This window comes from Actinokineospora terrae (assembly GCF_900111175.1).
GTDB lineage: Bacteria > Actinomycetota > Actinomycetes > Mycobacteriales > Pseudonocardiaceae > Actinokineospora > Actinokineospora terrae.
Genome location: NZ_FOGI01000007.1, coordinates 400,499 through 457,766 on the forward strand (window position 1 = coordinate 400,499; position 57,268 = coordinate 457,766).

A 57,268-nucleotide genomic window follows, 5' to 3' on the forward strand; every position below is an offset into this window, starting at 1 on the left:
TCGCCGAGGATCGTTCAGGGCGGGTACTTGTCCACAGCCCCTTCAACCATCCACAGCCGGGCGTCGAGGGCTATTGACAAACCTTCGGGGTCGATAGGTTCAGAGATGGGGCCCCGGGCCCCGGGAGGGTGGGTCCCGGGAGCGGAGTTGATCTTGAGGGGGCGGGGGTGGTGGCGGGGGATTGGTTGCCGGGGGGCGGGGGAAGTGGCTTTGTGGTGGGGAAGTGGCTGACATGGGGTGGGGCGCTACGGCAGTCGGTGGATGGGGTGGGGTTAGGCGGTGAAAGTGGCACCGCGGTGGGGCGAGTGTGGCTAACTTGGCAGGGTGACCGACGCCTACCTGAGATTTCCCCACCTGCACGCGGACCTGATCACCTTCGTCGCCGAGGACGATGTGTGGTTGGCGCCGGTCGACGGCGGCCGGGCGTGGCGCTTGTCGGCTGACCAGGTTCCGGTGAGCAACCCGCGGTTCTCGCCGGACGGGTCGACGATCGCCTGGACGAGTGCTCGTGATGTCGAGCCGGAGGTGCACGTCGCGCCGGTGGTGGGTGGGGCGAGTGACCGGTTGAGCTACTGGGGTGACGTCAACACCGCCGTCATCGGGTGGACCGGGGACGGCAGGGTGGCGGCGAAGTCGTCGACCGGGCGGGCGTCGATCCGGGCGACCTGGGCGTACGGGCTGCCGCTGGACGGGGCGCCCGCCGAGCGGTTGCCGTACGGGCCGGTGGCCTCGCTCGACCTGGCCGCCGACGGCGGGGTGGTGCTGGGCACGCCGATCTCCCGCGAGCCCGCCTGGTGGAAGCGCTACCGGGGTGGCACCGCGGGCAAGGTGTGGGTGGACCGGCGCGGCGGCGGCGACTTCGAGCGCATCCTGTCCGATGTGGACGGACACATCGTCTGCCCGCTGTGGGTCGGCGGCCGGATCGCGTTCCTGTCCGACCACGAGGGCGTCGGGAACCTCTACTCGTGCGAACCGGACGGTTCGGACGTGCGCAAGCACAGCGACCACAGCGGGTTCTACGCCCGCAACGCCAGCACCGACGGCGAGCGGGTCGTCTACCACCGCGCAGGCGAGATCTGGCTGCTCGACGGCCTCGACGCCGAGCCGAGGCCGGTCGAGGTGAAGCTCGGCGGCCCGCGCGGGTCGCGGCAGGTGTACCCGGTGAACGTGGGCCGCAACATCGGCTGGCTCGGGCCGGACCGCTCGGGGCGGGCCAGCGCGGTCGAGGTGCGCGGGACCGTGCACTGGGTGACCCACCGCGACGGCCCGGTGCGGGCGCTGTCGGTCGAACCCGGTGTCCGCGCCCGGTTGCCGCAGGTGCTGGGCACGACCGGGCAGGCGGTGTGGGTGACCGACGCCGACGGCGAGGACGCGCTGGAGTTCGGCCCGGTCGACGGCCGCGAGCCGGGGGTCAGCCCGCGCCGGGTCGCCACCGGGGAGCTGGGCCGGGTGCTGGAACTGGCCGCGTCGCCGGACGGCAGGCGGGTCGCGGTGGTCACCCACGACGGGCGGCTGCTGCTGGTCGACGCCGACGACGGCGAGGTCCGCGAGATCGCCAGGGCCACCGAGTCCGACCCGACCGGGGTCACCTTCTCCCCGGACTCGGCGTGGCTGGCCTGGTCGCACCCGGGGCCGGACCCGTTGCGGCACATCAAGATGGTGAACACGACCAGCCTCACCGTGGTCGAGGTGACCCCGCTGCGGTTCGTCGACTCCGACCCGGCGTTCACCCTCGACGGCAAGCACCTGGCGTTCCTGTCCTCGCGCAGCTTCGACCCGATCTACGACGTGCACGTGTTCGACGTGTCCTTCGCCAACGGCTCCCGGCCCTACCTGGCGCCGCTCGCCGCGCTCACGCCGTCGCCGTTCGCCCCGGTCCGCGAGGGGCGGGCCTTCGGCGGTGACGACGACAAGGACCGCGACAAGGACTCCGACGACAAGACCCCGCGCACCTCTGTCGACCTGGAGGGCATCACCGACCGCGTGGTGGCCTTCCCGGTGCCCGCCGCCCGCTACTCGCGGCTGCTGGCGGTCAAGGGCGGCGTCGCCTGGCTGCGCGACCCGCTCACCGGCTCGCTCGGCGACGACCTCGACGAGTCCGGCACCGCGGCCCCCCGGTCCCTGCTCGAGCGCTACGACCTGGCCAAGCTCAAGGTCGACGTCCTGGTCGACGGCCTGGACGCGGTGTGGCCCAGCGGCGACGGCAGCCGCATCGTGGTCCGCGACGGCCGGACGCTGCGGGTGCTGCCCGCCGACCGCAAGGCCGACAACGACGACCACTCCGAGGACAACATCACCGTCGACCTGAGCCGGGTCCGGGTGCGGGTCGACCCGGCCGCGGAGTGGCGGCAGTCCTTCGACGAGTCCGGCAGGCTCATGCGCGACCACTTCTGGCGCGCCGACATGAACGGCGTCGACTGGGCGGGCGCGCTCGACACCTACCGCCCGCTGGTCGACGCCATCGGCTCGCACGACGAGCTGGTCGACCTGCTGTGGGAGGTCAACGGCGAGCTGGGCACCTCGCACGCCTACGTCCTGCCGACCAGCGGCGGCGGCGATTTCCGGCGCAGGCTCGGCCTGCTCGGCGCCGACTTCGAGCGCGACGCGGACGGCGCGTGGCGGATCAGCGCGATCGTGCCGGGGGAGACCTCCGACCCCAAGGCCCGCTCCCCGCTGCGCGCGCCGGGCGTCGGCGTCCGCGACGGTGACGCGATCGTGGCCGTCGACGGCATCCCGGTCGACCCGGTGCGCGGCCCGGCGACGCTGCTGGTCGGCACCGCGGGGAGCCCGGTCGAGCTGACCGTCGAACCCAAGGGCGGTGGCGCGACCAGGCGCGTCGTGGTCGTGCCGCTGCTCGACGACATGCCGCTGCGCTACCAGGCGTGGGTCAACGACCGGCGCGCCCACGTGCACGCCGCGACAGACGGCCGGATCGGCTACCTGCACGTGCCGGACATGGTCGCCAACGGCTGGGCGCAGTTCCACCGGGACCTGCGGCTGGAGATGCGCCGCGGCGGGGTGGTGGTCGACCTGCGGGAGAACCGCGGCGGGCACCTGTCGCAGCTGATCGTGGAGAAGCTGAGCCGCCGCATCGTCGGCTGGGGCCGGGCCCGCGACGGCTACTACGAGGAGACCTACCCGGTGGACGCGCCGCGCGGGCCGGTGGTGGCCGTGGCAAACGAGTTCTCCGGCTCCGATGGCGACATCGTCAACGCCGCGATCAAGGCGCTGGGCATCGGCCCGGTGGTCGGCACCCGCACCTGGGGCGGCGTCGTCGGCGTGGACATGCGGTACCGGCTGGTCGACGGCACCCTGGTCACCCAGCCGCGCTACGCCACCTGGATGGAGGGCACCGGCTGGGGCATGGAGAACCACGGCGTCGACCCGGACGTCGAGGTGGTCGTGCGCCCGCAGGACCACGTGGCCGGGCGCGACCCGCAGCTCGACGCCGCCATCGAGATCGCCCTGGAGCGGTTGGCCGCCAAGCCCGCCGCGACGCCGCCGCCCATCCCGCCGCTGCCGTAGCGGCAGGATGAGGATCATGGACTTCGACACCGAGACCGCGGCCATGATCCACGCGAACGAGGCGAACTGGGACGCCCGCACCCCGATCCACCTCGCGTCCGGCTTCTACGACGTGGCCGGGCGCGACCCCAGGGCCTGGTTCGGCGACTTCGAGTGGGCCGACCTGGGCCCGCTCGACGGCAAGGACCTCGTGCACCTGCAGTGCCACATCGGCGCCGAGACCCTCGCGTTCCCGCCGCTGGGCGCCAGGGTCGTCGGGCTGGACATCTCGGCGGCGTCGGTGCGCGCGGCCGAGCAGCTCGCGGAGGCCAAGGGGGTGGCGGTCTCCTACGTGAAGGGTGACGTGCACGCGGCCGTCGCCACCCTCGGCGAGTCCCGCTTCGACGTCGTCTACACCGGCAAGGGCGCGCTCTGCTACGTGCCCGACCTGGACGTCTGGGCCGCTCAGGTGGCCGGGCTGCTGCGGCCGGGCGGTCAGCTGTACCTGGTGGAGTTCCACCCGCTGCTCAACGCGCTGAGCCCGGTCCCGCCCGCGGACGGCAGCGAGGAGCTGCTGCTGCGCCACGACTACCTGAGCGGCCGCGGCGCCATCGAGCGCGACGCCACCCGCACGTACACCGACGGCCCGGAGCTGGCGTCGGCGCGGGTGTCCTACGAGTGGCAGCACGGCATCGGCGACGTGGTCACCGCCCTGGTCGGCGCGGGGCTGCGGATCACCCGGCTGCGCGAGACCGAGCAGCTGCCGTGGCCGCGGTGGTCGACCATGACGACCACCGGCGGCTGGTTCTCGTTGCCGGGGACCGCGCCCCGGATCCCGTTGATCTACGCGGTGCAGGCTGTGAAGGCGTAGCGATTTCGGTTGGCGTCCGCGCTGGTCACCACGGGTGCGGCGGTCGCAGAGGACAGAGGCCGCGGACGAGCACCGCCGGTGAGCACGTAGCCTGGATTTCGTGGCCGCCTCTCCGACACCCCAGCCGACCACGCTGTCCATCCCGCTGGAACCGGCCCCGGAGCCGCGACGGCGCCGGGGTGTCCGGGTGGTGGCGCGGCTCGCGCTGGTCGCCTTCCTGGTGGCCCTCGCCGCCGGGACCGTCCTGCTGCTCGACGACGGCGACCCGCCACCGCCGCCCCAGCGCTTCGCCGTCGTCGAGGTGCCGGTCCGCCGCGGCGAGGTGCCACCGCACGCGGCGCCGGTGCCGGTGGATGACCTGCAGGGGTGGATCAGCAGGCTGTCGGCGGCCACCGACATCCCGGAGCGCACCCTCCAGGCGTACGCGACCGCCGAGACCGCCACCAGGCAGCGGCTGCCCGCCTGCAACCTGACCTGGGTGACCCTCGCGGGCGTCGGCCGCGTCGAGTCCCACCACGGCCGCTACGGCGGCACACGCGTCGGCGCTGACGGCCAGTTGTCCAAACCCATCATCGGCGTCCCCCTGGACGGCTCCCCCGGCGTCCAGGCCATCCCCGACACCGACGGCGGCCGCCTCGACGGCGACCCCCAGTGGGACCGCGCCGTGGGCTCCATGCAGTTCCTCCCCACCACCTGGTCCCGCTTCGGCCTCCGCGCCGCCGCCGACGGCGCCCAACCAGACCCCCAGAACGTCGACGACTCAGCCATGACCGCCGCCAACTACCTCTGCACCTCCGGCGGCGACCTGGCCACGGGCCCAGGCTGGTGGAAAGCCATCCTCACCTACAACGAATCCACCCGCTACGCCCAATCCGTCTACAGCGGCGCCGCCGCCTACGCCCAAAAAGCCACCACCCTCGGCTGACCCCTCCCCCCACCCCAGGCGCCCCGCCGCCCCCCAGCTCAAGATCAACTCCGCTCCGGGGACCCACCCTCCCGGGGCCCGGGGCCCCATCTCTGAACCTATCGACCAGGACGATCTGTCAATAGGGCTTGGCCGGGGTCTGTGGATGGTTGACGGGGTTGTGGACAGGTCCCTGCGCTGGAGGATCGTCGGCTCGAAGCGGCCGATTCGAGCTGGTGGACTTGGCGACGATGATCTCCACCCGGCCTTCACAGACGTTGGCCAACCCTGCGCCCTGAACAACGTTGGCCAACCACGCGCCCCTCTACGACGTTGGCCCTGGACCGCTCCTCGGAGTCGCTGGTGCCAAGCCGGCTCGATGGGGTGGAGTTGTTTTGTGTGGGGGAGCGCCAGTCGTAGCGTCGTTCGCGGACAGGGCCATGCTTTTCGGCCCCTGCTTTGCGGTCCTGCCACGGCTGGTGTCGGGGCCCCGCGCAAAACAAGTCCACCGCATCGAGCACAGCTCGAAACTCGCGCCCGGGCCAATGCCGCAGGCGAGGCGTTGATCGTCGATGGCGAAGCCGAGTTCGAGAGCCGGAACACCCCTCAGCTCAAGATCAAACCGCCCACAGCACCCCCCGATATACAGCCTACCGAGAGCCACCGACAGAGCGCCCCAACCGACGCAACCCCCTGTGGACAACCCACCCCACAAGATCGCCCACCCAAGATCACCCGCTAAAGCTCAACCCGCACAAACCCCCACAGGCCAATGCGGCGAAAGCAACTCCAACGCTTCATCCCCAAACGGGTTCACACCCGCCCCCTTGGCCAACGAATGCGCCACCAACGCGTGCAAGCACTTGACCCGCCCAGGCATCCCCCCAGCGGTAACCTGAGTCCCCAACGGATCCAACGCGTCCCGCTCATCCAAATAGGACTCATGCGCCCGCAAGTAATGCGCAGCCAACTCCGGATCCAAAGCCAATCGATCCGTCATCTCCCGCATAACGCCACTGGTCTCAACCGTGCTGATAGCCGCAGCAAGCCGGGAGCAGGTCAAGTAATACAGCGTAGGAAACGGCGTCCCATCCTCCAACCGAGGATTCGTCTGGATCACCGCCGGATGCCCACTAGGACAACGCGCAGCCACCGCTCGGATGGCGCGCGGCTGGCGCCCAAGCTGTTCAGCGATCGTGGCCAGGTCAAGGTCGCTAGGCGGCTCAAGGGTCACCGGCCCGCTCCGGTGACCGAGTCCCACAGGCCCTCGTACCAGGCCTGTTGCGGGATCGGGTGGCCCGGTTGGCCTGCGCCGGGTGCGGTGGCCGGGTCGCTGGGGAGTTCGACCATGTAGGGGGTTTCTCCTGGCATCACGTAGCGGAGTCTCTCGCGGGCCTGGGCGCGGATCTGCTCCGGGTCCGAGAGGCGTTCCTTGCGCGCGTTGAGCTCGGCGACCTGGCTGACCAGTTCGGCGTGGCGCTGTTCGTAGACCTCGATCTCGGAGCGCTGTGACAGGTAGTTGCGCAGCGGGACCGCGATGCTCAGGGCCAGGGCGCACACCACGGTGGCGACGACGGCGGCGCGGCGGGTGGTGGCCAGGCCGAGGATGCCCTTGCGGGTGTGCCTTGGCTTGGGCTGCGACTGCGGCTCGCGCGCCGGGGTGGTGGTGGTCGGGCGCGTGCGCCGCACGCGTGCCGGACCGCGGGCGACGGGGTCGCGTCGCCCCCGGCCTCGTTCGGTTCCGCGCCCGACCATCGGCGTCAGGACTCCGCGGTGAAGCGGGGGAAGGCGAGTTCGCCCGCGTAGCGCGCGGCGTCGCCCAGGGTCTCCTCGATGCGCAGGAGCTGGTTGTACTTGGCGGTGCGCTCGCCGCGGGCCGGGGCGCCGGTCTTGATCTGGCCGACGCCGGTGGCCACGGCCAGGTCGGCGATGGTGGTGTCCTCGGTCTCGCCGGAGCGGTGGCTCATCATGCTGCGGTAGCCGTAAGAGGTGGCCAGGGTGACCGCGTCCAGGGTCTCGGACAGGGTGCCGATCTGGTTGACCTTCACCAGCAGCGCGTTCGCGGCGCGGCGGGCGATGCCCTCCTCCAGCCGGTCCGGGTTGGTGACGAACAGGTCGTCGCCGACGATCTGCACGCGCTCGCCCAGCTCGGCGGTCAGCCGCACCCAGCCGTCCCAGTCGTCCTCCGAGAGCGGGTCCTCGATCGACACCAGCGGGTAGGAGTTGACCAGCTCGGTGTAGTACGCGATCAGCTGCTCGGAGCTCTTCTTGCTGCCCTCGAAGGTGTAGGCGCCGTCGGAGTGGAACTCGGTGGCGGCGACGTCGAGGGCCAGCGCGATGTCGCGCCCGGCGGTGTAGCCCGCCTTGTCGATGGCCACCAGGATCAGGTCGAGCGCCTCGCGGTTGTTCGACAGGCTCGGCGCGAAGCCCCCCTCGTCGCCGAGGCCGGTGCCCAGGCCCTTGGCCTTGAGCACGGACTTGAGCGAGTGGTAGACCTCGGTGCCCCAGCGCAGCGCCTCGCGGAAGCTCTCCGCGCCGATCGGCGCGATCATGAACTCCTGGATGTCGACCGCGGTGTCGGCGTGCGCGCCGCCGTTGAGGATGTTGAGCATCGGCACCGGCAGCACGTGCGCGTTCGGGCCGCCCAGGTAGCGGAACAGCTCCAGGCCGCTGGAGTCGGCGGCGGCCTTGGCCACCGCGAGCGACACGCCGAGGATGGCGTTGGCGCCGAGCCGGGACTTGTCCGGGGTGCCGTCGAGGTCGACCAGCTTCTGGTCCACGATCCGCTGGTCGACGGCGTCGACGCCCTGCAGCTCGGGGCCGATCTCGTCGAGCACCGCGGTGACGGCCTTCTCCACGCCCTTGCCGAAGTACCGGTTGGGGTCGCCGTCGCGCAGCTCGACCGCCTCGTGCTCACCGGTGGAGGCACCCGAGGGCACCGCCGCGCGGGCCAGCGTGCCGTCGTCGAGGGCGACCTCGACCTCGACGGTGGGGTTACCGCGTGAGTCCAGGATCTCGCGCGCGCCGACCTGCTCGATGACCGCCACGTGGTGCTCCTAACAACGTCTGCCGACTACTCCGGGTCGAGCCTAGCGGTGCCCGGACCCGGTCGGAGACGAACACGACCGGGGGATGGCTCACATCGTGGAGCGAGTTGTTCTGGGGTCGAACTACCACCCCGTCCCGCGTAGAGTTGATCTGACCATGAGCCACGAGCCCGCAGAGGTGTTCGCCGCGTTCCGCCACGCAGAGTCACTGGTGGCCCAACGCAGGCCCCTCGACGCCCTCGCGGCGCTCGCCCCGGTGCTGGAGGCCGAGCCGGACGCGCCGAGCGTGCACCTGCTCGCGGGCCGCGCCTACCTGGGCTCGGCCCAGTTGCGCCGCGCCGAGCAGGCCTTCCTGCGGGTGCTCGAGCTCGACCCGTCCGACCACTACGCCCGCTTCGCGCTCGGCAAGACGCTGCAGCGGCAGAGCAGGCTGACCGAGGCGCAGACCCAGCTGCGGATGGCGGTCGCGATGAACCCGCTGCCCGAGTACCAGGAGGCGCTCGGCGAGGTCAACGCCAGGATCTCGGTCGAGAGCGACCGCTGAGCGCGCGGGTTCCGGCCATCACCGCGGGTGCCCGCCCGGTGTCGGCGAAAATATCCCGGTCCGAGTCGCGTCACCTGCCGACGGGAGAATCCGGAGGATGAGCATCCAAGAAGAAGCGCAGCGGTTGAACGGCGTCGCGGACCGCGTCCCGGTCAACGCCACCCAGCAGTTCCTCAGCGAGTTGGGCAACATCGGGGCCGAGGTGTCGTCGATCCTGGGCAGCACGTCCACCTCCGGCAACATCACCAACCTGCTGCACCAGGCCGAGTCGCACGCCGAGGCGCTCAACCAGGCGCTGCAACAGGCCCGCCAGGCCATCCAGGACGCCGCGCAGCACCACCTGACCGGCTGAGCGGCGACAGCCGCCGACCGGCACGGCTGGTCGGCGGCCAGTCCACACCCGACGATCAGCGGGCCGCGGGCGTCACCCGGTCCACCAGGTCCCGCACCGGCACACCGCGCGGCAGCACCCCCAGCACGCCCGACCGCGCTCCCAGCCGCGACGCGACGAAGGCCTCGCCGACCACCGGCGACACGCGCAGCAGCAGGCTCGCCTGCAAGCACAGCGCGATCAGCTCGGCCACCCGCCTGGCCCGCTCCGGCGCGGGATCCGCGATCTCCGCGCGCAACTCCGCCACCGCACCGTCCAAACGCGAGTCAGCCCCGGCGGTCGACGCCAATTCCTGCCACAACGCCTCCACGGTGAGCGGCTCGCGCTGGACCGCCCGCAGGACGTCGAGCGCGGTCACGTTGCCCGAGCCCTCCCAGATCGACATCAGCGGTGCCTCGCGGTAGAGCCGCGGCAGACCGGATTCCTCGACGTACCCGTTGCCGCCCAGGCATTCCAGCGCCTCGGCCACCACGCCGGGCGCCCGCTTGCACACGGTGAACTTCGCCGCGGGCAGGGCGAGGCGCAGCAGCGGGGAGCCGGAGTCCACGAGGGACGCCAGCCACATCGCCAGCACGGTCGCGCCTTCCGACTCCAGTGCCAGGTCGGCGAGCACCGCCGTCATCGCGGGGTGCTCGCGCAGCGACGAGCCGAACGCCGTGCGGTGGGCGGCGTGGTGGGCCGCCTCGGTGAGCGCGGCGCGGATGTTCGAGGTGGAGCCGAGGACGCAGTCGAGCCGGGTCATCGTGACCATCTCGATGATGGTCCGCACGCCGCGGCCCTCCGCGCCGACCCGCCAGCCGGTCGCGCCGGTGTACTCCAGTTCGGCGGAGGCGTTGGACTTGTTGCCCAGCTTGTCCTTGAGGCGTTGCAGGCGCAGTGCGTTGCGGGTGCCGTCCGGGAGTACCCTGGGCAGCAGGAAGCAGGTGAGGCCGCCGGGCGCCTGCGCGAGGGTGAGGAAGAGGTCGTTCATCGGGGCCGAGGTGAACCACTTGTGGCCGACGAGCGCGTACGTCCCGTCCCCCGAAGGTGTTGCTGTGGTGGAGTTCACGCGGACGTCCGAGCCGCCTTGCTTCTCCGTCATGGACATCCCGGCGAGCAGCCCCGCTTTCGCCGCCGGGGGGCGCATACCGAAGTCGTAAGCCGAAGAGAGCAACCCGGGTTCGTAGACGGCCGCGAGGCTCGGTTCGTGGCGCAGCGCGGGGATCACCGCGTAGGTCATGGAGATCGGGCAACCGTGACCCGCTTCCACCTGCGACCACAACGCGAAAGCCGCCGCGCGGCGCAGGTGCGCGTGCTCGCCCGCGTCCGGGGCCCAGGGGGCGGCGTGCAGCCCGTGTGCCACAGCGCGTGTCATCAGCCAGTGCCAGGACGGGTGGAACTCGACCTCGTCCACCCGGTTGCCGTACCGGTCGTGGGTGTGGAGCACCGGAGGGTGTTCGTTGGCCAACCGTCCGTGTTCCCGCGCCTCGGCGGATCCGGACTCCCGCGCGACCGCGGCGAGCGAGTCGAGTACGCCGTCCGACCCGAACGCGCGCACCGCGCTGACCAGCGCCGGGTCACACGCGAGGGGGTCGAGGCGATGCAGTGGTGGGGTCTGGTTGACCACGAGGTGGGTGCGTTCCAGCGGGCGCGCGGTGAGCTCGGTGCCGGTCATTACCGAAGGGTAATCCCGGCGGCGGGGCAACCCGGGGCGGTCCGCTTTACGTCCCTCCTCGGTCAAGAACGCCACAACTCGTACCTCAGGGTTAACAACGGACGGACGTAAGGGCGGCAGGTGACGACTTCTGGACCCTTTTACCGCGGCTTCGCCTGCCGACGATGACTCTGGGACCGAGATGAGGCAGGGTAGATGACCGGACACACGAGCACGGGTCTGCGGCGGCAGGCGGAAGCACAACCGAGGGGCGGGGTTTGACGGTGAGTTCCAGGACCGGGGGCGGGAAGGCGGGCAAGCACCGGCAGCAGAGAAAGCGCAGACGGGGCGCGGCCGCGGCGGCAGGCGCGTTGCTGCTCGTCCCCGTCGTCGTCGCGGGCGAGCCGGTGAACTTCGCCGGTGCCGATGACGCGGGCGGTGTCACGCTGGCCAAGCACGTCGGTGGTGGGCTCTTCGGCCTGACCGACCCCAGCGAGGTGGGCGCGGACGGTTCCGCGCCGGAGAACACCGAGCTCGGCAAGCAGATCCTCGCCCTGGCGGGTACGCCGGAGCTGCTCAAGTACACGGCAGGCCCAGCGGTCTCCCCGCTGCCGGGCGGCCCCAACGGCATCCCGGGCACGATGCTGCAGGCCTACATGCGCGCCGCGCAGACGCTGGCCACCACCACGCCCGGCTGCAAGATCGACTGGCCGCTGCTGGCCAGCATCGGCCGCATCGAGTCCAACCACGCGCGCGGTGGCCGGGTCGACGCCAGCGGCCGCACCGCGAGCCCGATCCTGGGCCCGGTGCTCAACGGCGGTGGCTTCGCCGCGATCCGCGACACCGACGGCGGCCGCTACGACGGCGACGCCCGCTGGGACCGCGCGGTCGGCCCGATGCAGTTCATCCCGTCGACCTGGAAGGGCTACGCCTCCGACGGCAACGGCGACGGCGAGACGGACCCGAACAACATCTACGACGCCACCCTCGGCGCGGGCAAGTACCTGTGCTCCGGTGGCCTCGACCTGTCGAACCCGCAGCAGCGGGCCACGGCGGTGTTCCGCTACAACCACTCCGACAGCTACGTGCGCACGGTCCTGATCTGGGCCGACGCCTACGCCAAGGGCGTCACGCCGCTGCCGAGCACCCCGGTGGACCAGGCCGAGCAGCTCGCGCTGCCCGCACCGGTCGAGCCCAGGCCGCAGGGCGGCAACACCCCGCCGGTCGAGGGTGTGCAGCCGACGCAGAACCCGAGCACCCCGCCGGTGGGCACCACGCAGCCCTCCGGCTCCAGCGACGCCTCCACCACGACCACGGAGCCGACCGCGAGCCAGACCACGGCCCCGACCAGCACGCCGACGACCACCACCGACCCGACCAGCAGCACCACGACGCCGACCACCGCGCCGAGCTGCGTCGAGCCGACCGAGTCGACCACGCCGACCCCGACGCCCACCACGACGCCCGTCCCCGACCCGTGCGCGCCGCTGAGCTCGCCGGTCCAGGCCACCGGTGCCGCTGGGTCGACCGTCGTGCCGACCCCGTAAGACCGCGGCGACAACGCCGAACGGAACCGCCCCACTCGATTCGAGTGGGGCGGTTCTCGCATTCGGCAATTGACGATCTTGGCTCGCCTGGGCACTACCCTGTGCCACAAGGCAAAGATCTTGTGGGCGGCCCACCAGAATAGTCGCCGACGCGGTGCGCGGTGGCGCTTTCGCCGATGCCGCAGCCGAAGGACCCGACTTGGTTGACACCGCTCACCGGCTGTGCGCATCCTGGGTGCCGCCAGGGGGTGTTTGTTTTTTTATATATTCCACACCGCGCGCCCATCGACTGTCGCTTGTGGACGGTCGAATGGCGCGTGGGCCGGGGTGGGGCCCGGGGGAGCAGTCGAGGGGGAGCGATGACAGGTCCAGTCCCGAGGTCCACCGACCGCGCGGCCGGTCGACCCGGGGTCGGTGCGCGCGGTGACCGGCCCATGGCCGAGCTGGCGGTCCTGCTCGAGCGGGCGTGCGCGGCGGCGGAGCGCGACGGCGGGCCGCTGGTGCTGTGGCACCGCGCGACGGCGCGGACGTGGCCGGGCACCGCGGACGTCGCCGACGTCGCGGCCTGGGAGCGGGTGCTGCGCCGGGTCGAGCGGATCGACGTCCCGGTCGTCGCCGTGGTCGTTGGCGCCTGCTCCGGCCCGGCGCTGGAGACCGCGCTGGTCGCCGACCACCGCATCGCCGCCGCCGACGCGCGGATCGGGCTGCCGCGGGAGCGGGGCCGGGTCTGGCCGGGCATGGTCCTGCACCGGCTCGCCACCCACCTCGGCGCGGCCAGGGCCAGGAGCCTCGCCGTGCGCGGCGCCGAGCTGACCGCGGCGCAGGCGCTCCGGGTCGGCCTGGTCGACGAGGTCACCGACGACCCGGCGGCCGCGCTGGCCGCGGTCATCGCCGACGCGGGGGCGCTGACCGGCGGGTTCGCCACCCGCAGGGCGCTGCTGCTCGACGCGGCGGGTCGCGACTACGCCGCGGCGCTCGCCGCCCACCTCGCCGCGTGCGACGCCGAGCTGTCCGAGGTGGACCGGCCCACCCGCGTGCCCTCCCGGCTCTGACCGCCGCCACCACCGCGTCGGCCACTTCCTTCACACTGTTGCGGGATGGCAGCGTGACGACTGACAAATGGCAACCGGTAATGAAGCGCCGACCGCGCCACTCGTTATTGACGGGCTGTGTCGCGCCTTGCCCGTCCCGGTGAATCCGGACCCCACCGGGTGCGATCGGCGCACGTCCGCGCATTCCGACTCGGCAAAGCCCCGAAAGCGGCGGCACCCGGCCCGGCAGGACACGCCGGAAAACCGGCGCTTAGGCTCGTGCCCATGAGCAGAGTGGCCGCCATCGACTGCGGCACGAACTCGATCCGCCTGCTGGTGGCCGAGGTGGCCACCGGGCACGACGGTTCGGCCGCCCTGCGCGACCTGCACCGGGAGATGCGGGTGGTGCGGCTCGGCCAGGGCGTCGACGCCACCGGCCTGCTCGCCCCCGAGGCCATCGCCAGGACCAAGTCCGCGCTGGTGGACTACGTCGGCGTGCTGCGCGGCAAGGGCGTCGAGCGGGTGCGCATGGTGGCCACCTCGGCCACCAGGGACGCGGCCAACCGCGCCGAGTTCTTCGCCATGACCAGCGAGGTCCTCGGGGTCGAGGCCGAGGTCATCAGCGGTGCCGAGGAGGCGCGGCTGTCCTTCCTCGGCGCGGTGGGCGACCTCGACCCCGACGACGGGCCGTTCCTGGTCGCCGACGTCGGCGGCGGGTCGACCGAGCTGGTCCTGGGCAGCTGGGACGGCGTCGAGGCGCGCTTCGACGGCTCCCACTCCGCCGACGTGGGCTGCGTGCGGCTCACCGAGCGGGCGCTGCGCTCCGACCCGCCGACCGCGGCCGAGGTGGCCGAGGCCGACGCGGTGGCCACCCGGCTGCTCGATGAGGCGTTCGCGCAGGTCCCGGTGGCCTCGGCGCGCACGTTCGTCGGCGTCGCGGGCACCGTCACCACCATGGCCGCGATCTCGCTCGGGCTGCCCGCTTACGACCCGGACCTGATCCACCTGAGCCGGATCCCGTTCGCCGGGATCGAGTCGATCACCGCCCGTCTGCTCACCGCCGGTCACCACGAACGCGCCGCCATCGGGGCCATGCACCCCGGTCGGGTGGACGTGATCGGTGGTGGCGCGGTGGTGGTCCGGGCCCTGGCCAGGCGCGTCGCGCTGGAGACGGAGATCACAAGCCTTCTGGTGAGCGAACACGACATTCTGGACGGCATCGCGCTGTCGGTCGCGAAGGCCGCGGGCCATCAGTGAACCGCATCAGTTCTTTGGATAGCCGTCATAACATTGCCCTGACACAGAATCGCCAACGACAAACTGTTCGGTTAGCGGTCACTCTCCGAAGAGGCCATCCCCCAAACGGATGAACTCGCGCTGATTGTGACTCGTTTGTGACGCTGTCGATCGCCTGCTGACTCACCCCTCCGGTTAACTTCCACTCACTTTCGGAGCGGGCGGTTCCGCTCCGCGATCGACGACTGCCGTTGGGCGTACCAAGCCTGAGCACGTCGAACTAGCCTGGGAGGAGACCCATGCGCAAACCACGCTGGATAGCGGCATCGGTGATGCCGCTTGCACTCGCGCTCACGATCGCGGGGTGTGGCGGTGGCAGCGAGGACACCGGCAGCGGCGGCACCACCGGTGGCAACACCGGGGCCGCTGACGCCGATGGCGCGCTGTCGGCCTTCGGTACCGAGCCGGAGAACCCGCTCGTGCCCGGTAACACCACCGAGAGCGGCGGCAGCAAGGTCATCCGCGCCCTGTTCGTCGGTCTGACCAGGTACGACCCGGTCACGGGCGAGTCGAAGAACGCGGTGGCCAAGGAGATCGCGACGACCGACTCCAAGACCTACAAGATCACGCTGAACTCGGGCTGGAAGTTCCACGACGGCACCCCGGTGAAGGCCAAGAACTTCGTCGACGCCTGGAACTACACCGCCTACAGCCCCAACGGGCAGCAGGGCGCGAGCTTCTTCGAGCAGGTCCAGGGCTACAAGGACGTGCACACCGAGGACCCCGACGGCACCGCGGGCCCGCAGAAGGCCCCCGAGCCCACCGCGAAGGAGATGTCCGGCCTCAAGGTCGTCGACGACTCCACCTTCGAGGTCAACCTGAACGCCCCGTTCGCGGTCTTCCCGCTGAAGCTGGGCTACAACCCGTTCTTCCCGCTGCCGGACTCGTTCTTCGCCGACCAGAAGGCCTTCGAGGCCAAGCCGATCGGCAACGGGCCGTTCAAGTTCGTCTCGCGCAAGCCCAACGCCGAGATCGTGCTGACCCGCAACGACGACTACGCCGGTGACGACAAGGCGAAGTTCAAGGACCTCACGTTCAAGATCTTCGAGTCGAACGAGGCCGCCTACACCGCCATCGTCGGCGGTGACCTGGACTTCCTCGACACCATCCCGCCGACCGGCATCGCCGGTGGCAAGTACAAGCAGGACCTCGAGGGCCGCAACGGGTCGACCCCCTACATGGGCAACCAGACCCTGACCTTCCCGTACTACGACCCGACCTACACCAACGCCGACCTGCGCAAGGCGCTGTCGCTGGCGATCAACCGCCAGGAGATCGTCGACAAGATCTTCGACGGCACCCGCATCCCGGCCGACGGCTGGGTCAACCCGGCTGTCCCCGGCTACGCCAAGGGCCAGTGCGGCGACCTGTGCACCTACAACCCGGAGAAGGCCAAGGAGTACCTGGCCAAGTCCGGCTTCAAGGGCACCGTCAAGCTCTCGACCAACGCTGACGGCGGTCACAAGGACTGGATGACCGCGACCTGCAACAGCATCAAGAACGCGCTGGGCATCGAGTGCCTCTACGAGCCCATCCCGACCTTCGCCGAGACCCGTCAGAAGATCAACGCGCGCCAGATGAACGCGATCTTCCGCACCGGCTGGATCGCGGACTACCCGTCGATCGAGAACTTCCTGAACCAGCTGTACCGCACCGGCGCGTCCTCGAACGACGGTGAGTACACCAGCCCCAAGCTCGACGCGATCCTGGCCAAGGCGGACTCCGCCCCCAGCGTCGACGAGGCGAACAAGCTGTACCAGGAGGGTGAGCGCGTGCTGGCCGAGGACTTCCCGGTCATCCCGCTGTGGAACCAGACCGCCCAGTACGGCTGGTCCGAGCGGCTCGACAACGCCCGCCTCAGCTCGCTGCGTGAACTCGACCTGACCAGCGTGACGGTCAAGAAGAAGTAGTTCACACCAGTTCCACTCCGGGCCGGGGGTGCGGCGATCCCGCGCCCCCGGCCCGGAGTCAGGTTGGGAGAGACAATGGGACGCTACGTCCTCCGACGACTACTACAGCTGATCCCGGTGTTCATCGGGACCACCTTCCTGATCTACTGGCTGGTCTGGAGCCTTCCCGGCGACGCGTTCGCGGGCAAGTGCGGCGACCGCCCCTGCCCGGACGCCTACGTCCAGGCCATGATGGACAAGTTCAACCTCGGCGACCCGCTGATCGTGCAGTACGGCAAGTACATGCTCAACGTGCTGCAGGGCAACTTCGGCGAGACCTTCCGCGGGCTCGACGTGGGTGAACTCATCGGTGAGGCCTACCCGAACACGATCCGCCTCGCGCTCGTCGCGCTGGCGATCGAGGCCGTCATCGGACTGGCCGCCGGTGTCCTGACCGGCCTGCGCGGCCGCGGCTTCCTGGACAACCTCGTGCTGGTGTCCACCCTGTTCCTCATCTCGCTGCCGGTGTTCGTCACCGGCTTCGTCCTGCAGATCACCCTCGGGTTCGAGCTCAAGTGGATCAAGACCACGGTCTCCGCCTCACCAGCGCCGTGGGAGCACCTCATCGTCCCCGGGTTCGTCCTCGGCAGCCTGTCCATGGCCTACGTGACCAGGTTGACCAGGACGTCCATCGCGGAGAACAAGCGCGCGGACTACGTCAGGACCGCGACCGCCAAGGGACTGCGCCAGCGGCGCGTCGTCGGCGTGCACCTGCTGCGCAACTCCGCCATCCCCGTGGTGACGTTCCTCGGTACCGACCTCGGCGCCCTCATGGGCGGGGCCATCGTCACCGAGGGCATCTTCGACATCAAGGGCATCGGCAGTCTCGTCTACGACGGCATCATCGGCAAGGAAGGGGTAACGGTCACCGGCGTCGTCACGCTGCTGGTGATGGTCTACCTGTTGTCGAACCTGCTGGTGGACCTGCTCTACGCCGTCCTCGACCCAAGGATCCGCTATGACTGACCCGAGCACCGCGAGCGCGGTGACGACCGCCCCAGAGGAGTTCGTCACCGCGGCCGAGCACGCCGAGGTCAAGGGCAACAAGCCCCGCAGCCTCGCCTCCGACGCCTGGCACGACCTGCGCAGGCGACCCCTGTTCATCGTCTCCGCCGCGCTGATCCTGCTCGTGCTGCTCATGGCGTTCTGGCCGAGCCTGTTCACCTCGGTGGACCCGAACTACGCCGAACTGGGCAAGAGCCGCGAGGGACCCTCGGCGGCCGCCTGGTTCGGCTACGACAACCAGGGCTATGACCTGTTCTCCCGCACGATCTACGGGAGCCGGGCCTCGATCATCGTCGGTGTGGCGGCCACCCTGCTCACCGTCCTGATCGGATCGACCTTCGGCCTGCTCGCCGGGTACTACGGCGGCTGGCTCGACGGGCTCATGTCGCGCATCGCCGACGTCTTCTTCGGCCTGCCGTTCGTCCTGGGCGCCATCGTCATCCTGTCCAGCTTCCGCGCCAGCGGCGACACCAGCGCGACCCAGATCATCCTGCTGGTCGTGCTGTCCATCTCGATCCTGTCCTGGCCGGTGTGCATGCGCATCATGCGGTCGGCGGCCATCGCCGCCAAGCAGCAGGACTACGTCAAGGCCGCCCGCGCGCTCGGCGCCAGCACGTCGCGGATCATCCTGCGGCACATGCTGCCCAACGCGGTCGCCCCGGTGCTGGTCTACGCGACCATCGCACTCGGCGCGTTCATCGGGGCCGAGGCCACGCTGTCGTTCCTCGGCATCGGGCTGCGCGCGCCGGTCGTGTCCTGGGGCGTGATGATCTCGGACTCGCGCGACGTGATCCGGGTGGCTCCGCACAGCCTGCTGTTCCCCGCTGCGTTCCTGACCGCGACCGTGCTCGCCTTCGTGATGCTCGGCGACGCCGTGCGCGAAGCGCTGGACCCCAAGGCGAGGTAGCGCCATGACCACCACAAGGTCCGAAGTGGACTTCGAAGAGACAGCCCGGGTGCCGGGCGCCCCGCTGCTGGAGGTCGACGACCTGTTCGTCGAGTTCCGCACCCGCGACGGGGTGGCCAAGGTGCTCAACGGCGTCAGCTACCGGGTCGAGCCGGGCGAGACGCTCGCCGTGCTCGGCGAGTCCGGTTCCGGCAAGTCGGTGACGGCGCAGACGATCATGGGCATCCTGGACATGCCGCCCGGCGTCATCACCGGCGGCGAGATCCGGTTCCACGGCGAGAACCTGCTCAAGGCCTCGTCGAGGCGGCGGCGGGAGGTCCGTGGATCGGGCATCGCCATGATCTTCCAGGACGCGCTGTCGGCGCTCAACCCGGTTTTCACCGTCGGCTTCCAGATCGAGGAGCAGCTGCGGCTGCGCAAGGGCATGTCCCGCAAGGACGCCCGCAAGCGCGCGATCGAGCTGCTCGACCAGGTGAAGATCCCCAACTCCAAGGGCCGGGTGCGCCAGTACCCGCACGAGTTCTCCGGCGGCATGCGGCAGCGCGCGATGATCGCGATGTCGCTGGCGCTCGACCCGGAGATGCTCATCGCCGACGAGCCGACCACCGCGCTGGACGTCACCGTGCAGGCCCAGATCATGGACCTGCTCAAGGACATCCAGGTCGAGCGGAACATGGGCCTGATCCTGATCACCCACGACCTCGGCGTCGTCGCCGAGGTCGCCGACCGGATCGCGGTCATGTACGCCGGGCGCATCGTCGAGCAGTCGCACGCCCGCGACCTGTACCGCAAGCCGGGGCACCCCTACACCCAGGGCCTGCTCGACTCGCTGCCCCGGCTCGACCTCAAGGGCACCGAGCTGCGGACCATCAAGGGGTTGCCGCCCAGCCTGCTCAACATCCCGCAGGGCTGTCCGTTCAACCCGAGGTGCCCGCGCGTGCAGGACATCTGCAAGACCGAGGTCCCGCCGCAGCACCGCCTCGCCCCGGGTCGGCTCAGCGCCTGCCACTTCGCCGAGGAGCTGATCAGCGGTGACTGACAACATCATCGAGGTCCGCGACCTGGTCAAGCACTTCCCGGTGCGGGTCGGCGTGCTGTTCAAGCGCACCGTCGGGTACGTCCGCGCGGTCGACGGGGTCTCCTTCGACCTCAAGCGCGGCGAGACCCTCGGCGTCGTCGGCGAGTCCGGCTGCGGCAAGTCGACCCTGGCCCAGGTGCTGATGCGGCTGGAACCGGCGACCAGCGGCACGGCCACCTTCGAGGGCCGCGACATCCTGAAGATGAAGGGCGGCGAGCTGCGCAAGCTGCGCCGCGACATCCAGATCGTGCTGCAGGACCCGTACACCTCGCTCAACCCGAGGATGACCGTCGGCGACATCATCGGCGAGCCGTTCGAGATCCACCCCGAGGTGGCGCCGAAGGGCTCGCGGGCGAAGAAGGTGCGCGAGCTGCTGGACGTGGTCGGGCTCAACCCCGAGCACATCAACCGCTACCCGCACCAGTTCTCCGGCGGCCAGCGCCAGCGCATCGGCATCGCCCGCGCGCTCGCGCTGCGGCCCAAGGTGATCGTCTGCGACGAGCCGGTGTCCGCGCTGGACGTGTCCATCCAGGCCCAGGTGATGAACCTGCTGGGTGACCTGCAGACCGAGTTCGGGCTGTCGTACGTGTTCATCGCCCACGACCTGTCGGTGGTGCGCCACCTCTCCGACCGGGTCGCGGTGATGTACCTGGGCAAGATGGTCGAGGTCGGGACCGAGGAAGAGATCTACGAGCACCCCACCCACCCGTACACCCAGGCGCTGCTCTCGGCGGTGCCGGTGCCGGACCCGGAACTGCGCAACCAGCGGCAGGTGATCCGGCTGGAGGGCGACGTCCCCAGCCCGGTCGACCCGCCGTCGGGCTGCCGGTTCCGCACCCGGTGCTGGAAGGCGCAGGACATCTGCGCGACGGCGGAGCCGGAACTGGTGACCCGCGTCGCCAACCACCCCAGCGCCTGCCACTTCGCCGAGGAGAAGTCGATCGTTCCCTGAGTCGGGGGCCGTTCTCAGGGATGGTTTCACGAGGAGGAGTTCGCGTGAATCGTCGCAAACTGGTCGGTGCCGCGCTCGCGGTACCGCTGGTGGTGACCCTGGCGGGGTTGGTCGCGCCCAGCGCGGCCAACGCCCAGCAGGCGTTGTCCGGCAAGACCGTCGAGTTCAACGTGCTCGCCGCGGACGGCGCGTCCGTCGAGTCGGCGGAGGCCGCGGTGCGCGCGGCAGGCGGCACCGTCGTGACCAGCAACAAGGCAGCCGGTCTGATCACCGCCACCGCCCCCGAGAACGGCTTCACCGCCCGCCTCGCAGGCAGCAGGGCGGTCGACACCGCCGCCCGCTCGAAGTCGATCGGCCAGTCGCCGCGCGGTGACAAGGCGGCCAAGACCAAGGCCGTCGAGCAGGAGGGCCGCTCGGCCAAGGCGGGCAAGAAGAAGTCCCCGAAGGCGACCACGGCGGGTCTCGACCCGCTCGACTCGCTGGCGTGGGGTCTCACCGCGGTCCGCTCGGACCTGGCCCGCACCAAGCAGGCCGGGGACAAGCGGGTCAAGGTCGGCATCCTGGACACGGGTGTGGACGCCTCGCACCCGGACGTCGCGCCCAACTTCGACCGGGCCCTGTCGCGCAACTTCACCCGCGACATCCCGTTCGACGAGAACGGCGAGGTCGTCGACGGCCCCTGTGAGTACCGGGGCTGCGTCGACCCCGCGGACGTCGACAACGGCGGGCACGGCACGCACGTCGCGGGCACCATCGCCGCGGCGGCGGACGGCTTCGGCATCTCCGGTGTCGCGCCGGGCGTGTCCATCGTCAACATCCGCGGCGGCCAGGACTCCGGCTACTTCTTCCTGCAGCCGGTCGTCGACGCGATGACCTACGCGGGCGACGCGGGGATCGACGTGGTCAACATGTCGTTCTACGTGGACCCCTGGCTCTACAACTGCGCCAACAACCCGGCCGACAGCCCGGAGCAGCGCGCCGAGCAGCGGCTGATCGTCCGGTCCATCAACCGGGCGATGGAGTACGCGCACCGCAAGGGCGTCAGCCAGATCGTGTCGCTGGGCAACGGGCACATGGACCTGGGCAACCCGTTGCCCGACTCCAGCAGCCCGGACTACCCGGCAGGCACGGCGTACCCGCGCACGATCGACAACGCGACCTGCTTCTCGCTGCCGATCGAGGGCCCGCACGCGATCGGTGTCAGCGCGTACGGCCCGTCGCAGGCCAAGGCCGACTACTCCAACTACGGCACCGAGCGCATCTCGGTGTCGGCCCCCGGCGGCTACTTCCGGGACGGCCTCGGCACGGACTGGTACCGCACCAACGAGAACCTCATCCTCTCGACCTACCCCCGCAACGTCGCGCTGACCGAGGGGGCGATCGACGAGGCCGGGAACATCACCCCGGACGGTGAGGCGCTCGGTGTCCAGAAGGCCTGCAAGGCCGACGGGACCTGCGGCTACTACCAGTACCTCCAGGGCACCTCGATGGCATCGCCGCACGCTTCCGGTGTGGCGGCGCTGATCGTGTCCCAGTACGGCGACTACACCCGCACCGGCGTGTCGCTGTCCCCGGACAAGGTCAAGCGGGTCCTGGAGGGCACCGCCGCCGAGATCGCCTGCCCGACCCCGCGGACGGTGGACTACACCCCCATCGGCCGCCCGGCGGAGTTCAACGCGACCTGCACCGGCACCCCGTCGTTCAACAGCTTCTACGGGCACGGCTCCGTGGACGCCTGGAACGCGGTCACCAACGGTCGCAAGTTCCTGAAGTAGCACTGTTCTGACAGGCCCCCTCGGTCCGCCGAGGGGGCCTGTTCCCTTCCCGGCGCCGGTACGCGCGCAGGACACCGCGGAAGCCGTACAGGTTGACGTGGAACGGGCTGTGCCCCAGCAGGTCCCAGCGCTCCAGTGCGGTGAAGAAGGCGTGGCCCGCGCAGACATCCGGGTTCAGCTCGCCGATGTAGATGACCGTGTCGCCCCGGTAGTGGCGGAGCGCCGTGTCGGCCATGCCGTTGGCGGGTGGCCAGCACAGCAGCAGCGCGCGGTCGGGGTGGTCGGCGGCGACCTCGGCTGGTCCGCTGTGGACGGTGGCGTACGGCTCGACGTCGTCCAGCCAGGCCCGGCTGCCGGTGCCGAGGTCGTAGGCGAGGGTGTCGACGCCGAGCTGGTGCAGCTGCCACGACCAGTAGCCCAGGCCCGCGCCCAGGTCCAGCACCGGGCGTCCGCCGAGCCGCTCCGCCAGCCAGGCGAGGTCTCCCGGGCTGGGGACCGCCCAGGCGATCTGCTTCTGCGGGACCCACCAGCCGAACGGGCCGTGCGGCGGGGGCAGGACCTCGACCAGCACGCCCGAACCCTCGACCGGCAGGGACCGTTCGTGCACCGGCACCGTGCTCGCCAGGTCCCAGTACGGGTTCACTGTGGACTGGTGGGTTCCGGGCAGCGTGCGCACCGGGGCGCCGGACAGCGAGGTCATGCCCGGGCGGTTCCAGTGGTCCCGTGCCCGGGCGAGCAGGTGCGCCGCGCCGGTCAGCCGAGTCGCCACGGTTGCTCGGTGGTGAACCGGACGAGGTCCTTGCTCTTGAGGCGGTGGTCGTCGAACGGGGGGAGCGCGGCGGGCGGGAGGTCGGCCAGGTCTTGCAGCGCGGCGCGGAGGGCCTGGTGGGTTCTCTCGGCGTACCAACGGTTCTTGAGGTGCTCGATGACCTTGTCCGCGGCGGCGGGCGACACCAGGCCGCGCTCGCGCAGTGCGCCCACGAACGAGCGGATGTGGATCATCGGCTCCGAGAGCGGCCGGTGCGGTGCCTCGGCGGCGTGCAGGAGAGCGACCTCGTCGTCGGCGAAGTCCGGGTCGTCGGCGTAGCGCTGGTAGACCGCGCCGAAACCGCGCATCCCGAGGTGGCGCATCTCGGCGGCGCGGATGGCGCCCATCGAGGACAGGCCCCAGACCTGCCACCCCTCGGCGATAGCCGTGCGCAGTTCGACGTGCCCCACGGCGGGGAAGCTGTGGAAGGTGCCGTCGACCACGATCAGGACTCCCGGCTCGGTGCCGAGCAGCGCGGCTACGTCACCACGGCGCACGGGACCGCGGACCTCGACATCGGCGGGGAAGACCGTACCGCTCAGGCCGAAAGCGGTCGGCCCTACGAAGGCGACGCTCTTCACGCGGCGCGAACCCTGGCCGCGAGTCGCGGTCCTACTCGCTTGAGACCGGGCTCGAAGGACTCCATGCCGGGCACGATCACCCGGACAACGGCGAGTGGTAAGTCTGGTGTGGACAGTGTGACTCGGTAGGCGCGCTCGATTCCGGCGCTTGAGAGGGCTTTCCGTAGTTCGCTCAGTGCCGAGTCGATGCTGTCCACGGGTGTTCCTGCCGGGATCTCGGAGTAGCGCACGGATCCGGTGGTGTCGGTGACCTGGGCGCGCAGTTCACGGGTCGCGAGCCGCTCCCGGTCACTGCCGCCCGCGCCCGGCTCGGCGAAGTAGTTCACCCGGTCCATGAGGTCGTCACGCCCACCGTGGATGCCGGTCAGCCGGGACTGCGCCGCCTCGCACAAACCGCGCACTGCGGCGATGTCGCGCAGCAGGTGCAGGCCGGCGCCCTGGGCGATGGCGATCGGCTGGTCGTCGTCCGGTTCCAGGATGGACGCCCGGAAGTAGGGCAGCCCGAACTCGGTGGGCGTGTACCGCAGCACGGCCCGCAGCCCGGCGTCCTCGACCTTCGCGACCACCTCGGCGACCTCCGGCGGCACGGTGTCCACCTCGACCAACCGCGACCGGTCCCCGAAGTGGCTGAGCGCGGAGACGTCGCGCTCGATCACCTCGGCCAGCCCGTGCACGGTCGCCTCGGCCACCGAGTTGCCCGAGGCCAGCCCGGTCGTGCTGCTGCCGAACACCCGCTGCCCCTGGTTCTCCCGGTACGGGGCGAACACCAACTCGGCGGGCAGCGCGACCAGGGTCCCGTCGGCGATGTCCTCGGCCATCACGCACATCAGCGGCCCATCCGGGTCGACCGGACGGCCCAGCAGCGGGCACAGGTCCACGAACTCGAACCCCTGCCCCCCAACCTCCCGAGGCGTCGACTCGAACACGCTGGGGGACTGCGGACCGCACTCGGCCAGGGCGTACTCGATCGCCTCCATGTAGGCGCCCACCTGGGCCTCCCGCACCCGAACGCCCTTACCCGCGTTCACGCACAACGACCCCACACCCGCCGAAGGCCGGATGCTCGCGAACACCGGGATCCCCAGGTAGTCCAACCAGGTCGTGTCCGTGACCCGGGTGACCCCCAACCCAGCCGCCACCCGCCTCGCCCGCGCCAACGTCTCATCCAACGCCACAACCCGCACACTCGACGTCATGCGGTACACCGCTCAACTCACCCCTCGCCGCCCGAGGCCGTCGCCGCGGTCTCCTCGTGGAAGCACATGCTCATGTGCGCCACGAACCCCGCCCGGTGCACCCCTTCGTCCTCCAGCATCCCCCAGAACAACTCCGTGGTGTCCTCGTCCAGCACGTACCCGGACTCCTGCTGAGAACCGCTCATCTCACGCCCCCATTCGCCGCAACACCAACACACCCGACCCTACGCACGCCCGAAACCGCCCCGCAACCAACCGAACCGGCAGAACAACACCCCGAGATCTCCTTGTGGGATGCTGCGCGATCATGGAGAGGCCGGGGCAGGAGCAAGTCGACGGTCGTAGGTCCCATCAAGGCGGTTGTGGACTACCTTCGCGATGATGGGTGGACTGCTCTGGAGGCCAACGGCCTGATCCGGTGTCCACTGTGGATGACAGCGGGCCCCGTCGAGTCGGTCTCGGCGAGGCCCGCTGCCCTGTGGTGGAGCGGGGTTATTCCATCGTCAGCACGAACCTCGGTCGGTTGAGGCGGATCTGTCGTGCTGTTTCCTCCAGGGCGTCGGCCAGGGCGTCGGCTTGTTCGGGAGAGGCCCAGCCGATGATGAGACCGGAGGCGTAGTCACGCAGCCGCGTGGGTAGCGTGTCCAGTTTGGCGGCGAGCAGGACGATCGCCCGTGCTGTGTCGACCTGCTCCGGGGTCGCCGTCACACCGTGCCGCCCAGCCGTGCTGCGGACCCGATCTCCCCGACCACACCCATCACCTCCTCCACCGCGGTCAACGCTAGGAGACGGCCGGGAACGGGCTTTGCCACAGTGGCAATGTCCCCCGATCGGCGGAGGCGCGGACACCGCGAACCCATGAGCGGTAACGCATGTCAGGACAGCAGACCGGCCCGATAGGCCAGGCCGCGCAGTTCGCGGCCGATGGCGTCGTCGCGGGCGCGGGCCAGCAGCTCGGAGAGCACCGAGTGCATGAACGGGTGCCGGTGGACCCGGGCCGGGGAGATGCGCTCGGCGCGGCGCAGCATCAGCACCGCCTCGTCGCGGCGGTTGGGCATCCGCGCCAGGGCCCGGCCGTACTCGCGCCAGTACGCGGACTTGCGGGTCGGGGACGGCAGGGCGTTCGGGTCGACCGTGCTCGCGATCCGGACCGCCTCGGCGTGCTCGCCCGCTTCCAGCGCGACCGTCATCCGCCACACGCCGACGTTGGACGGGCCGAAGCCGAACCACAGGGCGTTGCCCTCGCCCGCGTACCTGGCCAGGTTGTCGGCGTGGTCGAGCGCCGCTGCCCGTTCGCTCTGCTCGCCCTTCGCCGCCGCGACCAGCGACCTGGTGAGCGTCAACATGCCCGCCATCTGCAGCTCGGTGTTGCCCGCCGTGCCCGGGTGCGTGTCGTGCAGGACCCGCTCGGCCAGGTCGAACCCACCGGCACCGATCAGGCCGAACGCGGTGCCGAACCCGCTGACCGCCAGGTACGCGGGCTCCCCGAGCTGCTGCGCGGCGTCGGCGGCCAGGGTCGAGGCCTGCCAGCCGAGGTCCTGGCTGGCGCCGATGTCACCCAACCAGGCCTGCGTGCCCTGCACGTGGGTGACGACGAGCAGCCGCAGGACCTCCCGTTGGTCGCGACCTGCCGCCAATGTGGTGTGCAGGTCGTCGATGAGGTCCGGCAACCGGGCGCCGACGAGCGCGTAGTCGCACTGCCGCTGCTGCTCCAGCAGGTGCTCGGCCCGGTCGGTCAGCTCGTCGACCCCGCAGACCCGCCCGCGCCGCGCGTGCATGGCCGCGGCGAACAGGGCGAGCCGGACCGCGCCGAGCGAGCGGTCCTCCTCGGCCTCGCCGGGCAGCGCGAGGGCGACGTTGGTGATCTCGGTGGGCGCGACGTCCAGCGCCCGGGCCAACGCCATGATCAGCGACCGGCGGTCCAGCGCCCGGTGCCCGGACTCCAGCCTGCTCAGGTACGACGGCGAGATGCCCGCCAGCCCGGCAACGACCGCAAGCGACTTGCCCCGCGCGTTGCGGATCTGCCGCAGGCGTCGCCCGATATCGCTCACGCTTGACCCCTTCGCCGAAGGGAGGCTCAGCTGAGACCGCCCCCGACCGGACCGGTCGGGGGCCACACGCCGCTCAGCGTACGGGCTCGGGGTCCGCGTGGTAACCGCTTATCAGCTAACGGTTTTCCCGATGAACGCGGCGATGTCCTTCGACTGGCGCAACCGGGACGGCTCGTGCACGTACATCATGTGCCCGGCCTCGTAGTAGCAAACCTCGATGTTGGCCCGCAGCTCGTCGGGGATGTCGAGCTGTGCCAAGGAGTGTTCGGTGGCGAAGTACGGGGTCGCGCCGTCGGTGTACCCGGATGCGACGTGCACCCGCAGGTGCGGGTTGGCGCGCATCGCCGCCGCGAGCCGGTCGGTGACCGTGACGTGCGCGTTCTCGAACTCCTTGAACGACCAGGATCGATTCACCTCGATGCTGAGCACCTCGTAGGGCAAGTCGTTGGGGTACGCCAGTTCCGAGTGCAGGTAGTGGTTCATACCAGCGGTGTAGGCGCCCATGATGGCCGAGCCTGCCGGGTCGTCGCTGAACCGTTCACGACCGTAGTCGCTGTCCCACCCGGTGAACCTGCCGTCGAGCCGCCCGACCGTTTGCTTGCGGTGGCGCAATAGTTCGGTGAAGAAGCGAATGTGCTCGACCCGCAGGTTGACCCGCTCGACGTAGTCGGGGTCGAGGCCGCTCAGCCGCGCGAGGGTGGCCACCGCGGCCGCCCGGTCCTCAGTGGACAGCCGGGAGCCCTGGGCGAGCGCGTACGGGTAGTCGCGCGCGGCGAAGGCCTCCGCCTCGTCGAGCACCTCGCGCAGCGGCCGGTCGCCGTGCAGGCCGTGGTGGTGCGCGATCGCGGCGTAGCTCGGCAGGAACAGCGCGTACGGGACGTCGTTGCCGGTGGTGAAGTCCAGTGTGGCGAAGTCGAGCACCGAGGAGATCAGGATCAACCCGTTGAGGTACATCCCGCGCCTGGTCTGCAGGTGGTGCGCCAGCCCGGCCGCGCGCGTGGTCCCGTACGACTCGCCTGCCAGGAACTTCGGCGACACCCAGCGCCCGTTGCGGGTCGTCCACAGCCGGATGACCTCGCCCACCGACTCGATGTCGCCCTCGAAGCCGTGGAACTCGCCCGCCTTCTCGCCCTTGACCGCCCGCGAGTACCCGGTGGACACCGGATCGATGAAGACGAGGTCGCTGTGCGCCAGCAGGGTCTCGGTGTTGTCCACCAGGCCGTAGGGCGGCGCGGCCAGCTCGCCCGCGTCGCCGCTGACCACCCGGCGCGGGCCGAACAGGCCCAGGTGCAGCCAGATGCTGGCCGAGCCGGGGCCGCCGTTGAAGGCGAAGGTCACCGGCCTGCGCGCCGGGTCGGCCCCGTCGAGGGTGTACGCGGTGAGGAAGACCTCGGCCTTGGGCTGGTGCCCCTCGAACTTGCCGTCGGTGGTCACCTCCTTGCGCAGCACGACCCGGCCGGTGGTCGCGGTGTAGTTGAGCTTGCGCCTGCGGACGGTGAGCGAGTGGGAGGTGCTGACGAGGTCGTCGGTCGGCTCGACGGCGGGCTTCGGCTCGTCGGCTGCGTCGGTGGGTGCCATGTCACCGACCCTAGTGGCGCCTGCGCGGCGGGGGCGGTGACGTGGTGTGATTGCTGGTCGTGAGCACCATCGCCGAGCTGGACGGCCGCGTCGTCGGGTGCCGGGCGTGTCCCCGCCTGGTCGCCTGGCGCGAAGAGGTCGCCGCCACCAAGCGCGCCGCGTTCCGCGACCAGGACTACTGGGGGCGACCGGTGCCCGGCTTCGGCCCGCCGGACGCCTCGGTGGCCGTCGTCGGCCTCGCCCCTGCCGCGCACGGCGCCAACCGCACCGGCCGCATGTTCACCGGCGACCGCTCCGGCGATGTCCTCTACGCCGCCATGCACGCCGTGGGCCTGGCGTCGCAGCCCACCGCCAGCCACGTCGGCGACGGCCTGGAACTGCGCGGGGTGCGGATCACCGCGCCGGTGAAGTGCGCCCCACCGGCCAACAAACCGACCCCGGCCGAACGCGACGCGTGCAGGCACTGGCTGGTCGAGGAGTTCGCCCTGCTGCGCCCCAGGCTGCGCGCGGTCGTCGTCCTCGGCGCCTTCGGTTGGCAGGCCCTGCTTCCGGTGCTGACCGCGATGTGGTCGGTCCCGACGCCGCGCCCCCGCTTCGGCCACGGCGTCGAGCACCACCTCGCCGCGGTCGACGGCGGCCCGCCGCTGACCCTGTTCGGCTGCTACCACGTCAGCCAGCAGAACACCTTCACCGGCCGCCTCACCCAGGCCATGGTCGAGGACGTCCTGCGCCGCGCCGCCCGGGTCCGCCCGGGCGAGTGATGTGGGCTGAATGGTGGCGTTGACAGCCGCCGTTAAGATCGGGGAAGCGCCACCGCCGCGCCGGGGGAGGGATTTGTCCCAGGCGGGTGAGGTAACCACGGTGACTGTGCTGCTGGGTGTGCTGGTGTCATGGGGGTTCGTATTCCTGTCGCTGCGCTTGCTGGTGCGCGGACCGGTGCGGGAGATCAGGGTGCGTGTTCGGCTGTTGCCGGTGCCCGTGCTCGACGTCGTGGTCACCGCGGCCGCGGTGAATGGCGATTCCGGGAAAACGGGAAGGGCTATTCCGCGGCGGTGACGCTCGGTGTCGGTCGTGGGCGGTGGCGGTCCCATGTGGGCCGCCACCGGGCGGTCGAGTTGGGACTGTCAGCTTTCGACAAGGTGCCGCAACAGGGTGGTGGTGTCGGCCTCGGACAGGGCTAACTGCTCGATCGCGAGGAACCGTTCCCAGGCGGCGGTGACGACCTCGCTGTCGCCGGTGGCGAGGTAGTCCTTACCGACCGACTCCTCGAACAGGACGGTGTCGCCGATCTCGTCGTCCAGTTCCAGCAACATGAACCCACCACCCATTCCCGGGTGCGCGCCCGCGGTGAACGGGACGACGCGCAGGGTCGTGCAGTCCTCCGCCGACCGCGCGAGCAGGTGCCGCAGCTGGGCGCGCAGCACCTCGGGGCCGCCGACGGTCCGGCGCACCGCGGCCTCGTCGACCAGCGCGACCATCTTCGGCCGGTCGCTCTCGAACCGGTACTGCCGCTGGAGCCTGCACTCCACCGCGAGGTCCAGCTCCACGCCGGAGTAGTGGCTGCCGAGCACGGCCCGCGCGTAGTCGGCGGTCTGCAGGTGCCCCGGCACCAGCACGGGGTGGAACTGGTGGACCGCGGCGGTGGAGCCCTCGTAGGCGAGCAGGCGCCGGAACGGCTCGCTGGTGACCGCGTCGTAGCGGGCGTACCAGGGCTGCTCGCGGCTCTCCTTGGCCACCTCGACCAGGTCCGCGACCACCTCCGGGTCGTGCATCCCGTACTCGGCGAGCAACGCGCGCAGATCGGTGGTGGAGACGCCCACCGCGGCCTTCTCTATGCGAATCAGTTTCGACACCGACCAGTCCATGGTGGTGGCGACCTCGGGTTGGGTCTTGCCCGCCTGCTCGCGGAATGTCCGCAGGAGTCGGCCGAGCTGGCGCTTGGAGAAGCGGGGGTCCCGTTGTCTTGGCATGGTGCGACTCCGAGGGGGACGATCGGCTACGGGGCGTCATACTATAGAGCGAGTGTCACCCGGCAGAGTGCTACTTGGCTGTCCGCCACCGCGCTCCCTGTTCGGGCGCGTTTCGCAAGGTAGCACGCGCGGACCTGGTTTCGCTGCCCTTTCGCGAAGCCCGCGACCGCGACATCGGCCACCCCGTGGGACTCACCCCTACCCCGGTTATGGTTACTCTCGGTCGAACTTCTGGTCAGTGGTGACCGGAGCCCCGTGCCCTGCGTTCGGTGCAGAGGTGCTACCCGTGCAGGGGATTCACGGGTCCCCGACAATCGCGGAATAATGCCCGGGTATTGCGCGCCCCGACGGGGGCCGAACTCGGAGGGGCATTGATGAACGCGGTGTTGCCGGAATGGCGAAAGAGTTCCTACAGCGAAAGCGATAATTGCGTCGAACTCGCCAGGTGGTCCGGCGGGAATTCGGTCCGTGATTCGAAGAATCCGGCGCGGAAATTGGAGGTGTCGCGCCGCTCGGTGCGCAGGCTGCTGGCCTTCGTGCGCGCCTAGGTGCGGTGCGCGGGAGCCCGATCCGGGCGCCGCGCCGCTCGTACCCGGGTGCGGCCGGGCAGGCGGGCGGCGCGCGCCGGACTCGCGGGTCGGCGGCCCGCGGCCCTGGTCCGCGGGGGCGCCGGTGGGGCAAGCTGGCGCCCATGTCCCCGCGCCTGGCCCCGCCGCTGGTCGCGATCGCGCTGCTGCTGCTCGCGGTCGCCGCTGCCCGCGGCAGCTCGGCGATCCCGGCGGGCCCGGGGGCCGCGGCGCCCACCGACCCCGACCCGGCCACCGCCCCGGCGGCCACCGCCGCGACCGACCCGAACCCGGTGCTCGACCTCATCAGCGGCATCAGCACCGCCCTGCTGCTGCTCGCGGTGGCGACGATGCTGGTCGTCGGGCTGGTGGGCCTGGCGGCGAACCTGGTCGGCCGCCGCACCCGCCGCGCGCTGCCCGAGCTCGACTGGTCACTCGGCCGGGTCGACGGGGAGGGCGTGTCCGCCGTGCCCCACCTGGCGGCCGCCGCGCGCTCGGCCCGCATGGACCTCACCGGTCCCGCCGCCGGTGACCCGGCCAACGCCGTCATCGCCGCCTGGTTGACCCTGGAGCGCGGCGCCGCGCAGCTCGGCACCCCGCGCGCGGCCCACGAGACACCCACCGAGTTCGCCGAGCACATCCTGACGACACACACCGTCGACCCCCAGGCCCTCGGCATCCTGCGCCGCACGTACCACCGGGCCCGGTTCAGCCCGGCCGCCGTGATCACCCCGCAGGACGTCGACACCGCGGCCGATGCCCTCGCCCGCATCGAGCGCTCCCTGGTGGACCGGTGACGGCCGTGATCACCCCGCAGGACGTCGACACCGCGGCTGACGCCCTGGCCCGCATCAAGCATTCCCTGGTGGACCGGTGACGACGGCGAAGGAGGTCGTGCTCGGGCTGCTCGCCGGTGCGCTGGTCGTCGTGGTCGCCGCTTGGCCCGGCGGTATCCCGTTGTTCTGGGCGATCGCCATCGCGATCCCGGTCACCGCGGTCACCGCGGTCGCCGTTCGCGTGTCCGGTCCGCTCGAACCGGTGTGGACCGCCGTCCCGGACGAAACGGCCTCCAGCACCCACCCGCAGCCCGCCACCCTCGCCGCCCGGCTGGCCGAGGCCGCCGACGACCAGCACCGCTTCCGCACCAGGATCCAGCCCCGGCTCCGCGACGTCGTCCTCCGGGCGCTCGGGGAGTTCGATGTGGACTCACCTGCGGTGCGGGCCAGGATCGGGCCGGAGCTGCACCACCTGATCACGTCGCCGGGTGCCGTGCTACCGACGCCGGAGCGGCTTGGCGCCTTGCTCGAACCCGTGGTGATTGAGTCTCTTGTGGAGGGACGATGACCGTCAGCGAGTCGGCCGAGGCGATCACCAAGGCGGTGGGGGAGGTGGTCGTCGGCAGCGAGCGGGCGCTGCGGTTGACGCTCGCCGCTGTGCTGGCGGGCGGGCACGTCCTGCTGGAGGACGTGCCGGGATTGGGAAAGACTTTGCTGGCGCGGAGTCTGGCCGGGGCGATCGGGCTGCGGTTCACGCGGTTGCAGTGCACGCCGGACCTGCAACCCGCCGACGTCACCGGGTCGTTCGTGTTCGACCCCGCCGAACGGGACTTCACCTTCCGACCGGGGCCCGTCTTCACCGGGCTGCTGCTGGCCGACGAGATCAACCGGACGCCGCCCAAGACGCAGTCGGCGTTGCTGGAAGCCATGCAGGAACGGCAAGTCACCGTCGAGGGCCGCACCTTCCCGCTGCCGCGCCCGTTCCACGTCCTCGCCACCGCGAACCCCGTGGAGTACGAGGGCACCTACCCGCTCCCGGAAGCCCAACTCGACCGCTTCCTGCTCCGCGTCGACATCGGCTACCCGCCCGCCGACGACGAGGTGGAGGTCCTCCGCCGCCGCCTGGCCCGCCGCCGCGAGGAAACCACCGTCACCCCGGTGGTCGACGCGGACGAACTCGCCACCCTCCAATCCGCCGTGGAACAGGTCGACGTCGACCCGGACATCCTCCGCTACTGCGTGGACCTGGCCCGAGCCACCAGAACCCACCCCAACGTCGAAGTCGGCGCCTCCCCCCGCGGCTCCCAGGCCCTCCTCCTCGTATCCCGAGCCCTGGCCCTCATCGACGGCCGCGACTACGTCCTCCCCGAAGACGTCAAGTCCTGCGCCACCCCCGCCCTCGCCCACCGCCTCACCCTCCGCCCGGAAACCTGGAGCACCGGCACAACCACCACCGAGATCATCACCGAACTCCTCCACACAGTCCCCGGCCCCGCGAGCACCCGCCCATGACCCGGGACCGGCGGAACACGGTCGCCTCGCCGGATCGCGCAGGTGGTCACGCGTGAGTCGGGTGCGGGTGTTCTTGACCGCGCGGCAGGTGGCCGGGCGGGCGGGGTGGCGGGGGACGGACGCGTTGTTCCGGGGGGCTGTGGGTGGGCTCGGGCTGGTCGGGGTCGGGGTGGTGTTGCACCGGGTTGATCTCGTGGTCATCGGGGTGCCGTTGCTGCTGGCCACGGTCGCGGCGCTTGCGGTGCCGGTGGGTGGGGTGCCGGTGCCGCGGATCGCACCGTTGCCGCGCAGTGTCGAGGCGGGGGACGGGGCGCGGGCGGTGATCACGGTCGACGCGGGGCCGGGGGTGGAGTTCGTCGCCATTCGGTTGCCCACGCCCGGGAACGCGTCGCTGGGGCCGGTGCAGCTGCTGCCGGGTGGCGCGCGGACGGTGCGTGCCGCGGTGCGGTGGAACGCCTGGGGTGAGGGGGTCGACCTGCGGCCGGACCACCTCGCCGCGGGGCGGGACGCGCTGCTGATCAGTGGGCCGGTGGTCGGGGTGGAGACCAGGCGGACGGTGTTGCCGCCGGTCGTGCCGCTCGGTCCGGGGCCGCTGCCGCCGAGGGTGTCCGGGCTGGTCGGGGCGCACCGGTCGCGGCGGGCGGGGGACGGGGTCGAGCTGCGGGCCGTGCGGCCGTTCCACCCGGGCGACCGGCTGCGTAGGATCGACTGGCGGGTGACCCTGCGCGCGGGTGCCGCGACCGGGGACCCGCTGGCCGTCCCGCACGTCCGCGAGCAGCACGCCGAGGTCGACGCGGACCTGGTGCTGGTGCTCGACTCCCTGGCCGACGTCACCGCCGAGCTCGCCGACTGGTCCACCTCGGCGCCCGGCGTGCAGGTGCGCCCGGGCGGCAGCCTGGACACCGCCGTCCGCGCCGCCGCCTCCCTCGCCGCCGGGTACCTGCGCCAGGGCGACCGCGTCGGACTGATCGACCTGGGTCACCCGCAGCTGTCCCTGCCACCCGGTATCGGCCTGCGCCAACTCACCCGCCTGCGCCACCAGCTCGTCGCCTGCTCCCGCGCCTCGGGCCGGGCGTCGCGCCCCGTGCTCCTCCCCAGGCAGATCCCCCCGGGCGCGGTGGTCGTCTTCCTCTCCCCGTTCCTCGACGACGCCACCGCCACCGCGGCCACCACCGCCGCCCGCCACCACCTGGTGATCGCCGTCGACACCCTCCCGACCCCGCTGGTGGCCGACCCCGACACCCCCTGGGGAGAGGTCGTCCGCCAGATCCTCACCGCCGAACACCACGCCCGCCGCACAGCCCTGCGCGCCAACGGCGTAGCCGTCGTCACCACCCCCGAGGCGGTCCCCGCCATCCTCCGCCGAGTCCGCCCATGACCAGCATGGATGTAGGCCGTGGTTGGTCCGCGTGGTGGTTGCGCGGTGCCGCTGGTCTAGCCGCGGCCGGGATGCTCTTGGACCTAGGCCTCAGCGGTGTGTCCACTGTCATGCTCGCCATCGCCGCGCTCTTAGCACTCGCCAGCGTCCTGCTCCCCGCTTCACCAGCTCCTCTAGTCCTCATCTGCTGCGCAGCCCTAAGCGTCGCCCTCACTGGCGACGACCCTCTTAGACCCGCCGTCCTAGTCCTGATTCCGCTGGTCCACGCCCTGCACCTCACCTGCGCCCTAGCCGGTCTCCTCCCTAGAGGCGCCCGCTTTGACCCCGCCGCCCTACGCCCGACCCTGCGCCGGGCAGCCGGGGTACAGGCAGTCGCGCTCGGGTTGGCGGGAGTCGCGGCTGTGCTGCCCGCCACGCGTACACCCGAACCGGTGGAGTTGATCGCGTTACTGTCGATCGCCGGTCTCGCACTGCTCGTGATCACCGCTCGTCGCGGCGGCCGGTAGCCCGGCGACGGGCGTCACACCAGCGCAAACGCGCCAGCGACCGGGGTCACACCAACACAGGGGCGCCTCGCGGTGACCCCACACCAGTGCCACGATGGGGACATGGCGCATGGAAAGTCGGAGCCCACCCGGATCCTGATCCTCGGTGGCGGCTACGTCGGGCTCTACACCGCGCTCGGCCTGCAGCGCAAGCTGCGCTCCGGCGAGGCGTCGGTCACCGTCGTCGACCCGCAGCCGCACATGACCTACCAGCCGTTCCTGCCCGAGGCCGCCGCGGGCGCGATCGAGCCCCGGCACGTGGTCGTGCCGCTGCGCCGCGCGCTCAAGCGCTGCCACGTGATCACCGCGCGCGCCCGGTCGATCGAGCACGCCCGCAAGGTCGTCACCATCGAGGCGCCCGACGGCCACACCGAGGAGCTGGGCTACGACGTGCTGGTCGTGGCGCTCGGCTCGGTGGCCCGGTTGCTGCCCATCCCCGGCCTGGTCGAGCACGGCATCTCGTTCAAGACCATCGGCGAGGCGATCTACCTGCGCAACCACGTGATGAGCAAGCTCGACGAGGCCGACAGCACGCTGGACCCCGAGCTGCGCAAGCGGTTGCTCACCTTCACCTTCGTCGGCGGCGGCTTCGCGGGCATCGAGGCGCTCGGCGAGCTGGAGGACATGGCCCGCTTCGCCACCCAGTACTACAAGAACATCAGCCCGGAGGACCTGCGCTTCGTCATGGTCGAGGCGGCCGGTCGGGTGCTGCCCGAGGTGCGCGAGAGCCTGGGCGTCTACACGGTGATGCAGCTGGAGAAGCGCGGCATCGAGGTGTACCTGTCCACGCTGGCCAAGTCGTTCGAGAACGGGCACGTGGTGCTCTCCGACGGCACCGAGTTCGACAGCGACACCATCGTGTGGACCGCCGGGGTCAAGTCCAACCCGGTGCTGGCCGCCTCGGACCTGCCGCTGACCAAGCAGGGCCGCCTGCGCGCCACCGCCGCCATGCGCGTCGAGGGCCTGTCCGACGCGTGGACCGCCGGTGACTGCGCCGCGGTCCCCGACCTGTCGCGCACCGAGGACGACCCCACCGCGATCTGCGCGCCCAACGCCCAGAACGCGGTGCGCCAGGCCAGGCTGCTGGCCCGGAACATCGTCACCGCGCTGCGCGGTGCCGAGCCGAAGGACTACTTCCACAAGAACATCGGCTCGGTCGCCAGCCTCGGCCTGCACAAGGGCGTCGGCGACGTGTTCAACATCAAGGCCAAGGGCTTCCTCGCCTGGGCCATGCACCGCGCCTACCACGTCAAGGCGATGCCGACCTTCAACCGCAAGGTCCGCATCACGCTGGACTGGTTAACTGGCGGTCTGTTCCGGCGTGAGGTGATCTCGATGGGCCAGATCAACGACCCCAAGGCGGAGTTCGCCAGGGTCTCCAAGGGCTGAGGGGCAAACGGCCCAACTCCGGTTGGGCCACCCGGCCGGAGTTGTCACAAACCCGTCCCCAGCCCGCCTGTCGCACCTTAGGCTGCCGCTGCCCCCGTAGCCCAACAGGCAGAGGCAGCCCCCTTAAAAGGGGTCGAGTGCCGGTTCGAATCCGGTCGGGGGCACCAAAGCAGGACAGCAGTCCGCTAGGGACGTCCATTCGGCGATCGTCCACTGGACCACAGTCGCGGTGGTGATTCACCGGTGCGCGCACGGTCCCGCTGTCCGTCCACACAGGCACGGCACCCGAGATGTGTCCGGGTGCCGTGCGCCGCTGTCCGCTGTCTGGGCGCCGCGCCCCGGTGGGGATGTCCCGCGCCCGGCCGCTGTTGGGACTTTTCGCACCCGGGCCGGATCGAGTGTCCACTGTGGATCTCCCGGTGGGCGCGCTAGGCTCGGCCGGGTGGCGGAGTACCGGATCGACGACCTGGCGCGGGCGGCGGGCACGTCCGTGCGCAACGTGCGGGTCTACCAGGACCGGGAGCTGCTGCCGCCGCCCGCCCGGCGCGGGCGCACCGCCGTCTACTCCGACGCGCACCTGGCCCGGTTGCGGCTGATCCTCAACATGCTCGACCGCGGCTACGCCTTCGCCCAGATCAAGGAGATGCTGGACGCCTGGCAGGCCGGGCACAGCCTCGCTGACGTGCTCGGACTGGAGGCGGCCGCGGGCGCGGCGTCGTCGCACGAGCAGCCGACCGCGGTGTCCATGGCGCAGCTGGTGCGCATGTTCGGCACCCAGGTGACCCCGACGACCCTCCGCACCGCCCTGGAGCTGGGCGTGCTGCAGCGGCGTGGCGCGCAGCTCGTCGCACCGAGCATGAAGCTGCTGGAAGCGGGCCACGAGCTGGTCAGGCTGAACGTGCCGCTGGCGGACGCGTTGGCGTTGGCCGCGGAGCTGCAGGCCGAGACGGACAGGGTCACCGCGCTGCTGGTCGGCCTGGTCCGCCGGTACGTGCTCGACCCCAAGGGGCCGGACTGGCTGCCCAGCGGCGACGAGCTGCCGCACTTCGCCGACGTCATCTCCCGCCTGCACCCGCTGGTGATGTCGGCGGTGGGCGCCGCCGTCGACCGGTCGGCGAGCCGGGTCATCCCCGAGGTCATGGGCGACCGGTTGATCGCGCTGGCGGAGCGGGCCAGGGGCCGCGCGGAATGACACCCTTGCAGCGTGACAATGGCGATTGTAACGTTCGCCATTGTCAAGAACCCGGGTGAGGAGCCGCCATGGTCAGCGAACCGCGCCACCTGCCCTCCACCGGGCCCCGCCGCCGCACCGTGCGCAACGACGACGTCGACCTGGCCGTCTTCAGCGAGGGCGACCCGGCGTCCCCCACGATCCTGCTGGTGCACGGCTTCCCCGACACGCACCGCCTGTGGGACGGCCTGGCCGAACGCCTGGTGGGCGACTACCACGTCGTCCGCTACGACGTGCGCGGCGCAGGCGAGTCGACCGCCCCGCGCAAGACCGCCGCGTACCGGACCGAGCTGCTGGCCGAGGACCTGTTCGCCGTCGCCGACGCGGTCAGCCCAAACCGCCCGGTGCACGTCGTCGCGCACGACTGGGGCTCCATCCAGGCCTGGGCCGCGGTCACCGCGCCGCGCGCCAAGACCAGGATCGCGTCGTTCACCTCGGTCTCCGGCCCCCACCTCGACCACATCAGCGCGTGGACGCGCCGCAGGCTCACCCACCCCACTCCGACCAACCTGGCGCAGGTCGCCACCCAGTTCGCGCACTCCTGGTACATCGCAGCCTTCCACATCCCGGTCCTGCCCGCCCTCGCCTGGCGCACCGTGATCGGCCCCCGCTGGGGTGGCATCCTGCGCCGGGTCGAGGGCGTCGACTCGACCCCCGCGCCGACCATCGGCACCGACGCGGCCAACGGCGTGCGGCTCTACCGCGCGAACATGCTCACCAGCGCGTCCAAGCCGGCGCCCGGCCCGGCCGAGGTGCCCGTCCAGGTCGTGCTCCCCTCGCGGGACCGGTTCGTCACCGCGGCACTCGCCGAGGACCTGGAGCGCTGGGTGCCGCGACTGTGGCGGCGCCGGATCGTGGCCGGGCACTGGGTTCCGCTGTCACACCCGGACGCCTTGGCCCGCATGGTCGAGGACTTCGTGGAACACGTCTCCGGCGCCCCGATGACGCGCAGCCTGCAACGCGCCCGCGCGGGCCGTGCGGAGGGTTTCACCAACCGGCTCGTGGTGGTGACAGGTGCGGGCAAGGGCATCGGTAGGGCTACCGCGCATGCGTTTGCGGCTAGAGGAGCCGAAATTGTGGTCGCCGACGTCGACATCGAGGCCGCGCGTCGCACTGCCGCGGAGATCGGACCGGCCGCTTACCCGTACCTGGTCGATGTGTCTGACGCCGACGCCGTGCGCGCGTTCGCCGAGGACATCACCGACCAGCACGGCACCCCCGACATCGTGGTCAACAACGCCGGGATCGGCATGGCAGGCCCGTTCCTGGCCACCACCGCGCGCGACTGGCAGCGGATCACGGACGTCAACCTGCTCGGTGTCGTCAACGGCTGCCGCGAGTTCGGCGCGCTGATGGCCGAGGCAGGGGAGGGCGGCCACATCGTCAACATCTCTTCCGCTGCCGCGTACACCCCTAGCCGCTCCCTCTCCGCTTACGCGGCAAGCAAAGCAGCGGTGTTAGCGCTATCCGACTGCGTTCGCGCTGAGTTCGTCGACCACGGCATCGGTGTCACGGCAGTGTGTCCCGGCGTTGTGGCTACCGACATCACGAACACGACCACGTTCACCGGCGCCGACGACCTGGAACAGCAGCGGATGCGGCAGAAGGCGACAAAGGCTTACGCACGCCGCGGTTTCACCCCGGACCGCGTCGCCGAGGAGATCGTCCGCGCCGTCGAACACGGGACCCCGGTGGTCGCCGTTACCCCGGAGGCCAAGCTGGCCCGCCTCGGGTCCCGCTTCTTCCCGGCCCTGATGCGCCGCGCCGCGCGGCTGATCGGCTGACCCTCAGACCCGGCCCGGCCGCAGGATCCCCGCCGCCAGCACCAGCAGGCTGCCGAACAGCGCGTTCCAGGCCCCCACCTGGAGATCCCCCAGGTCGACCACCTCACGCGCTCGCACCACCCACACGACCATCGTCGCAGCCAGGATGATCCCGCCCAGTTGCAGGATCCCCTTGGCGCGGAACATCCCCACCACCGCGAGCAACACCCCGATGGCCAGCGGCAGGGTCAACGACCCCAACACCGGCGCGCTCTCCCTGGTGACCCCGCTGAACAGGTCCGAGAGCGGCAACGTGTGGCCCGCCCGGTCCTCGTACCACGCCCGGAACGCGCCGAAGGCGACCACGGCCACCCCGACCAGGCACATCAGCCACGACATCAGTGCGCGCACGAGATCGACTCTAAGGCCAAACAACAGGGGCGCCCAACCGGCCGGTTGGGCGCCCCTGTTGTGCCAGCGGGTGATCAGTCGCTGCTCTGCAGCATGTAGAGCAGGCGCAGGATCTCCAGGTACAGCCAGACCAGGGTGGTCATCAGGCCGAAGGCGACGTACCAGGCGAACTTCGACGGGGTGCCGGAGCGGATCATCTGGTCGGCCATGTCGAAGTCGAGCAGGAAGTTGAACGCGGCGATGCCGATGAACAGCAGGCTGATGCCGATGCCCAGCGGTCCGGCGTCGCGGATGCCCATGTTCACGCCGAACATCGACAGCACCAGGTTGACCAGCATCAGACCGGCGGCGCCGACGGTGGCCCCGATGATCCACTTGGTCAGCTTCGGGGTGACCTTGACCGCGCCGGTCTTGTAGACCACCAGCATCGTGATGAACACCAGCGCCGTGCCCAGGATGGCCTGGAACGCGATACCGGGCACGAACATCTCGAAGACGCCGGTGATGGCACCGAGGAACAGGCCCTCGGCCGCCGAGTAGGTCAGCACGAGCGCGGGGCTCGGGGTCTTCTTGAAGATGATGACGAGCGAGATGACCAGGCCGACGAGGGCGCCGATGATCATCGGCGGGTACGGGCTGAGGTCCTTGCCGAGCACGAGCACCGCGGTGATGACGCCCACCACGACGGCGACGCCGAGGGTGACCGCGGTCTTGGTGACCACGTCGTCGACGGTCATCGGGCGGTCGCCGGTGCCCGCTGGCGCGCTGGGGCTGCCGTACCCGGGCGGGTAGCCCTGGTCCTGGTAGCCCTGGGCCTGGGGCTGGAAGCCCGCGTAACCGCCCTGCGGCAGGTTGCGGAACGCGGGGTTGCTGGTAGAACGCACCTGATCCTCCTGGGCCTGGATGGCGCCTGCTGACGGTCAACGATCGACCCGGCCGACCGGTTCCCGCTGGGTAAAACCCACTTTACCCACATTCGGCGCAACGCAGGGCAGGCACCGCCGATTCCCGCACGGCACACCGAGCGTGACCGTCCGGGCGCACACTACGCCGTCCGATACCCCGGTTGCCGCTCGACCTCGGTGTCGACCTGCGGGAACGCCGCAGGGTAACCATGATCAACTCCACTGGGTTGGCGGATTGCCCGGTGCCCCGCCCACCCAGCAGGCTCGCACGGAGGTGCGCTCCCCGGTCCCCATCCGTGTTCCCCCCGCGGCGGGCCGCACCGCCAGAGCAGTTCCCCGCACTTCAAGCGCCGACGGCCGTGCGCTGCCCCGGCGCGGCAAGGAGCCGACCGAACCATGCGGCGATCCACACTCGGTGCCCGGCTGACCTCTGCGGTGGCGACGGTGGCCACCCTGTCGGCGGCGTTACTCGTCGTCGGCGCCTCACCGGCCGCCGCCGACTACCAGAAGGGCCTCGGTGTCGGGGTGGCCCCCCAGCCGTACCGGGGCGCGCCACCCTCCTCGACGGAGGACTGGCTCGGGTCCTACGTCGTCGGCGGCAAGCAGGTCTGGTGCGTCAAGTTCGCCTTCAAGGAGCCCGACACCAACGAGGTCTACCAGCCGGGTGACGTGCTCAAGACCAAGTACGGCGACGCCCTGTCCCCGGCGCAGGCCGCGGACATCTCCTACCTGCTGCTGCGCTACGCCGACACCAAGGACGGCAACGAGGCAGCCGCCCTGGCGCACCTGCTGCACCAGTGGACCGCGGCGCCGCGCAGCCCAGCCGACCTGGACGCGGCGGCCAACGGGTTCCGCACCATCGCCTACGACATCGCCTTCCACGACCGCGAGCTCCAGCAGAAGTTCCCGGCCGTGCCGCCCGTGGTCGCCAGGCTCAGGGCCGACGCCACCGCCAACCACGGCCCGTGGACCCCGCTGCTGACCAAGCCCACCAAGCCGCAGGTCATCGGCACCGCCGACACCTGGACCGTCGAGGTGCGCGGTGCCGGTGGCAGCGGCGTCGGCAAGGTCCCGGTCAAGGTCGTGCTGACCGACGCCACCTCCGGCGGCAAGACCGAGCTGACCGCGACCACCAAGGACAACGGCGGCCCCATCGCGCTGGAGGTCGTGCCGACCGGGCCGAAGCCATCGGTGTCGATCTCCCTGCTCGCCCCCGCCGACCAGCCGGTCGTGCAGCACACCGTCAAGGACGGCACCCAGAGCGTCGTGTCCACCGGCGGCGAGAAGGAGCTCAAGGCGGCCGCCGACACCACCGCCGTCACCGCTCCCGGCGCCGTCGCGGTGGCCAAGCTCGACGAGAAGACCGGGCAGGGCATCGCCTCGGTGTCGTTGAAGGTCACCGGCGCCGACAAGACCACCCCGGCCGTCGCCCAGGACGGCAAACCCCTCGTCGGCGCGGACGGCAAGCCGCTGGTCGTGGTGACCGGTGCGGACGGCAAGGCCGCGGTTCCGAACCTGCGCACCCCGCAGGAGGTCTGCGTCACCGAGGTCGCCGCGCCGCCGGGCTACGAGCAGTCCTTCGACCCGGCCAAGCCGCCGTCAGCGTGCGGCAAGCTCGAACCGGGCAAGACGCTGGAACTGCGGCTGGTCAACAAGCCCAACGTGCCGACCGTCCCGCAGACCATCCCCGCGGGCGACGGCCCGACCAACGCCGCCGCCATCCTCGACGACGGCGGCCCGTCCGTCGGCCTGCTCGTGGCCCTCGGCGCGCTGCTGCTGTTCGCCGGTGGCGCGGGTACCGCCCTGTGGCGCAAGGGCCGCGGTCCGATCGTGGTCGGGCGCCGCATGCGCAAGGACTGGGGGCACTGACCGGGCATGGCTCGCCGTAGCTCGACGCTCGCCCCACCCGCCGTCGCGGGTGGGGCGGGCGTGCTCGTGCTCCTGGTCTGCGGGCTGACCTTCGCCTCGCCGACACCGGTGCAGGGCCTCCCGCTGCCCGCTCAGCCGGGCCTGCAGCTCACCGCCATCCGCAAGGCCGCCGCCGACAGCGACGCCGCCCTGGCCGGGATGCGGTCGCAGATCAAGCCGAAACCCGCCGAACCGACCACGAGCGCGCCCGCCCAACCGCCCCCGCCGACCGCCACCCAGCCACCCACCCAGGCCCAGCCCGCCCCGCCCGCGCCGCCGCGCCAGGCCGCCGGGCAGCGCCCCGGCACGCTCCGCCTCGCCAAGGGCGGCACCGCGACCCTGGTGCGCAAGGAACTGGGCCCGGACGCCACGCTGCCGGTCCCGAGCGGGGTCAGGGAGGCCACCTGGTGGGGCGCCGGTCTCGACGCCCCGGCAGGCGCCTCGGTGTTCGCCGGGCACGTCAACTGGAAGGGCGCCACCGGGCCGTTCGCCGAGCTGTGGAGCTCCCGGGTCGGCGATTCCGTCTCGGTCGTCGACGACAAGGGCACCCAGTGGCGCTACCGGGTGACCCAGGTGGAGACGGTCGGCAAGCACGACCTGCCCGCCAGGGCCGAGGAGTTCTTCGGGCAGACCGGACCGCACCGGGTCGTCCTGGTCACCTGCGGCGGCCAGTGGGTCGGCGGGGCGGACGGGTACGAGTCCAACCGGGTGGTCATCGCCGTCCCCGCCTGAGGCGCCCGCGGGCCCACGTCCGGGGGACACCCGGTGGCAACGCGCCACCGGCACGCGCGTCCTTTCTCAAGGGAAGCGGCAATTCGGGGAGCAGTGGCAGGGGGAGGGGCGCGAATGTCGACCAGGAGGCGTTGGGAGTTCGTCGTCGTCGGGACCGCGGTGGTCCTGGCATTCGTCGTCCTCGTCGTCATCGGCACCGGGCGACCGCAACCGCAGGGGCAGGTGCGCGAACCGGAACCGCACCCGCAAGCCTCCGCCGGACCGCCGAAGTGGATGCGGAAGCTGAACCCGGGCGAGAAACCGCCGCAGTTCGTGCTGTTCTCGTTCGACGGCGCCGGATCGCACGAGCACTGGCAGAAGTTCTTGCCACTTGCCAGAAGCGTGAACGCGCATTTCTCCGGGTTCCTGTCCGGGATCTACATGCTGACCGACGCGCAGAAGGCCGACTACACCGGACCGGGCCACAAACCCGGTCGCGCGTCGATCGGATTCGGCGGCTCACCCGAGGACGTGCGCGCGCTGATCGGCGACCTCAACACCGCCGTGGACCAGGGCAACGAGGTCGGCACCCACTACAACGGGCACTTCTGCCACGGGTCCGAGCCCAGCGTCGGCCGGTGGGACACCGCGCAGTGGAACTCCGAGCTGGACCAGTTCTTCGCGTTCGTCGACCGCGGTAGGGCGATGGGCCTCAAGGTCGACCCGAAGACCATCAAGGGCGGCCGGACACCCTGCCTGGAGGGCGACTTCGACGTGCTGCTGCCGGTCCTGGCGCAGCGCGGGATGACCTACGACACCAGCCAGGTCTCGGATGGACTCGCCTGGCCCACGACACAGCACGGGGTGTGGGAATTTGCCATGCCCTCGGTTCGGGTGCCGGGGCTGAAGTACAAGAAGACAATCATGATGGACTACAACTTCTGGTACCTGCTCAACAAGGCCAAGGACGAACCCGCGCGGGCCGCGGAGTTCACCGGGGTGGTGTTCGACACCTACGAACGCGCCTACCAGGCCGCTTTCGACGGGAACAGGGCGCCGGTGGTGGTGGGGAACCACTTCAACACCTGGTCCGGCGGCGCGTTCACCGCGGCGACGGAGAAGTTCATGGGGTCGGTGTGCGCGAAACCGGAGACGGTGTGCGCCACCTACTCCGAGGTCGTGGAATGGCTGGGCATGCAGGACCCGGCGGTGCTCGACGCGTTCCGGAAATTGCCGAACGCGCAGATCGCCCAACCGAGCTGATCACATTCGGGTGGTCCTGCTTGCGTTGGATAATGATAACCGATACCAGTAGTGGGGTCAGATCCACCCGGAGCACACCCGGAGACCCCCGTGAAGATCGCCTTCGTCGGCAAGGGCGGCAGCGGCAAGACCACGCTGGCGTCGTTGTTCCTGCGCCACCTCGCCGCGGAAACGCCCGCGCCACCCCTGCTCGGCATCGACGCCGACATCAACCAGCACCTGGCCGCCGCGCTCGGCGCCGGGGAGGACCACCAGCAGCCCACCCTCGGTGAGCACATGTCGGTCATCAAGGACCACCTGCGCGGCGACAACCCGCGGGTGCACTCGGCAGGCGACATGATCAAAACGACCCCGCCTGGCCGCGGCTCGCGGTTGATCGGGATCGACGACGACAACCCGCTCTACACCCGGTTCGTCCGCGTGGTGGACGGCGTCCGGCTGGCCGCCACCGGGCCGTTCACCGAGTCCGACCTCGGGGTGTCCTGCTACCACTCGAAGGTCGGCGCGGTCGAGCTGCTGCTCAACCACATGGTCGACGGCGCGGGAGAATACGCGGTGGTCGACATGACCGCGGGAGCCGATTCGTTCGCCTCCGGGCTGTTCACCCGATTCGATGTCACCTTCCTGGTGTGCGAGCCCACCCTGCGCAGCGTCGGGGTGTACCGGCAGTACCTCGACTACGCGCGCGACTTCGACGTGCGGGTCGCGGTGGTCGGCAACAAGGTCATCGACGGCGACGACGTCGCCTTCCTGCGCCAGCACGTCGGCGCCGACCTGCTCACCTGGATCGGCCGCTCCGACCACGTCCGCGCGGCCGAGCGCGGCGACATCCGGCCGGTCGAGCAGCTCGAACCGGCCAACCGCGACGCGCTGCGCTCGATGCGCGCCCTGGTCGACGGGGTCGAGCAGGACTGGCCGAAGTTCCACCGGCAGACCGTGGAGTTTCACCTGCGCAACGCCACCGCGTGGGCCAACGGCCGCGCGGGCCGGGACCTGGCCGACCAGGTCGACCCCGGGTTCGTGCCGGGACCGGTGTCGCTGGCGGGCTAGCGGAGCGGGTTCAACGGCTCCCGGCAGGCAGGTGCCCGCGTGGCATCCCGGGGCTGTTGTGCCCCCTCTGCGGGGTGATGTGTCACCCGGTTGAGCGGCCTTCATGTTGCCGCCGGTGGCCTCGCGGGTACGGTCGTCCCATGGGCCCCCAGCAGGATCACCCCGAGTTCGGCGTGTCGCGGCACGGCTACGACCGGACCCAGGTGAAGCGGTACCTCGGCACCCTCACCGAGCAGCACGCGGCGACCACCGCCGAGCGCGACGAGGCGCGGGCGCGGGCCGAGGAGTTGGACGGGCAGCTGCAGCTGGCCCGGCGCGAGATCGCCGCCCTCACCGACCGCCTCGACAAGATCGGCAACGCCGCCGCCGCGTCCTCGGCCCCCAACGCCGCCGAACGCGCCGCCCGCGCCGTCGCCACCGCCGAGGCCCAGGCCAGGGAGATCACCGCCCGCGCCGAGGCCGCCGCCGACACCGCGTGGTCCGCTGCCGAGGCCGCCTCCACCGCCCTGCGCGACCGCTACCGCGCCCTGATGGCCGACGTGGAGAAGCGCCACACCGAACTGCACCAGGCCCACGAGCAGCTCATGTCCGACACCCGCGCCAAGGTCGAGGACATGACCACCGCCGCGACGGCCCGCCAACGCACCACAGACGACCAGGCCGAACGCGACCGCCAGCGCGCCGAACAGCAGTTCCAGCAAGAACTCACCACCCGCCGCGCCGACCTCGACACCGAGATCACCACAACCCGGGCCGCCGCCACCACCGAAGCCACCCGCCTAGTCCAAGCCGCCACCGACGAGGCCGACAAGCGCATCGCCACGGCCACCAGCCACGTGGAACGCCTCACCGCCCTCCGCGAACAACTAGCGGGCCGCTTGCGCGGCACTTCGGAACTGCTCACCCAGAGCACCCAGCTCCTAGAGCCGCTGGAAGCAGAGTCCGAAATGGACGAACTCACCGCCAACGCCCCCACCGCCAAGAACCTCCCCATCCCCCAGAAAACCAGCTAACCCCCCCGCCGCCACCCGCGCCCCCTCAAGATCAACTCCGCTCCGGGGCCCACCCTCCCGGGGCCTGGGGCCCCATCTCTGAACTTATCGACCCCGAAGGTTTGTCAATAGCCCTCGACGGCCGGCTGTGGATGGTTGAAGGGGTTGTGGACAGCTCCTCGCGCTGGACGATCGTCGGCTGGTTCGAGCTGGTGGAAACTTGGCGACGGTGGTCTCCGCCCGGCCTCCACGATCGTTGGCCGAAACGCACCCCTCACAGGCGATGCTCCTCAACGTGCCCCTCTACGACGTTGGCCCCAACACGCCCCTCTGCAACGTTGGCCAGCCACGCGCTCCTCGGAGTCGCTGGTGCCAGGCTGGCTCGATGGGGTGGACTTGTTTTGTGTGGGGGGACGGCGCCCGTAGCGTTGTTCACGTGGCAGGGCCTGCTTGTGGGCCCCTGCTTTGTGGTTCTGCCCGGGTGTCGTAGGGGCCCCGCGCAAAACAAGTTCGCCCCATCGAGCAAAGCTCGTAAATCGCGCCCCGGCCAATGCCGAAGGCGAGGTCTGTCCGTCGACGGCGCAGCCGAGCACGAGAGCCGGACACCCCTCAGCTCAAGATCAAACCGCTCAAAGCAGCCCCCGATATACAGCTTACCGACGACCACCGACAAAACGCCCAGAGCAAGCAGCCCCCTGTGGATAACCCCACCCCCACACCCCACCCACCTGCGGCAGCCCCACCAGCACCCCTCACCTATCCCGTCGCACCAAATGCCCCGCCAACACCCCCAAACTCTCCGCCGCCGCCCCCACCGGCTCCGCCTCCGCCAACGCCGCCGCGGCCAACGACAAATGCCGATCAGCCTCAGAAAGCGCCCACTCCCGCCCCCCAGCCGAACTGATCAACCCAGCCACCCGAACCTGCTCCGCCGCAGAGAGCTCACCCTCCACATCCAGATACACAGCAGCCAACTCGGCCCCAGCAACCGTTCCGGAGTTCAACGCCGCCACCACAGGCAGGGACTTCTTGCGGTGCACCAAATCCGCCCCCGGCTTCCCCATCGTCTCGGGATCGCCCCAGATGCCCAGCACGTCGTCGACCAGCTGGAAAGCCATCCCCAAGTGCTCGCCCATGTCACGCAACAGCGTCACCCGGTGAGCGGAGGCGCCGCCGAACAGGGCGCCCAAAGCGGTGGCGCAGGCCATGACGGCGCCGGTTTTGCCTGCGGACATGGCTTCGCACTCGGCTACGGTGACCGAGCGGCGGTGGGGGAAGTCGGCGTCGGCGCTTTGGCCGTCCATGAGGCGCCACAGGGCTTCGGTGAGTTGGGGGAGGGCGCGGTCGGCGTGGGGGCCCGCGGCGAGGACGCGCAGGGCCAGGGCCCACAGGGCGTCGCCCGCCAGCAGGGCGGTGGGGACGCCGAACACCGCCCAGGCCGTGCCCCGGTGCCTGCGGGTGCGGTCGCCGTCCATGATGTCGTCGTGCAGCAGCGAGAAGTTGTGCACCAGTTCGATCGCCACCGCCGCGGGTACCGCGGCCACCGGGTCGCCGCCGACCGCGCGGGCTGACAACAGGGTCAGCGCGGAGCGCACCATCTTGCCGCCGTCGCCCCTGACCGGCAAGCCACACACGTCCAGCCAGCCGAAGTGGTAGCACGCTATCCGCCTCATGGCAGGCGGCAGCGAGTCGACGGCGGCACGCAGCGCAGGCAGCACCGCGGTGCGGCTCTCGGCAAGCAGCTGCTCGATACCGGGACCCATTCCTCGCGCTTTCTCCGTCGACCTCGATGGCGGCCCCTGAATGATCCCGTGCACCTGCACACCCGCCGGTGATCTTTTCGGGTGATCTCGGTGCCACCGCGCCCCCGCATGGCCCAACCCCGGCCGCGCAGGGTGGTGGGAGCGCTGCCGCACAGGTGAAACCCATTCACACTCGGGTGACGTGGTGCCCGCACATCAGTGGTTAAGGAAGCAACGACCACGGACCGCCCGCGCCCGCGGCGTCCGAGTCCGACACGATCACCGGTGTGGCCCAACGCGCTCATGCACACGGTGACGACCGTGCGTCCGCACAGGTGAACCGCTGCGGCATCCGCATGAGCCGGATGGAGCGAAACAATCCACCGCGTTTACACTTGAACCATTAAATGGAGGAGTTGGTGTGAAAAATTCCCCCCACCCGGGCGCCGGACTCCGTTACGGAATGACCTACCGGCTGCCCGCGCTGCCGACCCGGTGCCCGCTCGCGGTGCACCCGGACGCCGCGGCCACCGCGCCGCGGGTGGAGTCGTGGCTGCGGCCGTACCTGGTCGACTACTTCGGGGAGTCCGAACAGGACAGTCCGGTCACCGGCCACTACCTCCGCCAGGACCTGCACCGCTGGGGCGCGCTGTGCATGCCGCACACCAGGTCGGACCGGTTCTTCCGGCAACAGCTGTGGATGAACGCCGCCGCGCTGCTCGACGACGCCTTCTCCGCGCCGTGGCTGCGCGAGCAGACCGCCAGGGACCGGTTGGCCCGCCAGTTGTGCGCGGCCGTCGAGGGAACCCCCGGCGGCGCCACCCCGCTGGCCCGTCTCCTCGGTGACGTCCACGCCCTGCTGCTGCCCACCGCTGGCCCGTTGCGCGAGCGCTTGGTCCAGGTCGGCACGAGCGTGGTCATCGACAACGCCAACCAGCACGACCTCGGCGAGTTCGACGACCTCGACGCCTACCTCGGCTCCAGCAGGCGCGTGAACGCCTACGGGCACTGGATCCTCACCATCGCCGAGTGGGCGCTCGGCATCGACCTCGGCGGGCTCGTCGACGAGGACCCGTTGGTGCGCAAGGCTTGCGCGCTCGCCATCGACCACTGGATCCTCGTCAACGACCTCTACTCCTTCGCCAAGGAGATCGAGGAGGGCGAGAAGATCAACGCCGTCTGGGTCCTGTTGGGACAGGGCGCGCCGCTGCAGGAGGCGCTCGACGCCATCGCCGCCCGCGCCGTGGCCACCGAGGAGCGGTTCATCGCCACCAGGGACAAGATCTCCCGCGGCCCGCTGCGCCACCGCGACGACCTCGCCCGGTTCCTGGCCGAGGTCGGCCACATGATCACCGGCAACCTCCGGCACGCCAGGGAGAGCAGCCGCTACCACGGCGATGGCCACCGGGTGGCCGACGACCTGGCAGGCAACCTCGTCGCCGAGCAGCGGACCCTGGTCCGGCTGGGCACGGTTCACCAGCCGCTGGCCGACTAGCGGACCTCGCGCTCCAGCAGCGGCCGGACCCGGGTGGGGATCGGCGTGGACAGCGCGATCGAGGTCGACGTCCGGCGCACCCACTCGACGTTGACCACCCGGTCGATCACCCGCTGCAGGTCGGCGTTGTTCTGCGCGACCATCCGCACCAGCAGGTCGCCCTCGCCGGTGGTGGCGTGCACCTCGCACACCTCCGGGATGGCGTGCAGCCGGGTGGCGACCTCCCCGCGCTTGCCCTGCGCGATCTCCAGCACGGCGAACGCGGTCAGCCCGTAGCCCATCGCGGCCAGGTCGACCGCGGGCGGGAACCCGGTGAGCACCCCGCGCCGCTCCAGCCGGTCCATCCGCGCCTGCACCGTGCCGCGGGCGACGCCGAGCCTGCGCGAGCACTCCAGCACGCCCAGTCGGGGCTCGTCGGTGAGCAGGAGCAGCAGTCGGGCGTCGAGCACGTCGATCCCGGGACTTTCCTCGGCTGTCACGTCTCTCCTTGGGCAGAGTGTTCAGTTTGCCAGACACGCATGGTGACACCCTAGTCATCTTGTCCAGTGATCTTCCTAAGTGTTGCGCAGGATGCACTGGGGTACCCATGCTGCGTAGGCAGGTGCAGGACGCGAACGCAGGAGGAACGCCATGACGGGCACGCTCAACCGCGGTGACCAGGGCATGGACGAGGTGAGCTTCGACCAGCTCCGCCAGCTCGTCGGCCTCGTCGAGTACGACGAGAGCAAGGACCCGTTCCCGGTGCGCGCCATGGACGCCGTCGTCTTCGTGGTCGGCAACGCCACCCAGACCGCGCTGTTCTACCAGGCGGCGTTCGGCATGACCCAGGTCGCGTACTCCGGCCCGGAGACCGGCAACCGCGACCACAAGTCCTACGTGCTCAAGTCCGGCTCGGCCCGCTTCGTCATCAAGGGCGGCGTCGACCCCAAGAGCCCGCTGCTCGACCACCAGCGCGCGCACGGCGACGGCGTGGTCGACCTCGCCCTCGAGGTCACCGACGTGGACAAGTGCCTGGCGCACGCCCGCGCCCAGGGTGCGATCGTGCTCGAAGAGGCGCACGACGTCACCGACGAGCACGGCACCATCCGCGTCGGCGCCATCGCGACCTACGGCAAGACCCGGCACAGCCTGATCGACCGCTCCCGCTACAACGGCGTCTACCTGCCCGGTTACGTCGAGAAGGCCGGTGCGTACAAGAAGCCGGAGGGCGCCCCGAAGCGCATCTTCCAGGCCGTCGACCACTGCGTCGGCAACGTCGAGCTCGGCAAGATGGACTACTGGGTCGACTGGTACAACCGCGTCATGGGCTTCGTGAACATGGCGGAGTTCGTCGGCGACGACATCGCCACCGAGTACTCGGCGCTGATGAGCAAGGTGGTCGCCAACGGCAACCACCGGGTGAAGTTCCCGCTCAACGAGCCCGCGATCGCGAAGAAGAAGTCGCAGATCGACGAGTACCTGGAGTTCTACGGCGGCCCCGGCTGCCAGCACATCGCGCTGGCCACCAACGACATCATCGCCACCGTGACCGCCATGCGCGCCGCCGGTGTCGAGTTCCTCGACGTGCCGGACTCCTACTACGAGGACCCGGAGCTGCGCGAGCGCATCGGCAACGTGCGGGTGCCGATCGAGCAGCTCAAGGAGCACGCCATCCTGGTCGACCGGGACGAGGACGGCTACCTGCTGCAGATCTTCACCAAGCCCACCGGCGACCGGCCCACCGTGTTCTACGAGATGATCGAGCGGCACGGCTCGCTCGGCTTCGGCAAGGGCAACTTCAAGGCCCTGTTCGAGGCGATCGAGCGCGAGCAGGACCGCCGGGGCAACCTGTAACCACCAGCGCTGTCGTGGCCCCCGCCCGGATCCCGGGCGGGGGCCACACTCAGCTACTGCTCAGGTGCGGTGGCGGGTGGGCGGGTACGCTCGCCCCCAGGGCGATATCCACCTCGGGGAGAACCATGGCCACCTCACGCAGGGCGATGCCACTGGCGGGCGCCGCTGCCGCGGCGCTGGTGCTGGCCGGGGTGGCCGTGTTCACCGTCAGCAACGCCGGGTGCGCCAGCGCGGGGGAGTTCGTGCAGCGCGGCCAGGGCCTCGAGCTCGTCGGCGGCTGCGTCGACCCGGCCGACCTGCCGCCCGCCTCCAGCACCCCGACCGTGGGCACCAACCCGGGCAGCGCCGTGGAGCGCTTCCACCAGGTCAGCCCGTAGCCCGAGGTCCCGCGAGAAGAGGCCCGATCCCCGCTCGGGGGACCGGGCCTCGTTGTCGTCCGGGGGACTAGTCCAGGGCCTTGAGCAGGTCGTTCACCAGGTCGGTGCCGTCCTCGATGCCCACCGACAGCCGCAGGATGTCGCCCGCGATCTGCAGCGGCGACCCGGTGGTGCTCGCGTGCGTCATCTTGCCGGGGTGCTCGATGAGCGACTCGATGCCGCCGAGCGACTCGGCGAGGATGAACAGCTTGGTGCGGGCGGCCACCGCCAGCGCGGCCTCCTCGCCACCGGCGACCGAGAACGACACCATCCCGCCGAAGCGGCGCATCTGCTTGGCGGCGACCTCGTGGCCGGGGTGCTCTGGCAGGCCGGGGTAGTAGACCTTGGTGACCTTCGGGTGGTTGAGCAGCGCCTCGACGATCCGCTCGGCGTTGTCGCTGTGCCGCTCCATCCGCAGCGCCAGCGTCTTCGCCCCGCGCAGCACCAGCCACGCGTCGAACGGGCTGGGCACCGCCCCCGCGGCGTTGCGCAGGAACGCGAACTTGTCCCGCAGGTCGTCGTCGGAGGTGATGAGCGCGCCGCCGACCACGTCGGAGTGGCCGCCGAGGTACTTGGTGGTCGAGTGCAGCACCACGTCCGCGCCGAGGCCGAGCGGGGACTGCAGGTACGGGGTGGCGAAGGTGTTGTCGATGACCAGCTTCGCGCCGCCCTCGGCGGCGACCGCGGCCAGCGCGGCGATGTCGGCGATGCCCAGCAGCGGGTTGGTCGGCGTCTCCGACCAGATGACCTTGGTGGTCGGGCGCAGCGCGGCCTTGGTCGCGGTCAGGTCGGACAGGTCCACCGAGGTGTACTCGACGCCCCACTGGGTGAGGACCTTGTCGAGCAGCCGGAAGGTGCCGCCGTAGGCGTCGTTGCCCAGGACGACGTGGTCGCCCGGCCTGGTCATCGAGCGCAGCGCCACGTCGGAGGCGGCGAGGCCGGAGGCGAAGGCCAGGCCGTGCTTGCCGCCCTCGAGCGCGGCGAGCGCCTGCTCCAGCGCGGTCCTGGTCGGGTTGGCGCTGCGCGAGTACTCGTACCCGCCCTCGCGCACGCCGCCGACGCCGTCCTGGGCGAAGGTGGAGGTGGCGTAGATGGGCACGATCACCGAGCCGGTGCGCGGATCGGGCTCTTGTCCAGCGTGGATCGCCCTGGTCTCGAAACCCCAGCGCGACGTCTCGTCTGCCATGTCCCCCAGGTTACGGGGGACCGCCCAATCGACCACCATGTGGGACCGTTCCCACTATGAGGAATATTTCACCGATCGAGTGATGCTTGGTGGTAGTGCCGTGCGGTACAAGCCCGCACGGCCCCGATCCAGGTCCCGCGTCAGGTCGATCAGTACCGGGCCGCGCCGCGCAGCCACCGGCCGGTGGACGGCAGCACCGCGAAGAAGAAAGCCAGAATGCCCGCGATAGCGCCGACGGCGAGCAGAATGGTGTAGCTGTCGTTGAACTCGGTGAGCGCCGTGAAATAGTCGCCGATTCCGAGCCCGATGCCGCGCAGCAATTCCGAGACGAACGGTTCCAACGGCAGCGAGGCGACGCCGAGCACCGCGGAGATCGCGACGACCGGGACACCCGCCCTGCGCCGCGCGAACAGCATCACCGCGCCGATCAGGGCCAGCGCCGCGAGCATCAACCTGCCGATGACCAGGGACTGGAGCCCGGGCGGGAGTTCGAAGACATCACTGGCGTAGGGCACCTCGGCCACGAAGTACGCCGAGGAGCCGCCGATCCCGGCCGCGGTGCCGAGCGCGGCGAGTCCGGCGACGACCGCCGTCGCCGGGCTGCCCGGGGCCGCCTGCTGGAATTGCGGGTAGTAGCCCTGCTGCTGGTATGGCGCCTGGTAGTTCACATTTCCCCCTCGCGTCTTCCTGGACGACCCCAAAGACGCGGATAGGCCCCGGCAGGTTGCCGGGGCCTATCAACTCAGTTCGCGCGAGTCACCACTGCTGCGGCGGCTGCCCACCGGGCGGCTGCTGGCCGAACCCGCCGGGCGGGGGCGGCGGGGGCTGCTGCCCGTAACCCTGCTGCGGCGGGGGGAACCCGGGCGGCGGGGTCTGCGGCGGCTGGCCGTAGCCCGGCTGCTGCGGGGGCTGCTGCTGGCCGAACCCACCGGGCTGGCCGTACTGCTGCTGCGGGGGCTGCTGGCCGTAGCCCTGCTGCTGGTGCGGCTGGCCGAACCCACCGGGACCACCGGCGCCGGGGCCACCGGCGCCGGGGCCACCGGGGCCGGGGCCACCGGGGCCGCCGGACCCGCTGCTCAGCGAGCTGAGCGGCGAGCTGCCGAGCAGGTAGTCCTTGGTCTGCGGGAAGAACGCCAGCGCACCGGCACCGGCGATGAGCAGGCCGAACACCAGCGGGGTCATGATCTGGCCGACGAAGCTGAAGGTCGCGCCGTTGATGATCGCGGCGACCACCAGGCCGCCACCGCCGCCCGCGACCAGCAGGTGGGCGATGTTCAGGTTCTTCTTCAGCGCCAGCAGGACCGCGCCCGCGATCGCCACGCCCGCGCCCGCGATCTGGACGAAGGACAGGAAAGTGTTGAAGCCGCTCGGGCAGTAGCTCGACGCCACCCCGCCGAGCCCGCGCACGTCACCGCAGAGGCCGCTGATGGTGGAGATGTTGGACATCAGCGAGATGCTCATGATCAGCGCGATCAGGCCGAGCACCGCGACGGCGCCGAGCACGATCAGCGCGATCATGCCGGTGTTCTGGCCCTGACCACCCGCGCCGGGCGCGCCGCCGAGACCGGACTGCTGGGCGAAACCGCCCTGCTGGCCGGGGTAGCCGCCGGGCTGCTGCTGGCCGTAACCCTGCTGCTGGCCGAACCCACCGGGCTGGCCGTACTGCTGCTGGGGCGGCTGCTGCTGGCCGTAGGGCTGGTGGAACCCGCCGGGGGGCGACGCCTGGTCGGCGGCGCTGGGCGGCGGGGCGTAGGGCGGCGACTGCGGGACGGAGCCGGGCGGCACCATCTGCGTCGCGTCACCCTGGCCCGGGCGCACGACCTGCGTGCGGTCGACGCCCTCCTCCTCCCCACCGGGAGGGGTCTGACCCGGGCGGATGGCCTGCGTCCGCTCGACGCCGTCGGCGCCGGTGGTGTCACCGGGTGGTGGCGCGTAGTGCGGCTGCGGCGGGGGGTACCCGCCCGGCTGCTGGCCGTACGGCGGCTGGTCCTGACCGGGTTGACCAGGCCACTGCTGGGGCTGACCGCCCTGCCATGGCTGGTTCGGCGGCTGGGGAGCACTCATCGGGTTTCCCACCCCTTTTGACCTGGACTATCAGTTGGCAAATCAGATAACTCTGCGGGTAACGCTATCGGACGCGATATCCGTGCGCGGTTCGCGGCTCGCGGGGTGACCATAGGGCGTCACCGCCCGGCCAGGAAGCCCAGGAGATCTTGCCTGGTCACCACGCCCGCGGGCTTGCCGTCCACCAGCACCAGCGCGCCGTCGGCGTCGGTGAGCGCGGTCATCGCCACCGACACCTGCTCACCGGCGCCGATGGTGGGCAGCGGGCCGGACATGTGCCGGTCCAGCCGGTCGGCCAGCGCGGCCTTGCCGGTGAACAGCGCGTCGAGCAGGTCGCGCTCGTTGACCGCGCCGACCACCTCGGCCGCCATCACCGGCGGCTCGGCGTTGACCACCGGCATCTGGCTCACGCCGAACTCGCGCAGGATGGCCACCGCGTCGGCGACCGTCTCGGTCGGGTGGGCGTGCACGAAGTCGGGGATCGTGGTGCCCGAGGCGCTCTTGCGGCGCAGCACGTCGCCCACGGTGGCGCCGGAGTGCTCGGGCGGCAGGAACCCGTACTGGGCCATCCACGAGTCGTTGAACACCTTCGACAGGTAGCCGCGGCCGCCGTCGGGCAGCAGCACCACTACCACGTCGTCCGGGCCGAGCCGCTTGGCCAGCCGCAGCGCCGCGGCCGCCGCCATCCCGCACGACCCGCCGACCAGCATGGCCTCCTCGCGGGCCAGCCTGCGGGTGACCTCGAAGGACTCCGAGTCCGACACCGCGATGATCTCGTCGGCGACCGAGCGGTCGTAGGTCTCCGGCCAGAAGTCCTCGCCTACGCCCTCGACCAGGTACGGCCTGCCGGTGCCGCCCGAGTAGACCGAGCCCTCCGGGTCGGCGCCGATGACCCGCACCTTCCCGCCCGAGACCTCCTTGAGGTAGCGGCCGGTGCCGGAGATGGTGCCGCCGGTGCCGACGCCCGCCACGAAGTGCGTGATCTTGCCCTCGGTCTGCCGCCACAGCTCGGGGCCGGTCGAGTGGTAGTGGCTCGCCGGGTTCTCCAGGTTGGCGTACTGGTTCGGCTTCCACGCGCCCTCGATCTCGCGGACCAGCCGGTCGGACACGTTGTAGTAGGAGTCCGGGTGCTCCGGGGCCACCGCGGTCGGGCACACCACGACCTCGGCGCCGTAGGCCTTGAGCACGTTGCGCTTGTCCTCGCTGACCTTGTCCGGGCAGACGAACACGCACTTGTAGCCCTTGCGCTGGGCGACCATCGCCAGGCCGACGCCGGTGTTGCCCGAGGTGGGCTCGACGATCGTGCCGCCGGGGCGCAGCTCGCCGGAGGCCTCGGCCGCCTCGACCATGCGCAGCGCGATCCGGTCCTTCACGCTGCCGCCCGGGTTGAAGTACTCCACCTTCGCCAGCACGGTCGGGGCGAGCCCTTCGGCCAGGGTGTTCAGCCGCACCAGGGGCGTGTCACCGACGAGATCAAAGATGTGCTCGACGTACTCCACCGAGGGCTCCTTCGT

53 protein-coding genes and 1 tRNA gene are annotated in these 57,268 nt (G+C 70.9%); 34 read left to right on the forward strand and 20 right to left on the reverse strand.

Translation table 11 applies throughout. The features are described from left to right. The first annotated feature begins 324 nt into the window (after window positions 1-324). The 3 genes from BMY07_RS18300 (at window position 325) to BMY07_RS18310 (ending at window position 5,300) form a co-directional block, all read left to right on the forward strand. Window positions 325-3,525, forward strand: a complete 3,201-nt coding sequence (locus tag BMY07_RS18300; RefSeq protein WP_092779786.1) for a S41 family peptidase — start codon at window positions 325-327, stop codon at window positions 3,523-3,525. 16 nt (window positions 3,526-3,541) lie between these two features. Further along, window positions 3,542-4,375: a class I SAM-dependent methyltransferase gene (locus tag BMY07_RS18305; protein ID WP_092779788.1), complete on the forward strand. Its 834-nt coding sequence runs from the start codon at window positions 3,542-3,544 to the stop codon at window positions 4,373-4,375. Between the two features lie 100 nt (window positions 4,376-4,475). Next, window positions 4,476-5,300 carry a lytic transglycosylase domain-containing protein gene (locus BMY07_RS18310; RefSeq protein WP_245782467.1) on the forward strand — a complete coding sequence of 275 codons (825 nt, stop codon included), beginning with the start codon at window positions 4,476-4,478 and terminating at the stop codon, window positions 5,298-5,300. A 724-nt stretch (window positions 5,301-6,024) separates the two neighbouring features. Here the strand turns inward: BMY07_RS18310 and BMY07_RS18315 are convergent. The 3 genes from BMY07_RS18315 to eno all read right to left on the reverse strand — a co-directional run bounded on the left by BMY07_RS18315 (window position 6,025) and on the right by eno (window position 8,326). Beyond that, window positions 6,025-6,513, reverse strand: coding sequence for a DUF501 domain-containing protein (locus BMY07_RS18315; RefSeq protein WP_092779790.1), 489 nt, complete (start codon window positions 6,511-6,513; stop codon window positions 6,025-6,027). Further along, window positions 6,510-6,968, reverse strand: coding sequence for an FtsB family cell division protein (locus BMY07_RS18320; RefSeq protein WP_245782468.1), 459 nt, complete (start codon window positions 6,966-6,968; stop codon window positions 6,510-6,512). Before BMY07_RS18320 ends, BMY07_RS18315 begins: the two co-directional genes overlap by 4 nt. Window positions 6,969-7,039: 71 nt before the next feature. Further along, window positions 7,040-8,326, reverse strand: coding sequence for a phosphopyruvate hydratase (gene eno, locus BMY07_RS18325; RefSeq protein WP_092779794.1), 1,287 nt, complete (start codon window positions 8,324-8,326; stop codon window positions 7,040-7,042). Window positions 8,327-8,483: 157 nt separating this feature from the next. On the opposite strand from eno, the gene BMY07_RS18330 reads away from it, so the two are divergent. Then, window positions 8,484-8,870 carry a tetratricopeptide repeat protein gene (locus BMY07_RS18330; RefSeq protein ID WP_092779796.1) on the forward strand — a complete coding sequence of 129 codons (387 nt, stop codon included), beginning with the start codon at window positions 8,484-8,486 and terminating at the stop codon, window positions 8,868-8,870. 97 nt (window positions 8,871-8,967) lie between these two features. Next, window positions 8,968-9,222: a hypothetical protein gene (locus BMY07_RS18335; RefSeq protein ID WP_121393767.1), complete on the forward strand. Its 255-nt coding sequence runs from the start codon at window positions 8,968-8,970 to the stop codon at window positions 9,220-9,222. Between the two features lie 55 nt (window positions 9,223-9,277). Here BMY07_RS18335 and BMY07_RS18340 read toward each other — a convergent pair whose 3' ends face one another. After that, on the reverse strand, window positions 9,278-10,915 hold the full coding sequence (locus tag BMY07_RS18340; protein WP_092779800.1) for an acyl-CoA dehydrogenase family protein: 1,638 nt from the start codon (window positions 10,913-10,915) through the stop codon (window positions 9,278-9,280). 263 nt (window positions 10,916-11,178) lie between these two features. On the opposite strand from BMY07_RS18340, the gene BMY07_RS18345 reads away from it, so the two are divergent. The 9 genes from BMY07_RS18345 to BMY07_RS18385 all read left to right on the forward strand — a co-directional run bounded on the left by BMY07_RS18345 (window position 11,179) and on the right by BMY07_RS18385 (window position 22,434). Continuing rightward, window positions 11,179-12,441 carry a lytic transglycosylase domain-containing protein gene (locus BMY07_RS18345; RefSeq protein ID WP_245782469.1) on the forward strand — a complete coding sequence of 421 codons (1,263 nt, stop codon included), beginning with the start codon at window positions 11,179-11,181 and terminating at the stop codon, window positions 12,439-12,441. A 359-nt stretch (window positions 12,442-12,800) separates the two neighbouring features. Further along, on the forward strand, window positions 12,801-13,493 hold the full coding sequence (gene dpgB, locus BMY07_RS18350) for an enoyl-CoA-hydratase DpgB (protein WP_177215628.1): 693 nt from the start codon (window positions 12,801-12,803) through the stop codon (window positions 13,491-13,493). 264 nt (window positions 13,494-13,757) lie between these two features. After that, entirely contained in the window at window positions 13,758-14,729 is a 972-nt protein-coding gene (locus tag BMY07_RS18355; RefSeq protein ID WP_092779804.1) for a Ppx/GppA phosphatase family protein, read from the forward strand. 278 nt (window positions 14,730-15,007) lie between these two features. Continuing rightward, complete coding sequence (locus BMY07_RS18360; RefSeq protein WP_177215629.1) at window positions 15,008-16,678, forward strand: peptide ABC transporter substrate-binding protein; 1,671 nt, start codon at window positions 15,008-15,010, stop codon at window positions 16,676-16,678. A 75-nt stretch (window positions 16,679-16,753) separates the two neighbouring features. Further along, window positions 16,754-17,683 carry an ABC transporter permease gene (locus tag BMY07_RS18365; RefSeq protein ID WP_092779806.1) on the forward strand — a complete coding sequence of 310 codons (930 nt, stop codon included), beginning with the start codon at window positions 16,754-16,756 and terminating at the stop codon, window positions 17,681-17,683. Then, complete coding sequence (locus tag BMY07_RS18370; protein ID WP_092779808.1) at window positions 17,676-18,629, forward strand: ABC transporter permease; 954 nt, start codon at window positions 17,676-17,678, stop codon at window positions 18,627-18,629. Before BMY07_RS18365 ends, BMY07_RS18370 begins: the two co-directional genes overlap by 8 nt. A 4-nt stretch (window positions 18,630-18,633) precedes the next feature. Next, the gene (locus BMY07_RS18375) at window positions 18,634-19,668 is read left to right on the forward strand and encodes an ABC transporter ATP-binding protein (RefSeq protein ID WP_092779810.1); all 1,035 of its coding nucleotides are present in this window, start codon (window positions 18,634-18,636) and stop codon (window positions 19,666-19,668) included. Next, window positions 19,661-20,659 (forward strand): ABC transporter ATP-binding protein, encoded by a 999-nt coding sequence (locus BMY07_RS18380; protein WP_092779812.1) that lies wholly within the window; start codon window positions 19,661-19,663, stop codon window positions 20,657-20,659. Before BMY07_RS18375 ends, BMY07_RS18380 begins: the two co-directional genes overlap by 8 nt. Before the next feature lie 20 nt (window positions 20,660-20,679). Beyond that, window positions 20,680-22,434 carry a S8 family serine peptidase gene (locus tag BMY07_RS18385; RefSeq protein ID WP_092779814.1) on the forward strand — a complete coding sequence of 585 codons (1,755 nt, stop codon included), beginning with the start codon at window positions 20,680-20,682 and terminating at the stop codon, window positions 22,432-22,434. Here the strand turns inward: BMY07_RS18385 and BMY07_RS18390 are convergent. From BMY07_RS18390 to BMY07_RS18415, 7 genes are all read right to left on the reverse strand, one after another. Next, window positions 22,406-23,203 (reverse strand): class I SAM-dependent methyltransferase, encoded by a 798-nt coding sequence (locus tag BMY07_RS18390; protein WP_092779816.1) that lies wholly within the window; start codon window positions 23,201-23,203, stop codon window positions 22,406-22,408. The two genes, BMY07_RS18385 and BMY07_RS18390, sit on opposite strands and share 29 nt — an antisense overlap. Next, window positions 23,188-23,823 (reverse strand): TfuA-like protein, encoded by a 636-nt coding sequence (locus BMY07_RS18395; RefSeq protein ID WP_092779818.1) that lies wholly within the window; start codon window positions 23,821-23,823, stop codon window positions 23,188-23,190. Before BMY07_RS18395 ends, BMY07_RS18390 begins: the two co-directional genes overlap by 16 nt. Continuing rightward, the gene (locus tag BMY07_RS18400) at window positions 23,820-25,019 is read right to left on the reverse strand and encodes a YcaO-like family protein (protein WP_092779820.1); all 1,200 of its coding nucleotides are present in this window, start codon (window positions 25,017-25,019) and stop codon (window positions 23,820-23,822) included. The genes BMY07_RS18395 and BMY07_RS18400 overlap by 4 nt, the downstream gene beginning before the upstream one ends. A gap of 17 nt (window positions 25,020-25,036) precedes the next feature. Further along, window positions 25,037-25,204 (reverse strand): hypothetical protein, encoded by a 168-nt coding sequence (locus tag BMY07_RS34405; protein ID WP_177215630.1) that lies wholly within the window; start codon window positions 25,202-25,204, stop codon window positions 25,037-25,039. A gap of 307 nt (window positions 25,205-25,511) precedes the next feature. Beyond that, entirely contained in the window at window positions 25,512-25,727 is a 216-nt protein-coding gene (locus tag BMY07_RS18405; protein WP_092779822.1) for a hypothetical protein, read from the reverse strand. Window positions 25,728-25,894: 167 nt separating this feature from the next. Then, complete coding sequence (locus tag BMY07_RS18410; RefSeq protein WP_092779824.1) at window positions 25,895-27,070, reverse strand: helix-turn-helix domain-containing protein; 1,176 nt, start codon at window positions 27,068-27,070, stop codon at window positions 25,895-25,897. A gap of 111 nt (window positions 27,071-27,181) precedes the next feature. Further along, window positions 27,182-28,648, reverse strand: coding sequence for a S10 family peptidase (locus BMY07_RS18415; protein WP_092779826.1), 1,467 nt, complete (start codon window positions 28,646-28,648; stop codon window positions 27,182-27,184). A 59-nt stretch (window positions 28,649-28,707) separates the two neighbouring features. On the opposite strand from BMY07_RS18415, the gene BMY07_RS18420 reads away from it, so the two are divergent. Together BMY07_RS18420 and BMY07_RS18425 are read left to right on the forward strand one after the other, a co-directional pair. Then, a complete protein-coding gene (locus BMY07_RS18420; protein WP_092780069.1) occupies window positions 28,708-29,409 on the forward strand; it encodes a uracil-DNA glycosylase in 702 nt (233 codons plus the stop codon). Window positions 29,410-29,509: 100 nt separating this feature from the next. Further along, the gene (locus tag BMY07_RS18425) at window positions 29,510-29,704 is read left to right on the forward strand and encodes a hypothetical protein (RefSeq protein ID WP_143073536.1); all 195 of its coding nucleotides are present in this window, start codon (window positions 29,510-29,512) and stop codon (window positions 29,702-29,704) included. A 68-nt stretch (window positions 29,705-29,772) separates the two neighbouring features. Here BMY07_RS18425 and BMY07_RS18430 read toward each other — a convergent pair whose 3' ends face one another. After that, window positions 29,773-30,618, reverse strand: a complete 846-nt coding sequence (locus BMY07_RS18430) for a helix-turn-helix domain-containing protein (protein ID WP_092779830.1) — start codon at window positions 30,616-30,618, stop codon at window positions 29,773-29,775. 374 nt (window positions 30,619-30,992) lie between these two features. On the opposite strand from BMY07_RS18430, the gene BMY07_RS18435 reads away from it, so the two are divergent. The 10 genes from BMY07_RS18435 to BMY07_RS18480 all read left to right on the forward strand — a co-directional run bounded on the left by BMY07_RS18435 (window position 30,993) and on the right by BMY07_RS18480 (window position 39,799). Further along, window positions 30,993-31,166 (forward strand): DUF397 domain-containing protein, encoded by a 174-nt coding sequence (locus BMY07_RS18435; protein ID WP_121393783.1) that lies wholly within the window; start codon window positions 30,993-30,995, stop codon window positions 31,164-31,166. A gap of 143 nt (window positions 31,167-31,309) precedes the next feature. Beyond that, on the forward strand, window positions 31,310-31,981 hold the full coding sequence (locus tag BMY07_RS18440) for a DUF4129 domain-containing protein (RefSeq protein ID WP_092779832.1): 672 nt from the start codon (window positions 31,310-31,312) through the stop codon (window positions 31,979-31,981). A gap of 76 nt (window positions 31,982-32,057) precedes the next feature. Next, window positions 32,058-32,528, forward strand: coding sequence for a hypothetical protein (locus tag BMY07_RS18445; RefSeq protein WP_092779834.1), 471 nt, complete (start codon window positions 32,058-32,060; stop codon window positions 32,526-32,528). Further along, the gene (locus BMY07_RS18450) at window positions 32,525-33,472 is read left to right on the forward strand and encodes an AAA family ATPase (RefSeq protein WP_092779836.1); all 948 of its coding nucleotides are present in this window, start codon (window positions 32,525-32,527) and stop codon (window positions 33,470-33,472) included. The genes BMY07_RS18445 and BMY07_RS18450 overlap by 4 nt, the downstream gene beginning before the upstream one ends. Before the next feature lie 52 nt (window positions 33,473-33,524). Continuing rightward, on the forward strand, window positions 33,525-34,850 hold the full coding sequence (locus tag BMY07_RS18455; protein WP_092779838.1) for a DUF58 domain-containing protein: 1,326 nt from the start codon (window positions 33,525-33,527) through the stop codon (window positions 34,848-34,850). Continuing rightward, complete coding sequence (locus BMY07_RS18460; RefSeq protein WP_143073537.1) at window positions 34,847-35,356, forward strand: hypothetical protein; 510 nt, start codon at window positions 34,847-34,849, stop codon at window positions 35,354-35,356. Before BMY07_RS18455 ends, BMY07_RS18460 begins: the two co-directional genes overlap by 4 nt. A gap of 102 nt (window positions 35,357-35,458) precedes the next feature. After that, window positions 35,459-36,784, forward strand: coding sequence for an NAD(P)/FAD-dependent oxidoreductase (locus BMY07_RS18465; RefSeq protein WP_092779842.1), 1,326 nt, complete (start codon window positions 35,459-35,461; stop codon window positions 36,782-36,784). A gap of 90 nt (window positions 36,785-36,874) precedes the next feature. Next, window positions 36,875-36,951 (forward strand) — tRNA-Leu (locus tag BMY07_RS18470). 275 nt (window positions 36,952-37,226) lie between these two features. Beyond that, window positions 37,227-37,976: a MerR family transcriptional regulator gene (locus tag BMY07_RS18475; RefSeq protein WP_092779844.1), complete on the forward strand. Its 750-nt coding sequence runs from the start codon at window positions 37,227-37,229 to the stop codon at window positions 37,974-37,976. A gap of 68 nt (window positions 37,977-38,044) precedes the next feature. Next, complete coding sequence (locus tag BMY07_RS18480; protein ID WP_092779847.1) at window positions 38,045-39,799, forward strand: SDR family oxidoreductase; 1,755 nt, start codon at window positions 38,045-38,047, stop codon at window positions 39,797-39,799. A gap of 3 nt (window positions 39,800-39,802) precedes the next feature. Here BMY07_RS18480 and BMY07_RS18485 read toward each other — a convergent pair whose 3' ends face one another. Beyond that, window positions 39,803-40,189, reverse strand: coding sequence for a hypothetical protein (locus tag BMY07_RS18485; RefSeq protein ID WP_092779849.1), 387 nt, complete (start codon window positions 40,187-40,189; stop codon window positions 39,803-39,805). A 74-nt stretch (window positions 40,190-40,263) separates the two neighbouring features. Further along, complete coding sequence (locus BMY07_RS18490; RefSeq protein WP_092779851.1) at window positions 40,264-41,073, reverse strand: Bax inhibitor-1/YccA family protein; 810 nt, start codon at window positions 41,071-41,073, stop codon at window positions 40,264-40,266. Window positions 41,074-41,490: 417 nt separating this feature from the next. On the opposite strand from BMY07_RS18490, the gene BMY07_RS18495 reads away from it, so the two are divergent. From BMY07_RS18495 to BMY07_RS18515, 5 genes are all read left to right on the forward strand, one after another. Beyond that, complete coding sequence (locus BMY07_RS18495; RefSeq protein WP_177215631.1) at window positions 41,491-42,963, forward strand: collagen binding domain-containing protein; 1,473 nt, start codon at window positions 41,491-41,493, stop codon at window positions 42,961-42,963. A 6-nt stretch (window positions 42,964-42,969) separates the two neighbouring features. Continuing rightward, the gene (locus BMY07_RS18500; RefSeq protein WP_092779853.1) at window positions 42,970-43,734 is read left to right on the forward strand and encodes a class F sortase; all 765 of its coding nucleotides are present in this window, start codon (window positions 42,970-42,972) and stop codon (window positions 43,732-43,734) included. A 114-nt stretch (window positions 43,735-43,848) separates the two neighbouring features. After that, window positions 43,849-44,976: a polysaccharide deacetylase family protein gene (locus BMY07_RS18505; protein WP_092779855.1), complete on the forward strand. Its 1,128-nt coding sequence runs from the start codon at window positions 43,849-43,851 to the stop codon at window positions 44,974-44,976. Window positions 44,977-45,066: 90 nt separating this feature from the next. After that, entirely contained in the window at window positions 45,067-46,026 is a 960-nt protein-coding gene (locus BMY07_RS18510) for an ATP-binding protein (RefSeq protein WP_092779857.1), read from the forward strand. A 140-nt stretch (window positions 46,027-46,166) separates the two neighbouring features. After that, the gene (locus BMY07_RS18515) at window positions 46,167-47,039 is read left to right on the forward strand and encodes a coiled-coil domain-containing protein (protein ID WP_177215632.1); all 873 of its coding nucleotides are present in this window, start codon (window positions 46,167-46,169) and stop codon (window positions 47,037-47,039) included. A gap of 731 nt (window positions 47,040-47,770) precedes the next feature. Here BMY07_RS18515 and BMY07_RS35900 read toward each other — a convergent pair. Further along, a complete protein-coding gene (locus BMY07_RS35900; RefSeq protein ID WP_092779861.1) occupies window positions 47,771-48,781 on the reverse strand; it encodes a polyprenyl synthetase family protein in 1,011 nt (336 codons plus the stop codon). A 400-nt stretch (window positions 48,782-49,181) separates the two neighbouring features. Between BMY07_RS35900 and BMY07_RS18525 the strand changes: the two genes are divergently transcribed. Next, complete coding sequence (locus BMY07_RS18525; RefSeq protein ID WP_143073538.1) at window positions 49,182-50,255, forward strand: terpene synthase family protein; 1,074 nt, start codon at window positions 49,182-49,184, stop codon at window positions 50,253-50,255. On the opposite strand, the gene BMY07_RS18530 is transcribed toward BMY07_RS18525, so the two are convergent. Continuing rightward, complete coding sequence (locus BMY07_RS18530; protein ID WP_177215633.1) at window positions 50,252-50,734, reverse strand: Lrp/AsnC family transcriptional regulator; 483 nt, start codon at window positions 50,732-50,734, stop codon at window positions 50,252-50,254. The two genes, BMY07_RS18525 and BMY07_RS18530, sit on opposite strands and share 4 nt — an antisense overlap. Before the next feature lie 151 nt (window positions 50,735-50,885). Here BMY07_RS18530 and hppD point away from each other — a divergent pair, with 151 nt between their 5' ends. Both hppD and BMY07_RS18540 read left to right on the forward strand, forming a co-directional pair. Further along, entirely contained in the window at window positions 50,886-52,088 is a 1,203-nt protein-coding gene (gene hppD / locus BMY07_RS18535; RefSeq protein ID WP_092779865.1) for a 4-hydroxyphenylpyruvate dioxygenase, read from the forward strand. A gap of 125 nt (window positions 52,089-52,213) precedes the next feature. Continuing rightward, window positions 52,214-52,465, forward strand: coding sequence for a hypothetical protein (locus BMY07_RS18540; RefSeq protein ID WP_143073539.1), 252 nt, complete (start codon window positions 52,214-52,216; stop codon window positions 52,463-52,465). A 67-nt stretch (window positions 52,466-52,532) separates the two neighbouring features. Here the strand turns inward: BMY07_RS18540 and BMY07_RS18545 are convergent, their stop codons facing one another. The 4 genes from BMY07_RS18545 to BMY07_RS18560 form a co-directional block, all read right to left on the reverse strand. Then, a complete protein-coding gene (locus BMY07_RS18545; RefSeq protein WP_092779869.1) occupies window positions 52,533-53,690 on the reverse strand; it encodes a cystathionine gamma-synthase in 1,158 nt (385 codons plus the stop codon). Window positions 53,691-53,839: 149 nt separating this feature from the next. Beyond that, window positions 53,840-54,358 carry a hypothetical protein gene (locus BMY07_RS18550; protein WP_092779871.1) on the reverse strand — a complete coding sequence of 173 codons (519 nt, stop codon included), beginning with the start codon at window positions 54,356-54,358 and terminating at the stop codon, window positions 53,840-53,842. A gap of 88 nt (window positions 54,359-54,446) precedes the next feature. Then, the gene (locus BMY07_RS18555; protein ID WP_092779873.1) at window positions 54,447-55,754 is read right to left on the reverse strand and encodes a hypothetical protein; all 1,308 of its coding nucleotides are present in this window, start codon (window positions 55,752-55,754) and stop codon (window positions 54,447-54,449) included. 119 nt (window positions 55,755-55,873) lie between these two features. Beyond that, window positions 55,874-57,253, reverse strand: coding sequence for a cystathionine beta-synthase (locus BMY07_RS18560; protein ID WP_092779875.1), 1,380 nt, complete (start codon window positions 57,251-57,253; stop codon window positions 55,874-55,876). Window positions 57,254-57,268 lie beyond the last annotated feature (15 nt).

Excerpts from the sequence above, each read along its gene's own strand:
- BMY07_RS18305 (WP_092779788.1), top strand. The coding sequence starts at position 3,542 with ATGGACTTCGACACCGAGACCGCGGCCATGATCCACGCGAACGAGGCG.
- BMY07_RS18330 (WP_092779796.1), top strand. The coding sequence starts at position 8,484 with ATGAGCCACGAGCCCGCAGAGGTGTTCGCCGCGTTCCGCCACGCAGAG.
- BMY07_RS18335 (WP_121393767.1), top strand. The coding sequence starts at position 8,968 with ATGAGCATCCAAGAAGAAGCGCAGCGGTTGAACGGCGTCGCGGACCGC.
- BMY07_RS18340 (WP_092779800.1), bottom strand. The coding sequence starts at position 10,915 with ATGACCGGCACCGAGCTCACCGCGCGCCCGCTGGAACGCACCCACCTC.
- dpgB (WP_177215628.1), top strand. The coding sequence starts at position 12,801 with ATGACAGGTCCAGTCCCGAGGTCCACCGACCGCGCGGCCGGTCGACCC.
- BMY07_RS18355 (WP_092779804.1), top strand. The coding sequence starts at position 13,758 with ATGAGCAGAGTGGCCGCCATCGACTGCGGCACGAACTCGATCCGCCTG.
- BMY07_RS18360 (WP_177215629.1), top strand. The coding sequence starts at position 15,008 with ATGCGCAAACCACGCTGGATAGCGGCATCGGTGATGCCGCTTGCACTC.
- BMY07_RS18365 (WP_092779806.1), top strand. The coding sequence starts at position 16,754 with ATGGGACGCTACGTCCTCCGACGACTACTACAGCTGATCCCGGTGTTC.
- BMY07_RS18370 (WP_092779808.1), top strand. The coding sequence starts at position 17,676 with ATGACTGACCCGAGCACCGCGAGCGCGGTGACGACCGCCCCAGAGGAG.
- BMY07_RS18375 (WP_092779810.1), top strand. The coding sequence starts at position 18,634 with ATGACCACCACAAGGTCCGAAGTGGACTTCGAAGAGACAGCCCGGGTG.
- BMY07_RS18385 (WP_092779814.1), top strand. The coding sequence starts at position 20,680 with ATGGTTTCACGAGGAGGAGTTCGCGTGAATCGTCGCAAACTGGTCGGT.
- BMY07_RS18400 (WP_092779820.1), bottom strand. The coding sequence starts at position 25,019 with ATGACGTCGAGTGTGCGGGTTGTGGCGTTGGATGAGACGTTGGCGCGG.
- BMY07_RS34405 (WP_177215630.1), bottom strand. The coding sequence starts at position 25,204 with ATGAGCGGTTCTCAGCAGGAGTCCGGGTACGTGCTGGACGAGGACACC.
- BMY07_RS18415 (WP_092779826.1), bottom strand. The coding sequence starts at position 28,648 with ATGGCACCCACCGACGCAGCCGACGAGCCGAAGCCCGCCGTCGAGCCG.
- BMY07_RS18430 (WP_092779830.1), bottom strand. The coding sequence starts at position 30,618 with ATGCCAAGACAACGGGACCCCCGCTTCTCCAAGCGCCAGCTCGGCCGA.
- BMY07_RS18435 (WP_121393783.1), top strand. The coding sequence starts at position 30,993 with ATGAACGCGGTGTTGCCGGAATGGCGAAAGAGTTCCTACAGCGAAAGC.
- BMY07_RS18440 (WP_092779832.1), top strand. The coding sequence starts at position 31,310 with ATGTCCCCGCGCCTGGCCCCGCCGCTGGTCGCGATCGCGCTGCTGCTG.
- BMY07_RS18450 (WP_092779836.1), top strand. The coding sequence starts at position 32,525 with ATGACCGTCAGCGAGTCGGCCGAGGCGATCACCAAGGCGGTGGGGGAG.
- BMY07_RS18460 (WP_143073537.1), top strand. The coding sequence starts at position 34,847 with ATGACCAGCATGGATGTAGGCCGTGGTTGGTCCGCGTGGTGGTTGCGC.
- BMY07_RS18465 (WP_092779842.1), top strand. The coding sequence starts at position 35,459 with ATGGCGCATGGAAAGTCGGAGCCCACCCGGATCCTGATCCTCGGTGGC.
- BMY07_RS18480 (WP_092779847.1), top strand. The coding sequence starts at position 38,045 with ATGGTCAGCGAACCGCGCCACCTGCCCTCCACCGGGCCCCGCCGCCGC.
- BMY07_RS18495 (WP_177215631.1), top strand. The coding sequence starts at position 41,491 with ATGCGGCGATCCACACTCGGTGCCCGGCTGACCTCTGCGGTGGCGACG.
- BMY07_RS18500 (WP_092779853.1), top strand. The coding sequence starts at position 42,970 with ATGGCTCGCCGTAGCTCGACGCTCGCCCCACCCGCCGTCGCGGGTGGG.
- BMY07_RS18505 (WP_092779855.1), top strand. The coding sequence starts at position 43,849 with ATGTCGACCAGGAGGCGTTGGGAGTTCGTCGTCGTCGGGACCGCGGTG.
- BMY07_RS18515 (WP_177215632.1), top strand. The coding sequence starts at position 46,167 with ATGGGCCCCCAGCAGGATCACCCCGAGTTCGGCGTGTCGCGGCACGGC.
- BMY07_RS35900 (WP_092779861.1), bottom strand. The coding sequence starts at position 48,781 with ATGGGTCCCGGTATCGAGCAGCTGCTTGCCGAGAGCCGCACCGCGGTG.
- hppD (WP_092779865.1), top strand. The coding sequence starts at position 50,886 with ATGACGGGCACGCTCAACCGCGGTGACCAGGGCATGGACGAGGTGAGC.
- BMY07_RS18540 (WP_143073539.1), top strand. The coding sequence starts at position 52,214 with ATGGCCACCTCACGCAGGGCGATGCCACTGGCGGGCGCCGCTGCCGCG.
- BMY07_RS18545 (WP_092779869.1), bottom strand. The coding sequence starts at position 53,690 with ATGGCAGACGAGACGTCGCGCTGGGGTTTCGAGACCAGGGCGATCCAC.
- BMY07_RS18555 (WP_092779873.1), bottom strand. The coding sequence starts at position 55,754 with ATGAGTGCTCCCCAGCCGCCGAACCAGCCATGGCAGGGCGGTCAGCCC.